At 68.8% G+C, this 57,671-nt stretch carries 52 protein-coding genes (2 of these 52 running past the window's edge); 17 read left to right on the forward strand and 35 right to left on the reverse strand.

The window, feature by feature from the left end; genetic code table 11:
• The 7 genes from IT359_20685 to IT359_20715 form a co-directional block, all read right to left on the reverse strand.
• On the reverse strand, positions 1–1,073 hold the 5' portion of the coding sequence (locus IT359_20685; protein MCC6931417.1) for an amino acid permease. It extends 403 nt beyond the left edge of the window; only the first 1,073 of its 1,476 coding nucleotides appear in the window; the start codon lies at positions 1,071–1,073; its stop codon lies off the left edge, out of view.
• Positions 1,074–1,345: 272 nt separating this feature from the next.
• Positions 1,346–2,905: an IMP dehydrogenase gene (gene guaB / locus IT359_20690; GenBank protein ID MCC6931418.1), complete on the reverse strand. Its 1,560-nt coding sequence runs from the start codon at positions 2,903–2,905 to the stop codon at positions 1,346–1,348.
• A 106-nt stretch (positions 2,906–3,011) separates the two neighbouring features.
• Positions 3,012–3,455 carry a hypothetical protein gene (locus tag IT359_20695; GenBank protein MCC6931419.1) on the reverse strand — a complete coding sequence of 148 codons (444 nt, stop codon included), beginning with the start codon at positions 3,453–3,455 and terminating at the stop codon, positions 3,012–3,014.
• Positions 3,456–3,592: 137 nt separating this feature from the next.
• On the reverse strand, positions 3,593–4,639 hold the full coding sequence (locus tag IT359_20700; protein MCC6931420.1) for a hypothetical protein: 1,047 nt from the start codon (positions 4,637–4,639) through the stop codon (positions 3,593–3,595).
• A gap of 6 nt (positions 4,640–4,645) precedes the next feature.
• Positions 4,646–5,644 (reverse strand): DUF882 domain-containing protein, encoded by a 999-nt coding sequence (locus IT359_20705; GenBank protein MCC6931421.1) that lies wholly within the window; start codon positions 5,642–5,644, stop codon positions 4,646–4,648.
• A 99-nt stretch (positions 5,645–5,743) separates the two neighbouring features.
• Complete coding sequence (locus tag IT359_20710; GenBank protein MCC6931422.1) at positions 5,744–6,601, reverse strand: L,D-transpeptidase; 858 nt, start codon at positions 6,599–6,601, stop codon at positions 5,744–5,746.
• Complete coding sequence (locus IT359_20715) at positions 6,598–7,305, reverse strand: hypothetical protein (GenBank protein ID MCC6931423.1); 708 nt, start codon at positions 7,303–7,305, stop codon at positions 6,598–6,600. The genes IT359_20710 and IT359_20715 overlap by 4 nt, the downstream gene beginning before the upstream one ends.
• A 74-nt stretch (positions 7,306–7,379) precedes the next feature.
• Between IT359_20715 and IT359_20720 the strand changes: the two genes are divergently transcribed.
• The 7 genes from IT359_20720 to IT359_20750 all read left to right on the forward strand — a co-directional run bounded on the left by IT359_20720 (position 7,380) and on the right by IT359_20750 (position 14,821).
• Complete coding sequence (locus IT359_20720) at positions 7,380–8,921, forward strand: 2,3-bisphosphoglycerate-independent phosphoglycerate mutase (GenBank protein ID MCC6931424.1); 1,542 nt, start codon at positions 7,380–7,382, stop codon at positions 8,919–8,921.
• A 40-nt stretch (positions 8,922–8,961) separates the two neighbouring features.
• A complete protein-coding gene (locus IT359_20725; protein MCC6931425.1) occupies positions 8,962–9,660 on the forward strand; it encodes a hypothetical protein in 699 nt (232 codons plus the stop codon).
• Positions 9,661–10,092, forward strand: coding sequence for a 6-carboxytetrahydropterin synthase (locus IT359_20730; GenBank protein MCC6931426.1), 432 nt, complete (start codon positions 9,661–9,663; stop codon positions 10,090–10,092).
• Between the two features lie 263 nt (positions 10,093–10,355).
• A complete protein-coding gene (locus IT359_20735; GenBank protein MCC6931427.1) occupies positions 10,356–10,958 on the forward strand; it encodes a molybdenum cofactor guanylyltransferase in 603 nt (200 codons plus the stop codon).
• Between the two features lie 349 nt (positions 10,959–11,307).
• A complete protein-coding gene (gene dacB, locus IT359_20740; protein MCC6931428.1) occupies positions 11,308–12,885 on the forward strand; it encodes a D-alanyl-D-alanine carboxypeptidase/D-alanyl-D-alanine-endopeptidase in 1,578 nt (525 codons plus the stop codon).
• Positions 12,885–14,135 carry a molybdopterin molybdotransferase MoeA gene (locus IT359_20745; protein MCC6931429.1) on the forward strand — a complete coding sequence of 417 codons (1,251 nt, stop codon included), beginning with the start codon at positions 12,885–12,887 and terminating at the stop codon, positions 14,133–14,135. Before dacB ends, IT359_20745 begins: the two co-directional genes overlap by 1 nt.
• Complete coding sequence (locus tag IT359_20750) at positions 14,060–14,821, forward strand: methyltransferase domain-containing protein (protein MCC6931430.1); 762 nt, start codon at positions 14,060–14,062, stop codon at positions 14,819–14,821. Before IT359_20745 ends, IT359_20750 begins: the two co-directional genes overlap by 76 nt.
• Before the next feature lie 44 nt (positions 14,822–14,865).
• Here IT359_20750 and IT359_20755 read toward each other — a convergent pair whose 3' ends face one another.
• The 5 genes from IT359_20755 to IT359_20775 all read right to left on the reverse strand — a co-directional run bounded on the left by IT359_20755 (position 14,866) and on the right by IT359_20775 (position 19,979).
• Positions 14,866–15,447, reverse strand: coding sequence for a Uma2 family endonuclease (locus IT359_20755; GenBank protein ID MCC6931431.1), 582 nt, complete (start codon positions 15,445–15,447; stop codon positions 14,866–14,868).
• A 118-nt stretch (positions 15,448–15,565) separates the two neighbouring features.
• Positions 15,566–16,039, reverse strand: coding sequence for a hypothetical protein (locus tag IT359_20760; protein MCC6931432.1), 474 nt, complete (start codon positions 16,037–16,039; stop codon positions 15,566–15,568).
• Between the two features lie 68 nt (positions 16,040–16,107).
• Positions 16,108–18,219: a (Fe-S)-binding protein gene (locus IT359_20765; GenBank protein ID MCC6931433.1), complete on the reverse strand. Its 2,112-nt coding sequence runs from the start codon at positions 18,217–18,219 to the stop codon at positions 16,108–16,110.
• 24 nt (positions 18,220–18,243) lie between these two features.
• Entirely contained in the window at positions 18,244–19,227 is a 984-nt protein-coding gene (locus tag IT359_20770; protein MCC6931434.1) for an electron transfer flavoprotein subunit alpha/FixB family protein, read from the reverse strand.
• Positions 19,227–19,979, reverse strand: a complete 753-nt coding sequence (locus tag IT359_20775) for an electron transfer flavoprotein subunit beta/FixA family protein (GenBank protein ID MCC6931435.1) — start codon at positions 19,977–19,979, stop codon at positions 19,227–19,229. The genes IT359_20770 and IT359_20775 overlap by 1 nt, the downstream gene beginning before the upstream one ends.
• A gap of 111 nt (positions 19,980–20,090) precedes the next feature.
• On the opposite strand from IT359_20775, the gene IT359_20780 reads away from it, so the two are divergent.
• Positions 20,091–20,921, forward strand: a complete 831-nt coding sequence (locus IT359_20780) for an SDR family NAD(P)-dependent oxidoreductase (GenBank protein MCC6931436.1) — start codon at positions 20,091–20,093, stop codon at positions 20,919–20,921.
• A 51-nt stretch (positions 20,922–20,972) separates the two neighbouring features.
• On the opposite strand, the gene IT359_20785 is transcribed toward IT359_20780, so the two are convergent.
• The 8 genes from IT359_20785 to IT359_20820 all read right to left on the reverse strand — a co-directional run bounded on the left by IT359_20785 (position 20,973) and on the right by IT359_20820 (position 30,043).
• Positions 20,973–22,181 carry a lipid A deacylase LpxR family protein gene (locus IT359_20785; protein ID MCC6931437.1) on the reverse strand — a complete coding sequence of 403 codons (1,209 nt, stop codon included), beginning with the start codon at positions 22,179–22,181 and terminating at the stop codon, positions 20,973–20,975.
• Positions 22,182–22,191: 10 nt separating this feature from the next.
• Complete coding sequence (locus IT359_20790) at positions 22,192–23,367, reverse strand: acyl-CoA dehydrogenase family protein (GenBank protein ID MCC6931438.1); 1,176 nt, start codon at positions 23,365–23,367, stop codon at positions 22,192–22,194.
• Entirely contained in the window at positions 23,364–23,714 is a 351-nt protein-coding gene (locus tag IT359_20795) for a hypothetical protein (protein MCC6931439.1), read from the reverse strand. Before IT359_20795 ends, IT359_20790 begins: the two co-directional genes overlap by 4 nt.
• Before the next feature lie 2 nt (positions 23,715–23,716).
• Positions 23,717–26,215 carry a penicillin acylase family protein gene (locus IT359_20800; GenBank protein MCC6931440.1) on the reverse strand — a complete coding sequence of 833 codons (2,499 nt, stop codon included), beginning with the start codon at positions 26,213–26,215 and terminating at the stop codon, positions 23,717–23,719.
• 103 nt (positions 26,216–26,318) lie between these two features.
• Entirely contained in the window at positions 26,319–26,906 is a 588-nt protein-coding gene (locus tag IT359_20805) for a SprT-like domain-containing protein (GenBank protein MCC6931441.1), read from the reverse strand.
• Between the two features lie 392 nt (positions 26,907–27,298).
• Positions 27,299–28,144: a metallophosphoesterase gene (locus IT359_20810; protein MCC6931442.1), complete on the reverse strand. Its 846-nt coding sequence runs from the start codon at positions 28,142–28,144 to the stop codon at positions 27,299–27,301.
• 33 nt (positions 28,145–28,177) lie between these two features.
• Positions 28,178–29,197, reverse strand: coding sequence for an isocitrate/isopropylmalate dehydrogenase family protein (locus tag IT359_20815; GenBank protein ID MCC6931443.1), 1,020 nt, complete (start codon positions 29,195–29,197; stop codon positions 28,178–28,180).
• Positions 29,198–29,284: 87 nt separating this feature from the next.
• Positions 29,285–30,043, reverse strand: coding sequence for a hypothetical protein (locus tag IT359_20820; protein MCC6931444.1), 759 nt, complete (start codon positions 30,041–30,043; stop codon positions 29,285–29,287).
• Positions 30,044–30,292: 249 nt separating this feature from the next.
• On the opposite strand from IT359_20820, the gene IT359_20825 reads away from it, so the two are divergent.
• Genes IT359_20825 through IT359_20835 form a run of 3 tightly spaced genes read left to right on the forward strand, consistent with a single transcriptional unit; the run spans position 30,293 to position 35,027 of the window.
• Positions 30,293–32,362 carry a carbon starvation protein A gene (locus IT359_20825; protein ID MCC6931445.1) on the forward strand — a complete coding sequence of 690 codons (2,070 nt, stop codon included), beginning with the start codon at positions 30,293–30,295 and terminating at the stop codon, positions 32,360–32,362.
• A gap of 2 nt (positions 32,363–32,364) precedes the next feature.
• Positions 32,365–34,818, forward strand: coding sequence for a prolyl oligopeptidase family serine peptidase (locus IT359_20830; protein ID MCC6931446.1), 2,454 nt, complete (start codon positions 32,365–32,367; stop codon positions 34,816–34,818).
• Positions 34,815–35,027, forward strand: coding sequence for a YbdD/YjiX family protein (locus tag IT359_20835; protein MCC6931447.1), 213 nt, complete (start codon positions 34,815–34,817; stop codon positions 35,025–35,027). The genes IT359_20830 and IT359_20835 overlap by 4 nt, the downstream gene beginning before the upstream one ends.
• Here IT359_20835 and IT359_20840 read toward each other — a convergent pair.
• Complete coding sequence (locus IT359_20840) at positions 34,997–36,706, reverse strand: hypothetical protein (GenBank protein ID MCC6931448.1); 1,710 nt, start codon at positions 36,704–36,706, stop codon at positions 34,997–34,999. The two genes, IT359_20835 and IT359_20840, sit on opposite strands and share 31 nt — an antisense overlap.
• An 88-nt stretch (positions 36,707–36,794) precedes the next feature.
• Between IT359_20840 and IT359_20845 the strand changes: the two genes are divergently transcribed.
• Complete coding sequence (locus IT359_20845) at positions 36,795–37,700, forward strand: alpha/beta hydrolase (GenBank protein ID MCC6931449.1); 906 nt, start codon at positions 36,795–36,797, stop codon at positions 37,698–37,700.
• Between the two features lie 233 nt (positions 37,701–37,933).
• Complete coding sequence (locus IT359_20850) at positions 37,934–38,905, forward strand: hypothetical protein (GenBank protein MCC6931450.1); 972 nt, start codon at positions 37,934–37,936, stop codon at positions 38,903–38,905.
• An 87-nt stretch (positions 38,906–38,992) separates the two neighbouring features.
• Here IT359_20850 and IT359_20855 read toward each other — a convergent pair whose 3' ends face one another.
• On the reverse strand, positions 38,993–39,496 hold the full coding sequence (locus tag IT359_20855; protein MCC6931451.1) for a DinB family protein: 504 nt from the start codon (positions 39,494–39,496) through the stop codon (positions 38,993–38,995).
• 141 nt (positions 39,497–39,637) lie between these two features.
• Complete coding sequence (locus IT359_20860) at positions 39,638–40,900, reverse strand: MFS transporter (GenBank protein ID MCC6931452.1); 1,263 nt, start codon at positions 40,898–40,900, stop codon at positions 39,638–39,640.
• 85 nt (positions 40,901–40,985) lie between these two features.
• Here IT359_20860 and IT359_20865 point away from each other — a divergent pair, with 85 nt between their 5' ends.
• Positions 40,986–42,179: a M20/M25/M40 family metallo-hydrolase gene (locus tag IT359_20865; protein MCC6931453.1), complete on the forward strand. Its 1,194-nt coding sequence runs from the start codon at positions 40,986–40,988 to the stop codon at positions 42,177–42,179.
• Between the two features lie 72 nt (positions 42,180–42,251).
• Here the strand turns inward: IT359_20865 and IT359_20870 are convergent, their stop codons facing one another.
• The 9 genes from IT359_20870 to IT359_20910 form a co-directional block, all read right to left on the reverse strand.
• Complete coding sequence (locus IT359_20870; GenBank protein MCC6931454.1) at positions 42,252–43,523, reverse strand: NAD(P)/FAD-dependent oxidoreductase; 1,272 nt, start codon at positions 43,521–43,523, stop codon at positions 42,252–42,254.
• A 107-nt stretch (positions 43,524–43,630) separates the two neighbouring features.
• The gene (locus IT359_20875; GenBank protein ID MCC6931455.1) at positions 43,631–44,617 is read right to left on the reverse strand and encodes an NTP transferase domain-containing protein; all 987 of its coding nucleotides are present in this window, start codon (positions 44,615–44,617) and stop codon (positions 43,631–43,633) included.
• A 130-nt stretch (positions 44,618–44,747) separates the two neighbouring features.
• Entirely contained in the window at positions 44,748–45,125 is a 378-nt protein-coding gene (locus IT359_20880; GenBank protein ID MCC6931456.1) for a cupin domain-containing protein, read from the reverse strand.
• A gap of 354 nt (positions 45,126–45,479) precedes the next feature.
• Positions 45,480–46,025, reverse strand: coding sequence for a F0F1 ATP synthase subunit delta (locus IT359_20885; GenBank protein ID MCC6931457.1), 546 nt, complete (start codon positions 46,023–46,025; stop codon positions 45,480–45,482).
• Entirely contained in the window at positions 46,026–46,604 is a 579-nt protein-coding gene (gene atpF, locus IT359_20890) for a F0F1 ATP synthase subunit B (protein MCC6931458.1), read from the reverse strand. It lies immediately after the preceding gene.
• A 126-nt stretch (positions 46,605–46,730) separates the two neighbouring features.
• Positions 46,731–47,006 carry an ATP synthase F0 subunit C gene (atpE, locus tag IT359_20895; protein MCC6931459.1) on the reverse strand — a complete coding sequence of 92 codons (276 nt, stop codon included), beginning with the start codon at positions 47,004–47,006 and terminating at the stop codon, positions 46,731–46,733.
• A 276-nt stretch (positions 47,007–47,282) separates the two neighbouring features.
• A complete protein-coding gene (atpB, locus tag IT359_20900) occupies positions 47,283–48,254 on the reverse strand; it encodes a F0F1 ATP synthase subunit A (protein ID MCC6931460.1) in 972 nt (323 codons plus the stop codon).
• Positions 48,251–48,583, reverse strand: a complete 333-nt coding sequence (locus tag IT359_20905) for a hypothetical protein (protein MCC6931461.1) — start codon at positions 48,581–48,583, stop codon at positions 48,251–48,253. The genes atpB and IT359_20905 overlap by 4 nt, the downstream gene beginning before the upstream one ends.
• A gap of 11 nt (positions 48,584–48,594) precedes the next feature.
• Positions 48,595–48,873, reverse strand: coding sequence for an AtpZ/AtpI family protein (locus IT359_20910; GenBank protein MCC6931462.1), 279 nt, complete (start codon positions 48,871–48,873; stop codon positions 48,595–48,597).
• A 232-nt stretch (positions 48,874–49,105) separates the two neighbouring features.
• On the opposite strand from IT359_20910, the gene IT359_20915 reads away from it, so the two are divergent.
• The 3 genes from IT359_20915 to IT359_20925 all read left to right on the forward strand — a co-directional run bounded on the left by IT359_20915 (position 49,106) and on the right by IT359_20925 (position 54,213).
• Complete coding sequence (locus tag IT359_20915; protein ID MCC6931463.1) at positions 49,106–49,561, forward strand: hypothetical protein; 456 nt, start codon at positions 49,106–49,108, stop codon at positions 49,559–49,561.
• A 241-nt stretch (positions 49,562–49,802) separates the two neighbouring features.
• Complete coding sequence (locus tag IT359_20920) at positions 49,803–50,816, forward strand: MoxR family ATPase (GenBank protein MCC6931464.1); 1,014 nt, start codon at positions 49,803–49,805, stop codon at positions 50,814–50,816.
• A gap of 292 nt (positions 50,817–51,108) precedes the next feature.
• Positions 51,109–54,213 carry an AAA family ATPase gene (locus tag IT359_20925; protein MCC6931465.1) on the forward strand — a complete coding sequence of 1,035 codons (3,105 nt, stop codon included), beginning with the start codon at positions 51,109–51,111 and terminating at the stop codon, positions 54,211–54,213.
• A 21-nt stretch (positions 54,214–54,234) separates the two neighbouring features.
• Here IT359_20925 and IT359_20930 read toward each other — a convergent pair whose 3' ends face one another.
• From IT359_20930 to IT359_20940, 3 genes are all read right to left on the reverse strand, one after another.
• On the reverse strand, positions 54,235–55,611 hold the full coding sequence (locus IT359_20930) for an HD-GYP domain-containing protein (protein MCC6931466.1): 1,377 nt from the start codon (positions 55,609–55,611) through the stop codon (positions 54,235–54,237).
• A 459-nt stretch (positions 55,612–56,070) separates the two neighbouring features.
• Positions 56,071–56,931 (reverse strand): hypothetical protein, encoded by an 861-nt coding sequence (locus IT359_20935; GenBank protein ID MCC6931467.1) that lies wholly within the window; start codon positions 56,929–56,931, stop codon positions 56,071–56,073.
• Positions 56,932–57,500: 569 nt separating this feature from the next.
• Positions 57,501–57,671, reverse strand: the end of a protein-coding gene (locus IT359_20940) for a sigma-54-dependent Fis family transcriptional regulator (protein MCC6931468.1). The gene runs 1,545 nt beyond the window's last position; only the last 171 of its 1,716 coding nucleotides appear in the window; its start codon lies beyond the right edge, outside the window — the gene reads right to left on this strand; the stop codon is at positions 57,501–57,503.

The raw sequence follows: 57,671 nt of genomic DNA on the forward strand, positions 1-57,671 counted from the left end.
AGGCCGTCGCGCGACATCGCGAAGAAGATGCGCGGCTGCCCGAGGAGCATGACGAGCACGACCGACGCGAGGCCGGCAATGGCGCCGAGTGCGATGAGCGGCTTGAGCCACTCGAGCCCCGGCCCCGCCTTGGCAATGGCCACGTAGACCGGATCGGGGACGTTGAGATCCCTGTAGTTCGCCACACCGGTCATCACGCGCGCCATCAGGATGTACAGCACGGTGCAGATGGTGAGCGAACCGAGGATGCCGATGGGAAGGTCGCGCTGCGGGTTCTTTGCCTCCTGCGCCGCCGTGGACACGGCGTCGAAGCCGATGTAGGCAAAGAAGATCACGCCGGCCGCGCGCACGATGCCGCTCAGCCCAAAGCGCCCGAACGCTCCTTCGTTAGGCGGAATGAACGGCTGCCAGTTCTCCGGCTGCACGTACATGAAGCCGAAGCCGATCACGAGGAACACGATCGTGACCTTGACGAAGACGATCACGTTGTTGAGCTTCGCCGACTCCTGGATCCCGATGACCAGCAGCACGGTGAGGATCGCCACCAGGAACATCGCGGGCAGGTTGATGATCGCCCCGCTCGCCACCAGCGTGTGCGTCCCCTCGACGTTGAAGGGCGCATTGGCCAGCGATGCCGGCACGTTGATGTGCAGGTAGTCGCGCAGGAACGAGGTGAAGTAGCCAGACCACCCCACCGCCACCGTCGAGGCGGCGAACAGGTACTCGAGGATGAGGTCCCACCCGATGATCCAGGCCACCAGCTCGCCCAGCGTCGCATACCCGTAGGTATACGCGCTCCCGGCAATGGGGATCATCGAGGCAAACTCTGCGTAGCAGAGCCCCGCGAAGAGGCACCCCGCGCCGGCGAGGACGAACGAGAGGACGATGGCCGGCCCCGCATACTGCGCCGCCGCCGTCCCGGTGAGGACGAAGATGCCGGCGCCGATGATCGCGCCGATGCCGAGCAGGGTGAGATTCAGCGCGCCGAGCGATCGCTTGAGTGTCGGCTCGCCGTCCACACCCTCGGCCTCGCGCATCAGCAGGTCGAGGCTCTTCTTGGATAACAGACCCATCAGGGAGTCTCCGGTGGAGAATGGAAAAGGGCGATCGCCGCCACGATCGCCCGACGTTACACCAGCCGCCCCGGCTCGACTCCTGCCGCTGTCAGCGTCGGAGTGGCACCCCTGCCCTGCGTAAGGCGCGGGCAAAGTGCGGCCGTGCGTTCGGGCTTGTCAAGCAACGCACGCAAACGAAATCGCGGGCCCCCAGAAGGACCCGCGACTTCTGACACGCACCTGACATTGCCGCTATTGCGCCCGCCGGCGCCAGCGGCAAGCGCCGCCGCTCAGACGCTGTAGTTCGGCGCCTCGCGCGTGATCGTGACGTCGTGCGGGTGCGACTCGCGCAACCCTGCCGCCGTGATGCGGACAAATTGCGCCTCGGTACGCAGCGCGGTGATGTCACCGCACCCCACGTAGCCCATCCCGCTCCGCAGCCCGCCCACCATCTGGAACAGGACGTCGGCCACGGGGCCCTTGTACGGGACGCGCCCTTCGATCCCCTCCGGGACCAGCTTCTTCGGGGACATTTCGCCCTCCTGGAAGTAGCGGTCGGCCGAACCGTCCTGCATCGCCGAGAGCGATCCCATCCCGCGGATCATCTTGAAGCGGCGCCCCTCGAGAAGGAACGATTCCCCCGGGCTCTCCTCTGTCCCGGCGAGCATCGATCCCATCATCACGCTCGAGGCGCCGGCGGCCAGCGCCTTCACGATGTCGCCCGAGTACTTGATCCCTCCGTCGGCGATCACGGGAATCCCGTTGGCCCCGTCCACGGCATCCATCACCGCCGTCAGTTGCGGGACGCCCACACCGGTCACGACGCGCGTGGTGCAGATGGAGCCCGGCCCCACGCCGCACTTGATCGCGTCCACGCCACGCTCGGCCAGCGCCGCCGCTCCCTCGCGCGAGGCAATGTTGCCGGCCACGAGTTGCACCTGCGGGAAGGCCTCGCGCACCTTGGCCGTTGCCTTGAGCACCTCGTCGCTGTGCCCGTGCGCGGTGTCGATGATCAGGACGTCGACGCCGGCGTCCACGAGCGCCCTGGCGCGCACCAGGACGTCGCCGCCCGCGCCTAACGCCGCGGCGCAACGCAGCCGCCCGTGCTGGTCCTTGTTGGCGTTGGGGAACTGCCGGCGCTTGTGGATGTCCTTGATCGTGATGAGCCCCTTGAGCGTCCCGTGCTCATCGATCACCGGGAGCTTCTCGATGCGATGCTCGGCCAGGATGCGCTCGGCGTCGTCGAGCGTTGTCCCCATCGGGGCGGTCACCAGTCCCTTGGACGTCATCACCTCGTGAATCGGGCGCTGCACGTTGCGTTCGAACTGCAGGTCGCGGTTGGTGATGATCCCCACCAGCTTCCCCGCCCCGTCGACGATGGGGACGCCGCTGATCTTGAAGCGGTTCATCAGCGAGACCGCCTCGCGCAGGAGAGCGTCGGGGGTGAGCGTGATCGGGTTGAGAATCATCCCGCTCTCGGAGCGCTTCACGCGGTCGACCTCGGCCTGCTGCCGGTCGATCGACATGTTCTTGTGGATCACCCCGATGCCGCCCGCGCGCGCCATGGCGATTGCCATCTCGCTCTCGGTGACGGTGTCCATGGCCGCCGACACGAGCGGGACGTTGAGGGCGATTCCCCGCGTGAACCAGGTCGAGGTGTCGACGTTCTTGGGGTGGACGAGCGAGTGCCGCGGCTGCAGCAGGACGTCGTCGAAGGTGAGCGAGAGATCCTGCCGAATGCGAACCGCTGGGGCGGCGCCGTTGGACGCCAGGGCCCCGATACGCGAAAGCCCGCTCTCCGGAGTGCTCGGAGTCGCGGGCCCGTCAGAAGATCGAGTTGTTGTCGCCATGGCGAAAGCTAGACCGGCCAGGGGGCGACATCAAGTTCGGATGAGAGCAGAGGACGAGAAGACGAGAAGACGAGAAGACGAGAAGACGAGAGGAGCGATGCGTTCGTCAGGAGGGGGAGGGGTTCTCGTTCTGGTCGGGGGTGGGTGGGGCGTCGGTGGCGGGGGGGGTGGTGCCTGGGGCGGGGGTCTGCCCGGTGGTGCTGCCGCTGCTGGTGGTGGTTTGGGTCACGGTCTTGGCCACGTCGCTCGCGGTGTTCACGATGTCGGTGGCGACCGACTTGCCGGCGGCCGCGACGCCGTTGAGGACCCCCATGGCCTGGTTCAGGAGCCCCATGGTCTGCGAGATGGCCGATGCCGACACCTTGCCGGCGCGCAGCGTGTCCTCGACCCCTTCGGTGAAGCGGGTGAAGATGTTCGCGGAGGGCGACTCTTTCTGCGCGTAGCGCGACGCCATGAACTCGACGTAGTCCAGGACGGCGTAGCCCTTTTCGTCCGAGAGGGTATCGAGCTGGCGGACGATGCGGTCGCGGAGGTGGGGGGAGAGGGGCATACGACGGACGGGGGACGGGGGACGGGGGACGGGAGTGCCGGTCGCTTCGCGACCGGCGGGGGGCGATGAGCCGTGCTGAAGGCGCGCGGGGCGGCGTAGGAATCTACGGCGCGCGGGGCGCGGAGGGTTTCAGGGCGTCAGCTGCGCCAGCGCGCCTTCTCGCCGCGCGCGTCGATGTGGGCGTAGGAGGCGCCGCCCTGCGTGTAGACGCCCAGGCCGCCCACGAGGTCGGGGTACTTCTTTTCGACGATCTCCACCGCCAGCTCGATCAGTCGCACGTCCTTCGCATTCACCACGCCGTCCCGGTTGGCATCGATGGCCACGTCGGCGGCGTCGCCGTACTGGTGACGCGAGTCGGCGGCGGCGCGGGGGACGCGCCGGTTGTACAGCGGGGTGCGGAAGCCCGAGTGAACGTCGACCTCGACCGGGGCGCGCCCTTCGCCGCCGTGCCAGCTGGCGATCTCGTCGAAGATCAGCTCGAGCTTGTCGAGGAGGCGCCCGTCCACCGCCGCATAACGAGGCCACCCCTTCTGTTCATCGTGCGTGATGAAGTCGCCCACGCGCATGTGCGCCGACAGCGCCAACTCGGCGAGCGGCTGCTCGATCTCGAGAAAGCCGCGCGGCCCCGGCGTCGTATCGCCCGTGCGCTCGCCGTTGTAGTAGCCGATCTGGTAGCCGTTGAGTGCACCCCCCTGCTTCTCGCCAAACGGGACGAGGACGGCGAGGGTGAGCGAGTCGATGATGGTGGCGCCGCCGCGGTTGCGCACCGCCAGCCGGTAGAAGCCGGGTCGCCGCGGGGCGTCGAACGTTCCCGCCACGGCACGCGCGGTATCGACCGAGGCCAGCTCGCCCAGCGGGATCCACTCGAACGTGACCGACGACGGCGCGGCATCCAGCTCGAGGGGGAACTGCACGCGTTCGCCGGGGAGGGCGAAGCGCATGTTGACGCCGCGGCTGCGGCCGAGTGCCGTGGCCGCGAGGCGTGCGACCGGCGGCGGCGGCAACGGCTCCACGGCGGCCGGCGGGCCGAAGGCGGCGTCGGCCTTGCGCAGCGCCAGGAAGCTGCCTAACGCGAGGATGACGAAGGCGAGCGCGGAGATGGCGCGCGTGCGGAACTGACTGGCGCGCCGCGCCTGGCGCGGCGGCGGCGGATACTGCGGGAAGTTCTCGAACGGATTGGACACCGCGCCCTAGCTCCGCCCCCAACGCGCACGCGAGCCGCGCACGTCCACGTGCACGAACGGGCCGTGTGCCGACGTGGCGCGATACAGTCCCGCCCCACCCACCAGCTCCGGATAGTTGGCCTCGATGCGCTCCACCGACTCCAGCACGACCTTCGCGTCTCGCGTGTCGACACGCCCATCGCGGTTGAGGTCGTCCATGCGCCCGTCGCCGTTGTTGTCGACGAAGACGTCGGCCGCGTCGCCGTACTGGTGTCGCGAGTCGGTCGCCCGCCCGCCACGCTTCCCCACCCCCTGGGCGTTGTACTGCGGCGTCCGGAAGCCCGACATCACCGAGAGGCGCGCCACCGCGTAGCCACGGGTGCGAAGGTCGGTCATCAGGAGTTCGAGCTTGTCCACCAGCGCCTCGCGCAGCACGAGGTACTTGGGCCAGACATCCTGCTGGTCGTGCGTGAGAAAGTCGCGCAGCCGGAAGTTGTCCGAGAGCTGCGTGTCCTGGTTGGACGGCGTGACCTCGATGAATCCCTCGGGCGACTTGGTCGAGGCCCAGAGCCCTCGCTTCTCTCCCGGCCAGAAGCCGACGCGGTAGCCGCCCAGCTTCCCGCGCTCGCGCGCCTGGAAGGGGAGGAGGTTGATGAGCGAGAAGCGGCGCCCGCTGGCCGAATCGGCCGCGTGGTAGATGCCCGGGCGCTGGATGGCGCTGTCGCCGAACAGCTCGCGCAGGATGCGGATGCCGCTGTCGCGCCGCGGCGAAACCAGGCGCGCGCGCAGCTTCCCGCTGCGCCCAGCCATGCTGTCGGGAAGCGGGACGGGGGCGCTCGCCGTGACCGCGCCGACCACCGGTGCGCTGGCGTTGAGCGCCCCGACCGCCGGATACGACGCGGCGGCGCTGGCAGGAGCCAGCGCGGCAACCGCGAACGATGTCAGGGAAGCGCGAATGGCGCGCGAGAGGTGGGGCACGAAGCGGATGTCCCGTCTTCCGGTGGAGGCCAGATCAATTTCGGTCATTACGACCGGTTATGTCACCCCTTCCGCTCCGCCAAGGTTCCCCCCGGATTACCGTCGGGTCAGCGGGAGATTTCGCCGGGTTTGGGGTGCCGCGAACGTTCAGTAGATGTAGACGGGAGTCCCCACCGGGACGATGCGGAAAAGCGTCTCGATGTCCTCGTTGCGCAGGCGCACGCACCCGTGCGACGCGGCGCTCCCGATCGAGCTGGGGACGTCGGTACCGTGCAGCGCGTAGCCGTCGCCCAGGTTGAGGCGGTGCGTCCCCACCACCCCGGGAAAGCGACGCTGGTTGGTCCCGAACGGGGGAATGACGACCTGCCCGTTGACGATCAGGTCGCGCCCCTCCCCAGCCTCCAGCACCTCGACCGTCCCGTCGGGCTGGCGGCGAACGATGTTGCTCCCGTCCACGGCGAGGGTGTCGCCATTGGGGAGTGGAATGAGGTCGCTGCGCTTGAGCGCCAGGAGGCCGAGCTTCTTCTTGTGCGCCACCTCGACATAGTGCCAGTCGGGGGGGACCCAGGCGGGCTCGCTCTCCTTGCTCTGCACCACGAGGCGCCCGCGCGGCGTCTCGAACTTCCACTGGTTGCCGCCCCCCTTGTCGAGGACCTTCCCGCTCCCGGTGGCAACGCGCGTGGTGAAGAGGAGCGAATCGCCATCCCGATACCACAGGCGGCGGTCGGCGATGCTCACCACGATGTATGCCCGCCCCTGCGTCGTATCGACCGGGGCGTCGACGATGGTTTGCAGCGAGTCAGACACCGCCCCCACTTTCCGCTTCACGTCCTCGAGCACCTCGAGGTTGTCGTTGAAGACCATGCGGGCCACGTCGCGCTTGTAGCGCGCCGTGACGGTGGCGGCGCCAAGTCCGGCGCTCCCCACCAGCAGGAGGGCGACGAGCGTCACGAGGACGCGCGCCGGCGTCCCGCCGTGCTTGAGGAAGTGCTGAACGTGGCTCATTCGTAGAAGTACACCGAAAGTCCCGGCGTGATGATGGGGGCGATGGCGCGCAGGTCGCGCCGCGACATGCGCACGGCACCGGGCAGAACATACCCACTATCGGCCAGGAGGCCGGAATCGGGGAGGGCGTAGATCACCGTCCCTCCCGTGAGGACGAGCGCATCGCGCCCCAGGACACCCGGCAGGAGGCGGTCGCTTGGGGGGGGCGTCGCCATGTCGCCAAAGACCCAGGTGGGGACCTCCCACGCGTCGCGCGGGCGCAAGACGCGTTCGACCGAACGTGCCCCCCGGGGGCGCACCACCCGCACCGTTTCCGCTCCCCCTCCCACGACCCGCTCGGCGCCGAGTTCGACGCGCATCTGCCGCAGGAGCGCTCCGTCGCGCTCGAGGAACATCGTCCCGCTGTCCATCGCCACCGACAGATGCAGGGCACGGTCGCCCGACGCCTGTCGCCGAATGAGTTCCAGCATGACGGCGACCTTGTTCTCTTCCGACTCGGCGACCATGTCGGTCTTCTGGCGCTCGGACTCGGACATGCCGGCGCGCAGCCGAGCCGTCTCGCCGCGATAGCGCAGGTAACGCACGCCGAGGATGGCGTCGCCCACCTGGAAGAGGGCGATGAGCGTGGAGAGGATGGCGACCGTGCGCGGGTACGCGCGGCGCAGCGCGGCGAAGCCGCCCGCGGGATGATGCGGCGCGCTCATCCCGGCTTGGGCTTGCGTGTAGATTGCCAGCTTCGTTCGTGTGTCGTATTCACGCCACCGGCTCCCCGGCCAAGATGCCCCGACCCAGTACTCGTCCCGTCGTCCTCGTCGTCATTGACGGTTTTGGCCATCGCGACGCCACGGAAGGTAATGCCGTCGCCATGGCCCGCATGCCCACGTGGTCGCGGTTGTGGGCCAAGGCGCCCCGGACGCTGCTCGACGCGAGCGGGCTGGCGGTGGGGCTTCCGGCGGGGCAGATGGGGAACAGCGAGGTGGGGCACCTCAACCTGGGGGCGGGGCGGGTGGTGAAGCAGGACCTGGTCCGGATCGAGGAAGCGATCGCCGACCGGTCGTTCTTCAGCAAGGCGGCCTTTGTCGACGCCTGCGCCCACGTGAAGCGGAACGGCGGGACATTGCACCTGCTGGGGCTCCTGGGCGACGGCGGCGTGCATGCCATGGAGTCGCACCTGTTTGCCCTCCTCGACCTGGCGGAGCAGCAGGGGGTGACGCGCTTGGCGATCCAGGCGCTGATGGACGGACGCGACACGCTCCCGACCAACGGCTACGGCTACATGCAGAAGACGCTCGCCATGGCGGCGGGGCGGGCGCAGGTTGCCTCGTTAGGTGGGCGGTACTTCGGGATGGACCGCGACAAGCGGTGGGAGCGCGTCAGGAAGTGGTACGATTCGGTGACCGGGGTGGGCCCCACCACGGACGACCCGCTGGCGGCGATCCGCGCGGCGTACGATCGCGGCGAGACCGACGAGTTCATCACGCCGATGACGGTGGTGAAGGACGGCGTCCCGGTAGCCCCGATCCGCGACGGCGATGCGATCATCGGCTTCAACTACCGCTCGGACCGGATGCGCCAGATGGTGCGCGCGCTCACGCAGGGCGACTTCGCCGGCTTCGACATCAGCGCGCGACCGAGCCGTTTGCACCTGGCGACGATGACGTCGTATGACGAGACGTTCTCGTTCCCCGTCGCCTTCCCGCCGTTCTCGATGGCCCGCATCGTGGCCGAGGTGGTGTCGGAGACGGGGATGACGATGTTTCGCACGGCGGAAACCGAGAAGTACCCGCACGTGACCTACTTCTACAATGGCGGGATCGAGGCGCCGTTCGCCGGCGAGGTGCGCAACCTGGTGGCGAGCCCCAAGGTCCCGACCTACGACCTGCAGCCGGAGATGTCGGCGGCGGGTGTGACCGACGTCCTCGTCGAGGCGATCGAAAGTGGATCGTACGACTTCACGCTGTGTAACTACGCCAACGCCGACATGGTCGGGCACACCGGCTCCATCCCCGCCGTCATCAAGGCGCTGGAGACGGTGGACTCGTGCCTGGCGCGCGTCATCGCGGCGGCGGAAAAGCAGGGGGCGCGCCTGCTCATCACCGCCGACCACGGCAACTGCGAAGTGATGATCGATCCCGAGACGGGGGGGCCGCACACGGCCCACACGACGAACCCGGTGCCGATGGTGGTGTTGGACCCGGATGGCGATCGCCCGATGCAGAGCGGTGGTGCGCTGTGCGACGTGGGCCCGACGATCCTCTCGATGCTGGGGATCGAGCAACCGACCGAGATGACCGGGCGCGCCCTGCGCCTGCCGTCCTAACGAACGCAACCGACCAGACCGCGCACACCGCGACGTGATGATGAACCGTTTGTTGCCCCTGCTGGGGCTGTGCACCGTGGCGGCGCTCGCGCCGCGCGATACCATGGCGCAGGTCGGGTATACCCCGCGCAAGTCGCCCTATCGTGACCTGCACGGGCGCCAGGAACTGACGATCTTCGGCGGGCAGTACACCGCCGGCGTCGATCCGGCCGGGGTGGCCCCGGTGAGCGGCCCGACGTTCGGCGCGCACTACGAGTTCCACATGACCGGGCCGGCGTATTTCACCGTCCAGTCGATGCTCGTGATGTCGGAGCGCACCGTCCTTGACCCCACCAAGCTCCTCGTGCTGCGCGACCTGGGGAAGAAGAACGTCAACCTTCTCCTCACCGACATCGGCTTCGCCCTCAACCTCACCGGCTACAAGTCGTGGCACGGGATCGTCCCATCGTTAGGTGGCGGGCTGGGGATCGCCGCCGGCTTCGACGCGCCGGACGTGGGGCAGTACAAGGTCGGCTATCCGTTCATGCTCACCTTGCGCCCGGCGATCAAGTTCGCCCCCGGCGGGCGCTGGCAGGGGCGCATCGACGCGGGGAACTACTTCTACCGCATTCGCTACCCTGACTCGTACTTCACCAAGTCGACCGCCGACCCGGCGGTGCTCGAGGTGTCCGACGGCCGCAACGTGTGGAAGCGCAACCTCGGCCTCACCGCCGGGATCACGTACACGTTCGGGCGGTAGGTGGCACGGGCGTACCTCACGCGCCGCGTGACCTTTGCCGCGGCGCACCGCTACCGGCGCCCGGAATGGGACGACGAGCGCAACCTGGCCACCTTTGGCGCCTGCGCGCGCCCAAACTACCACGGGCATACGTACGTGTGTGACGTGACGGTGGGCGGTGAACTCGATGAGGTCACGGGCTTCATCGTCGACCTCGGCGCCCTGGACCGCGTGCTCGCCGCCGAGGTTCACGCACGCTACGACCACGCCAACCTCAACCTCGACATCCCCGAGTTCGCCGAGGGGAAGCTGGTCCCCACCGGCGAGAATGTGGCGCGACTGATCTTCCAGCAGGTGCGCGCGGCGTTGCAGGCGTTAGGCGCGAGCGCCGAGGTGGTGGAGGTGCGCGTGGCGGAGGATGCGACGCTGGCGTCGGCGTATCGGGGGGAGTGAGGGGGGACGGGGGACGGGAGACGGGAGACGGGAGACGGGAGTGCCGCGGCCGGTGGCCGCGGCGGTCTTGTTTGGGGGTGCGGGGGGCGGGTGCGGCGGGGCATCTTTGGGCGATGAGAGAGCGCGAGTGCGGCGCGTGCGCTGCCGCTGAGTTCAATGCGCCGGTGTGCGCGGGCGTCGGCGCCCCACACTCGCGTGACCCGGGCGTGCGCGCCCCGCGTTCCCCGCGTACCCCACGCGCCGCGCGCGTCCGGCGTTAGGTGATGCACTGCACCGGGGTGATACTGGCCGGCGGAGGGGCCACGCGCTTCGAGGGGCGCCCCAAGGGGCTCGAGGTGGTGGGGGGGCGCCGCATCATCGACCGCGTGGCCGCGGCGCTGGGCACCGTGACCGACGCGCTGCTCCTCATCGCCAACGATCCCGGCGCCGACGCCTGGCTCCCCGGCGTGCGCACGTGCGGCGACGTGCGAGCGGGCGAGGGGAGCCTGGGCGGGTTGCACGCGGCGCTCTCGCATGCCGAGGCTGGCGTGCTGGTGGTGGCGTGGGACATGCCCTTCGTGAGCGCCCCCCTGCTCCAACGGCTTCGCGCGTTAGGCGAGGACGGCCACGACGCCGCGGTCGCCGAGAGCGGGGGCCGGCGGGGCGTGGAGCCCATGTGCGCCTGGTATGGACCGGGTGCGCTGGAACCGATCACGCAGGCGCTGGACCGCGGCGACCGCCGCGCGACCGCTGTGCTCGACCACCTGCGCGTCGCGCGCCTCCCCCTCGAGGAGGTGCAACGCTTTGGCGACCCCGCGAAGCTCTTCCTCAACGTGAACTCGCGCGACGAGCTGGCCCGCGCGGCGCAGCTCGCCAGCGCGCCCTGACCGCATGCCTCTCTTCCGCTCCATCGTCGGCCGCAAGCACGCGGGAAATGCCGCGCTCGCGGTGCAGCTGGCGGCGGCGCTCCGCCGGCGCGGGCTGCGCGCGATGACCATCGAGCACGGGGGAAGCCGAGCGCGTGGCGATGATCGCTCCCGACCGCCTGGCGGTCGTGATGCGCTGGGGCCAGGAGCGGGCGGCGGGGGAAGTGTCGGAACGGTAGATGGCAGACGGGACGACGCTCGGCGCGCGGCGAGAGCCTCGCGCGCCCTCGGCCGGCGCGATATCGTGCGTGGCGCCGAGCGTGCGCACCTCCACCGCGGGGCGACGCCGGCGACTCCCCGACGCGAACCCATGTCACGCGCCATCCGAACGACTGCCCGCCCCCCCGCGCCTGCGCGCCGTGCCCGCTCGCGCCAGCGGCTCGCCGCCGTCGCCGCCTTCGCCGCGACCGCCTCGACGCTCGCCGGCTGCACTCGCGCCAGCGCGCACGGTGCCCCATCCATCCGAATGCACGCCGAGGTTGCCGCACTTCGCCACAGCGTCGACTCGATGGTGGCCGCGCCGCAGTTCCGCAGCGCACAGTTGGGGATCCTGGTGGTCGACCCGGTGAGCGGCGACACGCTGGTGTCGCACAACGCCGGCAAGCTGTTCATGCCGGCGTCGAACCAGAAGATCCTCACCGGGGCGGCGGCGTTGCAGCTGCTGGGGCCGGACTTCCGCTTCAGCACGACCATGGCCGCCAGCGGCCCGGTGGCGGACGGCGAGGTGCGCGGCGACCTGGTCGTGAGCGGCACCGGCGACCCCAGCGTGAGCGACCACATGGCCGGCGACGCCATGCGCCCGCTGCGCGCCATGGCCGACTCGCTCGCCGCACGCGGCATCACCCGCATCGCCGGGGCCATCGTCCCCGGTGCCGACGCCTTTCCCGATGTCACGTTAGGCTACGGCTGGTCGTACGATGACCTCGACTTCGCATACGCGGCGGGGGTGGACGAGCTGTACTTCAACGAGGGGTTCGCCCGCATCGTCGTTCGCGGCGGGGCGACCGCCGGCGAAGCGCCCACCGCGCGCACGCTTCCCGCAACCACCGTCCCGCGCGTACGGATGTGGGCGCAGACCACGGCGCCCGTCGCGGCGGCCACGGCCAGCGCCCGCCGCTCCCGTACGCTCACGGTGCGGCAGGATTCCACCGACAACGCCACGGTCATCATCGACGGGAGCATTGCGGCTGGCGACTCGGCGGTGCTGACCATCACCCAGCGCGATCCGTCGCGAGCCTATCTGTTGGCGCTGGCGGAGGCGGTACGCGAGCGCGGGATTGCCGTCACCGCCGGAGTGTCGATGTGGCGCGGGACGTCGACCTATCCGCTCTTCTCCCTGCTGTCGCCCCCGCTCACCGATGTGCTCAAGGCGTTCGAGAAGCCGTCGCAGAACCAGATCGGGGAGATTCTCCTGCGCACGCTGGGACGCGCGCGCGCGGGCGTGGGGACCGCCGACAGCGGCGCGCGCGTGGTGCGCGACCAGCTGCTGGCATGGGGTGCTGCCTCCGACGGCTTCGTCTATCGCGACGGGAGCGGGCTCTCGCGGCAGGATGTCGTCACTCCCGAGACGATCGTGCGCGTGCTCGACGCGATGCGGCAGTCCAGGGACTTCTCGACCTTCTACGACGCCCTCCCCATCGGCGGCGTGGACGGAACGATCGCCAATCGCATGAAGGGAACGCCCGCCCAGGGCAACGTGCACGCCAAGACCGGAACCCTCGACATGGTGCGCTCGCTCTCCGGCTACGTCACCACGGCCGACGGGCGCCTCCTCCTCTTCAGCGTCCTCGCCAACCATTTCGTCGTCCCCACGCGCGAGATCGAGCGGGTGCAGGACACGCTGGTGAGCCGGCTGGCATCGTTGCGCCTGACGGCAGGGGCGCGCTGATGTTCACCGTCGCCGAGGCGAGCGCCCGCAGCCTGGCCGGCATCGCGCCGCTGGGGGTCGAGCGCGTGCAGCTGCTCGACGCCGTGGGGCGCGTCCTCGCGCGCGATGCGGTCGCCAGCTACACGCTCCCGCACTGGGACAACTCGGCGATGGATGGCTACGCGGTGCGCGCCGAAGACATCGCCGCCGCCAGCAGCAACGCTCCGGTGCGGCTCCGGGTGCTGGAGACCGTCGCCGCAGGCGGCTTCCCGACCCTCCCGGTGCGCCAGGGGCTCTGCACGCGCATCATGACGGGCGCCCCGATCCCCGATGGTGCCGATTCCGTGGTCCGCGTCGAGGACACCGATGCCGGGCTCGAGGTCGTGGCCATCCGCGACGCACGCGACGCGCGCAAGAACATCCGCCCGCGCGGCGAGGACTTCGTGGGCGGCGCCACCGTGATCCCCGCCGGGACGCCGATTGCGCCGGCGCAGGTCGGTGTCCTTGCCTCGTTAGGGCTGCCCTCGGTCGAGGTCCACCGCCGCCCCGTGGTGGCCATTCTCGGCTCCGGCGACGAGCTCGTCGACCTCGATCGCTTCCACGAGGTGCTGGCGGGACGGAAGATCGTCACCTCCAATTCGTACAGCATCAGCGCACTCGTCAGGAGCAACGGCGGGATCCCGCTCCTCCTCGGCAACGCCGGCGATACGCCGGCGTCGTTGCGCGCCCTCCTCGAGCAGGCTCGCGGCGCCGACCTGATCGTCACCTCCGCCGGCGCCTCGGTGGGGGCGTTCGACTACACGCGCGACGTCCTGGCATCGTTAGGTGCGACGATCGACTTCTGGAAGGTGCGCATGCGCCCCGGCGCCCCCATCGGCTTCGGCGCCCTGCACGGCACACCGTGGGTCGGGCTCCCCGGCAACCCGGTGTCGGTGATGGTGACGTTCGAGCTGTTCGTGCGCCCGCTGCTGCGGCGCATGCAGGGGCACGAGCGCCTCTTCCGCCACCCCGTCCCCGTCGTGCTCGACGACGGCGTGACACTCGGCGCACGGCTCACGCACTTCCTGCGCGGCATCGTCGACGTGGGCAACGACGGACGCCTCCACGCCCGACTCACCGGGCCGCAAGGGTCCGGAATCCTCACCTCGATGGCGCGGGCCAACGCGCTGCTCGTGGTCCCCGAGGATCGCTCGCGCTGCGAGGCGGGCGATGTGGTCCATGCCCTCCTCGTGAACGAGGACGCCCATCTCGCCGAGTCGTTCTCGCTGTGACCGTTGCAGGTGACGACGCCTGGTGGGAGCGCGAGCTGGACGCGCTCCGCGCGCGCTTCGACGTGGCCGAGACCGAGGTCACCTGCGGCAACCGCCGCTTTGTCCTCGCGCACCCGCGCAACGCCGAGTCGCTGATCGACGAAGACGCGTTCGAGCGCGACGAGCGCCTCCCCTACTGGGCCGACGTGTGGCCCTCGGCGCGCGTCCTGGCCGAGCACGTGGCGCGCCACAAGGGGAACGGACGGCGTGCCCTGGAACTCGGCTGCGGGAGCGGGCTCGTCGCCTGCGCCCTCGCGCACGCCGGCTATCGCGTCACGGCAACCGACTACTATCCCGAGGCGCTCGAGTTCACGCGCGTGAACGTGGCGCGCAACACCGGACATCGCATCGTCACGCGAATGGTCGACTGGCGCGACATGCCGCGCGATCTGGGACGCTTTGACGTGGTTGTTGCCTCGGACGTGCTGTACGAGCACACGCACGGGGACCTGGTGGCCGATGCAGTCCTCGCCACGCTGTCCGACGAGGGATACGCGCTCATCGCCGATCCGGGGCGGCTCTCACTCGCCAACTTCCTGGCCAGCGCCGAGGAAGGGGGGATGGCACTCACCGAGCACTGGGTCGCCCCGTTCGAGGAAGGATCGCAGAAGCAGCAGATCCAGTTGCACGTGCTGCGCATCCGGTAGCGGGGCATGCGCGAGCCGGCGCGCGAGCTGTCGCGCGCGGAATCTCACCCGTTCATCGCGCCCTTGGGGATGCCAGCAAAGAGCGTCGCCAGCGGGAGCACGAACGCCGGTGCGCCAGCCGTTGCCCGCCACTCCATGGCCGACTCGAGTTGGCGGAGCGAGGTATCGCCGCCCATCGACTCCTCGACCGTGTGGCGCTCCGGGTCGACGATCCAGTACGTGTCGACCCCCATGCGCGCGTACAGCTCGCGCTTGGTCACGCGGTCGCGCCGTCGCGACGACGGCGAGATGATCTCGATCGCGAGCTTCACCGTGTGAACGGCGTTCCAGTCGAAGGTATAGCGCTCGGCGAGGTCGGTCACCCAGATGTCGGGATCGACGTAGGTGTCGCGCGTCCCCCACGTGAGTTCGGCGGGCCCGACGATGATTGCATCGGCGAGCCCCAACGGTTCGAGATACTGAAGCAGCGCGTTGATCAGGCGCACCTTGAGCACGTCGTGCCGCGCACTCGGCGTCGGGCTCACGAACACTTCCCCGTCGATGAGCTCGATGACCATGCGCTCATTGGTGCGCATGGCGCGGATGTCGTCGACGGTGAGAGGGCGAGCGCTGGCGGGCATGGACATAGGCTAGCGCTTCCGCGCCGAGGGGGGCAAGGGGATTTCGCCATATCCCCCAAACTGCGCCGAGCCGGTCAGCGACGTGCCATCATTTCGTTGCACATCGTATCGAACGCGTGCCGCGCTATCGGCTCACGCGCTCCCCACACCCCTTCAGCGTGGCACCGTCGAAGACGACGGTTGCGATGTGCGTCCATGCCTTGTCGGCCATGGAGTCCTGGCAGCGGCGGGTCTCGAGCCTGACCTCGAGCGTGTGCGCGTCGGGGGCCGCGGTGAGCGCGATCCAGCGCAGCGTCGCGCCATCGGTCTGTGGCGCCGTGGCGGGGAAGAGGATGCCGTCCTTGTAGTCCGGCGTCGTGTAGCGCAGCCCTGCCTTGGAGATGCGCACGCCCCAGAACGGTTCGTTCCCCGCCAGGCGGAACTCCCCCGCCTCGTCGGCCGGGCCGTGCGGCAGTGCCGACGTCTCGCCCGCGGTGGAGGGGCTCGCCCCCGTGTCGCTTGCAGCTGGCGTGGTCAGCGGCGCGGCCAGTGCCGAATCAGCGACCGGCGCGCGCGGTTCACCGCCGCAGGCGAGCGTGAGCATCGTCGTCAGCAGCAACGCCAGGTGCGCGACGTCATGCGCTACCGCACGCCTACTTCGAATGCCACGCCTGCTCCCCCGCCCCACTACTCCCCCGCCTCGCTCCGCCCTTCGCTGGGGCGGGCTTCCCCGTCTCCCGATCGCGCCTCGATCCGCGCGGCCACGACCTCCGCGATGTCGTAGACCGGCACCGTGCTCTCCAGCTTCATCCCCGCATCGTTGAGCATGGTCATGCAGAACGGGCAGGCGACGGCGACCGCCTCGGCGCCCGTCGCGAGCAGCTCCTTCTTGCGCTCGACATTGATCCGCTGCCCCACGCGTTCCTCCATCCACATGCGTCCGCCGCCAGCGCCGCAGCACAGCCCCTTGTCGCGCGAGCGCGGCGCCTCCACCAGCTGCACCACAGGGAGCGCGCGCTTGAGCGCCTCGCGCGGCGCGTCATACACGTCGTTGTAGCGCCCCAGGTAGCAGGAGTCGTGGTAGGCCATCACCAGCTTCTCCCCGGTCTCGTGCTTGAGGGGTACCATGCCGTCGGCAAGCAGGCGCTCGATGTACGTGGAGTGGTGGATGACCTCGTAGTTGCCGCCGAACTGCGGGAACTCGTTCCCGATCTGGTGGAAGCAATGCGGGCACGAGGTGACGATGGTGAACACCTCGTAGCGATTCAGCGTCTCGATCGCCTGCTGGGCGAGCATCTGGTACAGGTACTCGTTTCCCATGCGGCGCGCCGGGTCGCCGTTGCAGGTCTCTTCCTGGCCAAGGATGGCGAACTTGATCCCCGCCGCCTGGAGGATGCGGGCAAAGGCGACGGTCGTCTTCTTCGCCCGGTCGTCAAACGATCCCATGCAGCCCACCCAGAACAGGATGTCCGGGCGCTCGCCACGCTCCCACAGCTCGGCCATGGTCGGGATGTCCATCCCCTCCGCCCACTGGGCGCGCTCCGACGGCTGGAAGGCCCACGGCGAACCGTTGCGTTCCAGCGACTCGAAGGCCGGTTGCACCTCCTCGGGAAAGCGCGACTCCGTGAGGACCAGGTTGCGACGCATCTCGTTGATGATCTCCAACTGGTCGATGGAGACCGGGCACTCATACACGCAGGCGCGGCACGATGTGCACGACCACAGTTCCTCCTCGGTGATGAAGTTGTCGAGGAGCTTGTGGTCGAGGAGCGCGGCGCGCGACTCGGCGTCGCCCCGGGCCGCACCAATGAACGGCATCCCGAAGACATCGTCGCCGCCCACGATGGCGGGCGCGACCTCGAGCAGGCGCTGGCGCGTGTTGACGACGATCTTGCGCGGAGAGAGCGCCTTGCCGGTGATGTTGGCCGGGCACACCGAGGTGCAACGCCCACACTCGGTGCAGGAATAGCCATCCAGCAGGTTCTTCCAGCTCAGGTGCGTGACGTCGGCGGCGCCGAACACCTCCGTCTCCTGCTCCAGGTCCATCTTCTTCATCGCGCCCACGGTGCCCGGCCCACTCGTGTTGGACAGGAAGGTGTTAGGCAGCGAGACGATGACGTGCAGGTGCTTGGAGTACGGGAGGTAATTGAGGAAGGTGAGGATGAGGAGTGCGTGCAACCACCACGACACGTGGTGGATCGCCTGCACGGCACCGTGCGGGACGGAGGCGAACAACTGCGCCAGGGCGGCGGAGAGCGGCTGCACGGCGGCCGGGTGATCGACGCCGAGTGCACGGTCGGTGGCCGAAGTGACGAGCAGCGTCACCATCAGCGCGCCGATGAGCGAGAGGATGAAGATCGCGTCGCCCGAATGCACGCCATCGCCTTGCAGCCGACGGGGCTTCACGACGATGCGGCGATAGAGGAGGAGTGCGACCGCCGCCAGCACCGCCGCCGCTGTCAGCTCCTGCGAGGCGAGGAAGAGCCAGTACAAGGGCCCCGGGAGGATCTTCGCATAGGTGAAGCCGGGAATGAGCCCCTGCGCGATGATCTCCAGTGCGCCCACCTGCAGGACGAGGAAGCCCCAGAAGACGAGGGCATGCACCGGGCCGGCGAGCGGGTCGCGGAGGATCTTGGTCTGCGCGATGCCGATGCGCAGGAGATTCCACGCGCGTCGCGGGATGTCGTTGAGCCGGTTCTCGTCATGGCCAATGCGCAGGTAGCGCACCAGGCGCTGCGCGTTGTACGAGAAGAAACCCAGCGCCAGCGCGAGGACGAGGGCGAACGCCACGTGGGACATGGGAAGGGGGCGTGAGCGGTGACGTCAGTGCGACGACTGCCTGGCCTGCTGCACGGCGGCGGTGAGCGCGGGGACAACCTCGAACACGTCGCCCACGATCCCGTAGTCGGCCACCTTGAAGATGGGGGCCTCCTTGTCCTTGTTGATGGCGACGATGCACTTGGAGGTGCGCATTCCGGCGAGGTGCTGGATTGCCCCCGAGATGCCGACCGCGACATAAAGCTCCGGCGAGACGAGACGCCCGGTCTGCCCGATCTGGTCGGAGTGCGGGCGCCATCCTTCGTCGGTCACCGCGCGCGTGGCGCCGACCGCCGCATTGCCGAACGCCGCCGCGAGATCTTCCACCAGCTTGAAGTGCTCGGCAGCCTTGAGCCCACGACCACCGCTGATGATGATGGGCGCCTCGCCAAGGTCAAGCTTCTTGGAATCACCGAGGATCGTCTCCGTCACCTGCACGCGGGCCCCCGATGGATCGGCGGCCACCTGCTCGGTGCGCCCGGCCCCGGCCTTTGCAGCTGGCGATACCGACCCCGGGCGCAACGACAGGACGACCGGCGTTCCGACCAGCTTGAGCGTCTGCACCACCTTGCCCGTGTACCCCGGGTGCGTGACGATGACCGCATCGCCCCCCACGCTGAACGACGTCACGTCGGTCGCGATGGCGCACCCCAGCCGGGCCGCGGTACGCGGTGCGAGGTCCTTGCCCTGCTGCGAGGCCGAGAAGATCACGGCACGGTAGTCGCCGCCCTTCACGCGATCGGCCACGAGTGCCGCCGTTGTCTCGGGGGCGTAGTTGGCAAAGCCCGCATGTTCGGCGACCAGCACCACGTCGGCCCCGTACTGGGCCAGCGTCGCCGCCTTGGCCGCCACGCCGGCGGGGCCCACGAGGACGGCATGCACCTCGCCGCCGACCTGGTCGGCCACCTGGCGCGCGGCGGTCACCGCCTCGAGCGCCACCTTGCGCAGCTCACCGCCGCGCGCTTCCGCAAATGCCAGCACGTTAGGCATCAGAGCACCTTCGCTTCAGTCTGGAGGAGCTTCACGAGCTCGGGGACGGCCCCCGCCCCTTCGCCAATGATGCGCCCGGCCGCGCGCGCGGGCGGGAGTTCCATCTTCTCGACCGTCAGGCGCACCTCGCCGAGCTGCGCCGGCCTCACCTCGAGCGGCTTCTTCTTGGCCGCCATGATCCCCTTGAGCGACGGGTAGCGCGGGCGCGCGATCCCTTCGTCGATGGAGACGACGGCCGGGAGCGGGAAGGCGACCAGCTCACCGCCCCCCTCGATCTCGCGACGTGCCGTCCCCTTGCCGCCGGCAATCTCCAGCTTGGAGCAGGCATGGACGAGCGGGAGCCCCAGCAACTCGGCGACGACAAACTGGGTGACGCCGTTGGCGCCGTCGATCGACATCTTGCCGAACATGATCAGGTCGTAGCCGCCGGCCTTGAGTTCGGCGGCGAGCGCGGCGGCGATGGCGAAGGCGTCGTAGGGAACGGCGTCGCACTTGAGCTGGACGGCCTTGGCGGCCCCCATGCTCAACGCCTTGCGCAGCGTCTCCTGCACCACGTCGCCGCCAAGGGAGATCACATGGACCTCGCCCGCGCCGAGCTTCTCCGTGAGCTGCAATGCGGCCTCGACGGCGTATCCGTCGAAGTCCGACATGTCCCACTTGAGCCCCGCCTCGTCGACGCCCTTGCCCGACGCGGCGATCTTGAAGTTCACGTCCATCTCAGGGACGCGCTTGATGCAAACGGCAATCTTCACCGTTACGTCTCCAGGTGTGAAGGAAGCGGGGGGTAATCTAGCGGCTGCCCCCCGGGAACACAGGACGGCGATCCCCATCCCGGATGTCGCCGATCCCCCCATCTTTCTCCCATGACTTCGCCCACGAATCGTCGCGCGACTCCACGCATCGCCCTGGTCACCGGTGCCACCGCCGGGCTGGGGGCCGCCTTTGCCCGCGCCCTTGCCAGGCGTGGCTACGCCCTCGTCCTCGTGGCGCGGGACGCGGAACGCCTGGCCGGCGCCGCCGCCTCGCTGCGCGCCGGGCACGGCGTCGAGGTCGAGGTCATCGCCGCCGACCTCGCGACCGACGGCGGCGTCGATGCCGTCCTGGAGCGCATCGGCGAAGGAGCAAACGACGCGGCGCGCGCCATCGCGCTCCTCGTGAACAACGCCGGCTTCGGGACCAAGGGGTCGCTCGTCACGTCCGATCCGGTCGCGCAGGAGACGATGCTGCGCCTGCACGTCCTCGCGGTGCACCGCCTCACGCAGGGCGCCGTGCGGCAGATGGCGGCCATGGGGCGCGGGGCCGTCATCACGGTCTCCTCGGTGGCGTCGTACCTAACGAGCGCCGGCAACGTGAACTACTGCGCCACCAAGGGATACCAGCGCCTTGCCATGGAGGCGCTGGCGCGCGAGGTGGCGTGGCGCGGGATCTACGTGCAGGCGCTCTGCCCGGGCTTCACCCGCACCGAGTTCCACCAGCGCGCCGAGATGTCGATGCGCTCGATTCCCGGCTGGATGTGGCTCGACGCCGATCGCGTCGTGGCCGACTCGCTCGACGCGATGGAGCGCGGCTCGCCAACCGTGGTGACCCCCAGCGCCCGATACAAGGCGGCCGTCCTCCTCCTGCGTTTCCTCCCGCGCTGGGCGGTGCACCTCGCGAGCGGGCGATACCGCGAGACGCGACAGGCACCGGCCTGACCCTTGTCGCGCCGCGCCGCCGCCACAAGGACGCGCCCCTGGCGCCATGCGCTACGGGCGGAACTCGATGGCCGAGTACATCTGCGCGTAGACGTGACGCGCGGGGCCCGTGGCGTACTCGCGTGAACGGGTCACGGCGCGCCACCCCACACTCAGGCGGTGCAGGCGCAACGCGGTGCCGAACTCGTACTCGCTCACCGTCGGCACGCGCGTGACGTGGCGGTCGGTGGCGCGAAAGAGCGTACCATCGAGCGAGAAGTCGTGCGCCACGAACTCGCGGCGCCCGGCGGCACTCACCTGGAACTCCCACGCCCCCCGCCCTCGCCACGCCCGCGGGTCCCAGGGATGCGACATGTTGATCCCCAACCGAAGCTTGCCGCCGACATCGGCCGAGGTGCGGATGTTCCCCAGCGACGTTCCCACCGAGGGAGCGATGTCGAGGATCCCCATGCCGCCCGGCGCCCACCGGAGCGCCATGATCGACTGGCGCACGCCGAGGAGCACGCCGGGCTCGGCGCCCACCTGCGTCTCCCACCCGGTGGCCCGCGTGGTGTAGCGCGCGTTGATGTGGTGCGCGATGGACTGGGCCACCTTGCCTAACGCCGGGGCCCCCGTCACGCCCAGCGAGAGCGAGTACGTGCGCAACGCACGGTTGGAGATGCGTCGCCCCTCCCCCCCGAGGTAGAGCCAGGCCGCATAGGGGCGCTCGTACATCCACCCCTCGTAGGAAAACGGGGGACGATCGAGGTTGGGGGTGTACATGTCCTGCCCGATGAAGATCGATGTCGACAGGCAGGCACGATCGTCGATGCGTGCGGTCGCACACCCGGGCGCGCGGCGCCCCAGCGTGCGCCCCCACCACGGCGCGCGCAGCGTTTCCATCCCCAGCACCACGCCGTTGGTGTACTCCTCGTCGGTGCGCTTGCCGGGATGCTGCCAGAAGTTGTAGGCGTCGTTGTCCAGGCGCGCACGCGGGAGCCACCCCAGGGTGGGGTGTCGCGGCATGGAGCGCGCGGCCGCGTCCTTCTTCTCTCCCCGCTTCTCCGCCGAGTTGCCCGCGCCGCGCCCTTCGGCTGCACGGTCGGCATTCTGCGCCCCGGCGCGATGCGGAAGCATCGCCGCGAGCGCCAGCGCACAAGCCGCCAGCTGCATGCCGCGCACGAGCGCCATGGCGGCCGCCGCCGCACGGCCGCGCACACCGCCCACAACGACGAAGAGCCGGCGAACCGGCCCTTCGTGCCCTGCTGTGCGCCCGCTCACGCCCGGCAACTCAGTTGAACGCGTTGAGGCCGGTCACGGCCTGCCCGAGGATGAGCGAATGGACGTCGTGCGTCCCTTCGTACGTGTACACACTCTCGAGGTTGGCCATGTGGCGCATGGCCGAGTACTCGGCGAGGATCCCGTTGGCGCCAAGGAGGCGGCGCGCCTCGCGGGCGATGTTGGTGGCGATGTCGACGTTGTTGCGCTTGGCGAGCGAGACCTGCTGCGGCGTGAACGTGCCGGCGTCCTTGAGGCGCCCCAGGTGCAACGACACGAGCTGCGCCTTGACGATCTCCGTGAGCATGTCGGCCAGGCGCGCCTGTTGCAGCTGGAAGCCGCCGATCGGCTTGTCGAACATCACGCGGTTCCCGGCGTACGACACCGCTTCCTCATAGCACGCCATCGCCGCCCCGATGGCCCCCCACGAGATCCCGTAGCGCGCCTGCGTGAGGCACATGAGCGGCGACTTGAGGCCGCCGGACCTGGGGAGGAGCGCATCGGCCGGCAGGTGCACGTTGTCGAAGGTGAGCTCGCTCGTGTCCGAGGCGCGCAGCGAGAGCTTCCCCTTCTGGTCCTTCGCCTTGAAGCCGGGGGTGTTGGTGGGGACCACGAAGCCGCGAATCGACGACTGGTCCTTGTCCCCGTTGGTCTTGGCCCACACCACGGAGACGTGCGCCTGCGAGCCATTGGTGATCCACATCTTGCCGCCATTGAGAAGCCACGAGCCATCGGGCTGCTGCATGGCCATCGTGATCATCCCCGACGGATTGGAGCCGTAGTCGGGCTCCGTGAGCCCGAAGCAGCCAATCGCCTCGCCGCTGGCCAGCCTGGGGAGCCAGCTCCGCTTGTGCTCCTCGCTGCCAAAGGCGTAGATGGGATACATCACCAGCGCGCCCTGCACCGAGGCAAACGATCGGATGCCGGAGTCGCCGCGCTCCAGCTCCTGCATGATGAGCCCGTAGGCCACGTTGTTGAGCCCAGCGCAGCCGTACTCCTCGGGAAGGTTGGCCCCCAGGACGCCCAGCTCGGCCATCTCGGGAATCAGCTCGCGGGGGAAACGCCCCTCCACGTAGCACGATCCGATGATCGGGAGGACGCGCTCGTCGACGAAGCGACGGACGCTATCACGGACTGCGCGCTCATCCTCGGAGAGCGCGCTATCGATATTGAAGAAGTCGGTCGTCATGCGGGGGAAAGATAGCGGTTGCCCACGCGCGCGCCGAGGTAGGCGGCTGGGCCGGCGAGCAGGGCGGGAAAGACGAGGGTGGCGACGAGCGGTGCCCACCCCGGCAGTTTCATCGAGGTCGCGAGGGCACCGGCGAATCCTGCCACCGGTCCGCCCCCCACCGCCACCACCGCGAGGTACCCGCCCCACCCGAGCGCCCCGCCAAGCGCGGCGAGCAACCCCGGGGTACGGACGTCTCGCATGAGCACCCCGAAGGCCGCCGCCAGGAGGGGAACGATCCACCATCCCACGAGGACGGTGCCTAACGTGATCACGATCGCGAGAATGAGCGCACGCAGCACGACCATGGTCAGCGCCCTCCCGGCGTGAGGGTGAGGCGAGCCGTCAGCTGCGATGGCGAGAGCGAGTCCGGCGCCGCCGGGACGGTCGCGAGCTCCAGGTCGCCGTCGCGCCAGAAACGCAAACGGTCGGCGTAACGCGGCGAGGCCGGATTCCCGCTCTGCCCGCCAGGATACGTCACCATCGCCCGCACCGTGGGGCCCAGCTCGACGACCATGCGCCAGCTCGCCCCGAAGCCGCCATTCCCCACCGACGGGTTGAGCGTCCCGCGCCCTCCCTGCACCGCGAGGTCGCGCGCCGAGAAACCTTCCAACCCCAGCAGATGATTCACCTGCGCCGTCGTCTGTGCCGCCGTCCCCCACGCCCACTTCCCCGCCGCGGGCAGGCCGTTGCGCGCGACGAGCGTGTCGTATGCCGCGGCGAGCGCGCCGGCCAGGATCGCGTCGCGGTCCTCGACCACGCCGCGCGTCGTGCGGTTGTCCCACCAGGCGTTCGTGGAATCGCTCATCATCGCCAGGAGCACCGCCGAACTCGGCGTCGCCACGCGCACTGTGTCGCCCGCGGGAACGAGTTCGTCGAAGGTCCGCCGCACGACCTGCGAGAGCGCCTGCTCGAACAGGATCGCCCCGGTGTTGCCAACGCGATAGCGACGGTCCCAGGCGCCAAGGATCGAGTCGGCCGCGGCGAGCGATGGGGGCGCACCGGCGCGGGCCGTGGCGACGGCAGCCGCATTCCGCAGGTAGGTCACGAACCAGTCGGCGCGCACGCTCCCCGGGTCGGTCTGGAAGCGGCGCATGTCGTCCATGGAAACCTGTGGCGTGGCGCGCAGCAGCCGGTTGATCTGCAGCGCGCGCCATGGCTCGAAGGCCCAGTCGAAGCCGAGATACGCCGGCGCCTGCTGCGGATCCATAGGCTCCTGATTGGCCGAGGCCAGGAACCCCTGCGCCGGGTTCATCGCCTGCGGGTACTGCGACACGGGCCAGTAGCCGGTCCAGTCGCTGGCCGCGGTGGAGCCGTCGAAGATGGTGAGCCCGTCGCTCCCCGCCGGGCGCAACGGATAGTGCCCCGTGGAGCGGATGGCAATGTTCCCGCTGCGATCGGCGACGACGACGTTCTGCGCCGGCGAGAAGTAGTCGCGGGCAAAGGCCTCGAGGAAGTCGGCGACCGTCGTGGTGTGCTGCGCGTTGAAGAACGCCGACGCGAGATCGGTGGGTTCGTTCACGGTCCAGCGCATCGAGACCCAGTCCTTCTCCAGCCGGTGCATGGGCCCGCGATGCGTGTAGCGCACGGTGTCGACGCGCAACACCTCGCCGCGCTTCCCGCGATACACCTCCTCGCGCTGCTCGACCTCCTTCCACACGTCGTCGACGAGGTACTTCGTAGGGCGCACCTGGTCGTCGACCGTTTCGCGATAGAAGTCGAGAACGTCGGCGCCGGTATTGGTGAGCGACCAGGCCAGGTCGCGCGTGAAGCCGATGACGATCCCCGGCGACCCCGGAATCGTGACCCCGTACACGTCCAGCTTGCCCGGCACGACGAGGTGCGCCTCGTACCAGATGCTGGGAAGGGTTAGTCCCAGGTGCGGATCGCCGGCAAGGATGGGATGCCCGCTCTTGCTGCGCGAGCCGCTCACGACCCAGTTGTTCGACGCGAAGATGGACGACACCTCGGCGTCCTGCTGCGCGGTGCCCGAGGAGGGGAGGAGGTCGAGGAGAGCCAGCGCGCCGCTGTCGACGGCGCCGGCAGGGGGAACGTGCACCGCGTCGATGCGCGGTTGCCCGCTCCCGTTAGGCTGGATCGGCTCCTGGATGGGCGTGTGCGCGGGAAAGAGCGCACGCGCCGCCGCATCGCCCACCAGCGCGCGTGCGGCCAGCCGCTGCCGCTCGCCGTCGAGGTGGGCGAGCGTCCACCCCATGCGCGCATACAGGTGCAGCGAGTTGATGGGCGCCCAGCGCGCCGGCTGCCGGCCGAGCAGCTTGTACTCCACCGGCCACTCGGCGGGCGATGCATGATCGATGTAGGCGTTGACCCCCTCCGCATACGCCTCGAGCAGCCGCCGCCCGAGCGACCCGTTGGCGAGCGCGGCCAGCTTCTGCTCGGCCCCGCGCGCCATGCCGAGGGCGCGCGGTTCGCTGTCGGCGCGTATGGCGGCCTTGCCCACCAGTTCCGTGAGCGTTCCGGCGCCGGCGCGCGCCTGCAACTCGAGCTGGAACAGGCGGTCGCGCGCCACCACGTAGCCCAAAGCGCGGATTGCGTCTTCCTCGGTGGCGGCAAAGATGTGCGGGACGCCACGCTGGTCGTAGCGCACGTCGACCTTGCCGGTGAGACCGGGGAGCGCCGCCGTGGCACTATCGGGGAGCGTCGTGTACGCCGCCGCCCCCCATGCGCCGCGGACCGGGTCGAGGAAGGGGCCGAGCGGGGGGAGCGGTCCGGCGCCGAACTTCCCGATGTAGACGGTGCCGGCCAGGAGGAGCGCCGCGAAGACGCTGGCAAGGGGGCGAAGTCGCATGCCGGGAAGCTAGCGCTCCCTGCCGGGGCCGGTAGGCGCACGCCGACCGTCGCATGCACGGCGTCGCCTGCTGCTGCGGCTACGGCGGCAACTATGGCAGCAACTACGGCTGCAACGCGCGCTTGGCACGAGGCGTCGTCCCCACCTCGGCCGCCTTGCGACGAAACGCTGCGCCGTGGTCGATGGGGTAGCCGCTCTCTTCCTGCCACTGGTGCACCATCTCATGCAGGAGCGTGTCGGTCGCTTGCGCCCAACCATCGCGACGGATGTGGCGTCTGGAGATGGCGATCTCGGCGCCGGCTGGGTGCGACCGTGCCGGCGCGTAATGCCCGAGCCGCGACTTCATGCGGCGCGAGACGGTGACCGTGATGGTGCGCAGCGCTCCGCCAAAGTGCAGGGCGTTCAGGCGCGCGTGTTCGCGACGCAGTCGCACGGCCATGGCGTCGTCGTCCGGATGCAGCGGGGTGCGCCGTGGCGGACGCGGCGCGGCGTCGCGGTGGATGGGATGGGTGAGGATGATCCGCTTGGCGGCGAGGCGGGCCGCGCCGCGCGCCGTGACGAAGACGGCAATGGCGCGCACGACGTCGTCGGGAGCGGTGGCGAAGCCTTGCTGCACGCGCAGGGTGCCGGCGCGGAAGGAGACGAGCGTCGTGCGGTTTCGGGTGAGGCGGAGCGTCTGGATGCCGGTCATGCCGAAGGCACGCAGGCGATGGAGGAGGAGGTCGGCGGCGTGGGGGGAGGGGCGGGTGGGGGGGGTGGGGGTGGGGCTTGAGGGCGCGGGGGTGGGGGTGGCGCTGGGGCCCCCCCCCGACCACAACATCGCTCCCGCCCCCTCACCCTCCCTCACCATTCCATTCCGCGTTGTACCAGAAACGCCCCGACGCCTCCGCGCTCCCCGCCCGAGCGCCTCTCCGCCCTTTCCCGCGCGCCGATCATCAACTGGCGCGCTACCCTCACCACGACGCTCACCATCTCGTCCACCTCCGCGCCCTCCACGCGTACCACCGCCCGCCCCACCGCCGCGACGCCCCCCGTCGCCAGCAGTCGGCCCCAGAGCAAGCTCCAACTGCTCGGCCAAAGCGCTCAGGCCGAGTCGTGTGAGGAGCGCGCGAAGCACTTCGAGGGGCCTGGTGAGAAGGTCCGGTCGGCCGAGGACCAGATGTGCGTCACGATGCAGATCTCCGCAGCCGTTATGGTGATGACGTTTAGGCTCGACGGGCGGCCGCCGCGCGACCGGTTCGACACCGTCCCCGCGGTCGAGATCACGGTCCCCTTCCGCGTGTGCTCGATGTAGTGGATCGCCTCCTGGTGATCGTGCCCGCACAGCACGAGGTCGACGCCGATCTGCGCAAAGGCGCCGAGGATCTGCTTCGTGTGCTTGAGGCCGTGCCGCTGGGAAAGCTCCCCCTTTACCGGGTTGTGGTGCATCACGATCACGCGGGCGTCACCGCTGGGTGAGGCGTCGAACTCGCGACGCGCTCTCTCGATCTGCGGCTTGCGCAGGTCGCCGATGATCGAGATGTCGCGCACGTTCCAGGTGAGGGTGCGCGCGTGCACGCCCTGCGAGGTGTTGAGCCCCACCACCGTAGCCCCCGCGACGCGCAGCACGGGCTCCAGGTCGCGGTCGATGTACTGCCGGTAGCGCGTGTACATCCGCTCGGCACCCCGCAGGTGCAACGGCGACTCCCACCAGGCCACGTCGTGGTTGCCGGGAACGCACAGCACCTTGCTCACGCGGCGCGCGTCGCGGATGAAGGCGGCCGCGCGCTGGAACTCGCCCGAGCGCGAGCGCTGCGACACGTCGCCCGAGATCGCCACCACGTCGTAGCGCTCCGCCTGGATCTGCGCCTCGATGGCGTCGATCTGCGCCGGGACGGCGGGGCGCCCGAAGTGCAGGTCGGAGACGTGGAGCAGCCGCACGTTGGACATGGCGCCACGGGATGCCGAGGGGAGCGACACGCGTTAGGCAGTCAACCGGGCGATGACCGCGTCGGCAAACTGCCGCGTCCCCGCACTCCCCCCCAGGTCGCGCGTGACGGTCTTCCCCTCGCGCAGCGTCATCTCCACCGCCTCCTGGATGCGGCGACCCAGCGACGCATGCCCCACGTGCTCCAGCATCAGGCAGGCGGCAAAGGTGAGCGCGCTGGGGTTGGCAATCCCCTGCCCGGCAATGTCGGGCGCCGTCCCGTGCACCGCCTCGAAGATCGCCGCCCCGGCACCGATGTTGGCGCCGGGCGCGAGTCCCAGCCCCCCCACCAAGCCCGACACCAGGTCCGAGAGGATGTCGCCAAACAGGTTCGTCGTCACGATCACGTCGAACTGCTCCGGCCTGATCACCAACTGCATGGCGCAGGCGTCGATGATGCGCTCGTCGTATTGCACGCGCCCCTCGTACTCCTTGGCGATCTGCTGCCCCACCGACCGGAACAGCCCCTGCGAAAACTTGAGGATGTTCGCCTTGTGCACGAGCGTCAGCTTCCGTCGCCCGTGCGCCAGCGCGTACTCGAAGGCATAGCGAATCACCCGCTCCGAGCCCAGGCGCGTGATGAGCGCGATCGACTCGGCGGCCGCCTTCTCGTCCTCGCCGATCTTGATGTAGTGCTCGAGCCCAGCGTACAACCCCTCGGTGTTCTCGCGCACCAGCACGATATCGACCTTGTCGAATCGCCCGCCGCGCAGGATCACGCGCGCCGGCCGCACGTTGGCGTAGAGGTCGAACGTCTTCCGCATCGCGACGTTCACCGACCGATAGCCGTCGCCCACCGGCGTCTCGAGCGGCCCCTTGAGCGCCAGGCGCGTGCGCTTGATCGACTCGAGCGTCGCGTCAGGCATCGGGTTGTTGAGCGCCTGCACGGCCGCCATCCCGGCCAGCTGGCGATCGAACGCGAAGGGCGCCCCCGCGGCCTCGAGGATGCGAACCGTCGCGTCGGTGATGTCGGGTCCGATGCCGTCGCCCGGGATCAGCGTGCAGGGAATCGTCATGGCTGGAGAGAGTGCGTGAGGGAATGCGCGTGCCGACAAAAGCGTGACAGCGGTGTGGCGAACATCGGCGCGGCGCTCAGTCGCCGGTCACGTGCGTGGAACCACGAGATCGGCCACGCGACGCACCAGCGACCCCAGGACACCGGGGGCGTACGACGGTAGCGCTTCACCGGCCACTTCACCGGCCCACACCACGCGCGAGCCGCGTGCATCGACCACGGCAACCTGCAGCACCGCGCGCCCAGTCGTCGCATTCGGCGTCTGCTCGATGCGCAGCTCGAGCGGAATGAAGGCGTAGCGCGCGTCGCTCACGCCGGCCAGCGACCGCAACTGCGAGGCGAACGGCTCGCTCAGCATGTCCTCCGGCTTGCGCAGCACCGCGCGCACCGGGGCAAGCGCCCGAATCGTGGCCGGGTCGGTCACATACGTCGGGTTGCGCCTGGCCGCGCGCTGCATGGCGGGGGGAAAGACCCACTGGTTCGCCAGCCCGCGCTCGCCGAGTGCGGCCTCGAGTCCAGCGTCGAGCGATGCCAGCAGGACCTTCTCCCCGCCAGCGTTCGTCCGCCAGCCGAGCGGGTCGGCAGCCGCGACGCCCTGCGCCGGGAAGACGATGAGCTTCTGCGCCGCGAATCGTGACAGGACGCCGGCCGCTCCTTGCTGTGCGCCGCCCTGTTGCGGAGCACCCTGTTGCGCGCCGCCCTGTTGCGCAGCGCCCTGCGGCGCCGCGTCTGCCGGGCGTGTGGCGGCGGGCGTTGCTGACGGCAGCGCATTGGTCGCGGGTGCGCGATGTCCAGCGCCACACGCGGTGGCGGCGACCAGCGAACCAAGCGAGAGGAGCGTTGACACGGCGACCATGGGTCTGGACAAGCTAATCGCCCCGAGTCCGGGTCGCATCGCGTCGCGGCGGCGCGTCGCGGCGCATGGCGGCGCATGGCAGCGCGTGGCAGCGCGTGGCAGCGCGAGGCAGCGCGTGGCGGCGCGGCGGGGTGAGTCACGACGATGATGCGCCGCGTTGACCCCACCCCGCCCTCACTCCAATTTCGTCGCGCGTTTCCCCCCCCCCGAGCCTCCGTCTCCCGCCCCGTCCCCCTCGTTATGCGCCGACTTTCCACGGTAGTCGCCTGGGTCCTCGTCGCCGCCGGCGGCGCTGGCGCCTTCGCGTTCCTCGCCCTCAACCAGGGCGAGCGCGTGAGTGCCGCGTGGTTGGTGACCGCGGCCGTCTGCTTCTACGTCGTGGCGTACCGCTTCTACTCGCGCATCATCGCCGCCAACATCTTCGCCCTCGACGCCAACCGGCGGACACCGGCGGAGCGACTCAACGACGGGCGCGACTTCGTCCCCACCAATCGCTGGGTCGTCTTCGGGCATCACTTCGCCGCGATCGCCGGCCCTGGCCCGCTTGTGGGCCCGACGCTCGCCGCGCAGTTCGGCTTCCTCCCGGGGGCGCTCTGGATCGTGATCGGGGTGGCGCTGGGTGGCGCGGTGCAGGACTTCGTGATCCTCGCCGCCTCCGTCCGCCGCAACGGGAAGTCGCTGGGGCAGATGGCGAAGGAGGAGATCGGGACGGTGGCCGGGATGACGGCGCTCGTCGCGGTGCTCGGGATCATGATCGTCCTCATCGCGGTCCTCGCCCTCATCGTCGTCAACGCGCTGGGTGAGAGCCCGTGGGGCGTGGTGACGGTGGGGCTGACGATCCCGATCGCGCTCGTCATGGGGGGCTACATGCGCTGGATCCGCCCCCACAAGGTTCTCGAGGCGACGGTGATGGGGCTCGTCCTCCTCGTGGTGGCGCTGTACGTCGGGCGCGGGGTGGCGGAGAACCCGGCGCTGGCGCCGACCTTCACGCTCAGCCGCACGGCGCTGGCCTGGGCGATCATGATCTACGGCTTCTGCGCCTCGGTGCTCCCGGTGTGGTTGCTGCTGGCGCCGCGCGACTACCTCAGCGCCTTCGTGAAGATCGGCGTCGTGGTGGCGCTGGCGTTAGGCGTGCTGTTCGTCCTTCCGCCGCTGGAGATGCCGGCCGTCACGCGATTCATTGACGGGACGGGGCCGGTCTTCGCGGGGAAGGTCTTCCCCTTCTGCTTCATCACGATTGCCTGCGGCGCGATCTCGGGGTTCCACTCGCTCATCGCATCGGGGACGACCCCCAAGCTCCTCGAGCGCGAGCCCGATGCGCGCTTCATTGGCTACGGGGCGATGCTCACGGAGTCGCTGGTCGCCACGCTGGCGCTCATCGCCGCCTGCGTCCTGACCCCGGGGACCTACTTCGCGATCAACGCCCCGCCAGCCGCAATCGGCGTCACCGCCGAGAGCGCCGCCGTGGCCGTGGCCAACTGGGGCTTCACGCTCGACCCGGTCGAGTTCAAGCAGCTGACGGCCAACGTCGGCGAAACCAAGCTCCTGTCGCGCACCGGCGGCGCGCCATCACTCGCCGTCGGCATGGCGCACCTCTTCTCCAACGTCCTCGGCGGGTCGACGGCGATGGCGCTCTGGTACCACTTCGCCATCATGTTCGAGGCGCTCTTCATCCTCACCACGCTCGACGCCGGGACGCGCGTGGGACGGTTCATGCTGCAAGACCTGTTGCGACACGTGTATGAACCCCTCGGGCGCGTCGCGTGGTACCCCGCGGTGGTCTTCTCCAGCGCCCTCTTCGTGGCGGCGTGGGGCTACTTCCTCTACCAGGGGGTCGTCGACCCGTTAGGCGGGATCAACTCGCTCTGGCCGCTGTTCGGGATCGCCAACCAGCTCCTCGCCGTCGTCGCGCTGTGCGTGGGGACAACCGTGATCGTGAAGATGGGGAAGAAGGCCTATGCCTGGATCACCCTCCTCCCCCTCACCTGGCTCTTCGTCGTGACCATGACCGCCGGCTCGCTCAAGATCTTCTCCAGCGATCCCAAGCTCGGCTTCCTCTCGCATGCGCGCATGGTGCAGGACCTCCTCTCGGAGGGAAAGCTCCCCGGAAACGTGAAGTCGGCCGCCGACGCGGCCCGCCTCATCACCAACGACCGCGTCGACGCCTTCGTCGCCGCCTTCTTCATGATGTCGGTCGTGGTGATCATCGGCGCCTCGGCGTGGGAGTGGATCGCCGTCGCCTCGGGCCGCAAGGAAGCGCGCAGCACCGAGATCCCCTTCGAGCCGCGCGCCATCGCGGTGGGAGACTGAGCATGGTCTACTCGTCAGGCGCGTCACTCATCCCGCGCACCGCAGCACGGACGCAAACGCGCCTCATGCGCGTCACGCGCAAAGAGCGCCTAACGCGCGCCGCCGCGCTCGTGGCCGGTGCCGCCGCGTTGCACGGCGCAGCGCCGGCGACAGCGCAGGCACAACGCACCTTCACCGACCTCACGATCCCGTGGATGATGCGCGGCCCCGAGGTGTACGGGCGCGAGCCGCAGCGCGTGCGCTTCACACCGGACGGGGCGTGGATCTACTTCCAGTGGCTCCCCGCCGGAACGGACTGGCGCAAGGCAGCGGAGCCGTATCGCGTGCGCGCCGTTGCGGGAGCGATCCCCGAAGCGGTCTCGCGCACACACATGGACTCGGTCGGCCCGCTCCTCGAACCCGGCTCCCTGTCGCGCGACCGCCTGCGCCGCGTCGTGTCCTACGAAGGCGACCTCTATCTCGTCGACCTCAAGACGTCGCAGGCCCGGCGCCTCACGCAGACGACGATCATCGAGAGCAATCCCACCTTCTCGGCCGATGGGCGCCGCGTCTTCTTCATCCGCGACGGGGCGAACATCATGGCGCTCGACCTCGACTCGCCGCGCATCGAGCAGCTGACGGACATCCGACCAGCCCCTGCCCCGCCGACCCCTCCCAAGGCCGAGGCGCAGCGCGCCCAGCTCGAGGCGCAGCAGAAGGCGCTGTTCGAGGTGATCCGCGACCGCGTGTCGCGCGACTCGATCGACAAGGCGGAGCGCGACGCACAGCTGGCCGAGCGCCCGAAGACCCTCTACCTGCAGGCCAATGAACGCGTGACGCAGCTCTCCGTCTCGCCCAGCGGACGCGCGCTCCTCTTCGCGACTACGGTGGGGACGCAGGCGGCGCGGCAGGCGAATGTTCCCAACTACGTCACGCTGAACGGCTACACCGAGGACCTGGTGGTGCGCACCAAGGTCGGCGACGTCCTTGGCGGCGGGCGACTCGGCGTGATGCAGCTGCCGGCGGGCACGGTGTCGTGGCTGCGCCCCATTCCCGGCGACTCGACGGCGCTTCCGTCGATCCTCGCCCTGCTCGGCTGGAACGACGCCGGGACGCAGGCGCTGGTCTTTGCCGAGCAGCGCGACTTCAAGGCGCGCTACCTCCAGCGCTTCGACGCCGACTCGTCGCGGCTCGCCACGCTCGACGTCCTGCGCGACACGGCGTGGGTCGGCGGGCCGTGCTACCCGTGCGGCGGCTGGCTCCCCGGCGGTGCGCGCGCCTGGTTCGTGAGCGAAGCCGACGGCTACGCACACCTCTACACGATCAATGCCGACGGGAGCGACCGCCGCCAGCTCACCAGGGGATCATTCGAGGTGCTCGACGCGGAGTTGAGCGACGATCGCACCGCCTTCCAGCTGCACACGAGTGAAGTCTCGCCGTTCGAGCGGCACTTCTACCGGCTGCCGATCGCCGGCGGGACAGCGGCGCGCCTGACGAGTGAAACGGGCGGCCACACGGTGACGGTCTCGCCCGATGGCCGGTTGCTGGCCGACGTCTTCTCGACCGCCAACCGCCCGCCGGAGCTGTTCGTGCGCGCCAATCGCCCCGGGGCCACGGCGGCGCGCCTGACGACGTCGCCGACTGCGGAGTGGCTCGCCTTCCCCTGGCTGCAGCCCGAGATCGTGCGGATCCCGGCGTCGGACGGCGTGCAGGTGCCGGCGCGGATCTATCGCCCACAGGATGTGAAGGCCGAGCCTAACGGCGCGGCGGTGATCTTCGTGCACGGTGCAGGCTACATGCACAATGTGCACAACTATTGGTCGAGCTATTCGCGCGAGTACATGTTCAACCACTACCTGGCCAGCAAGGGCTACGTGGTGCTGGACATCGACTACCGTGCCAGCGCCGGATACGGACGCGACTGGCGCACCGCCATCTACCGCTGGATGGGCGGGCGCGACCTGCAGGACCAGGTGGATGGATCGCGCTACCTGCAGAAGACCTTTGGCATCGACCCGGAGCGCATCGGACTGTACGGCGGGAGCTACGGCGGCTTCATGACGCTGATGGCGCTGTTCAACGCGCCCAGGGAGTTCGGCGCCGGCGCCGCATTGCGCTCTGTCACCGACTGGGCGCACTACAACCACGGCTACACCGCGCGCATCCTCAACCAGCCGCAGCAGGACACGCTCGCCTATCGGCGCTCGTCGCCGATCTTCTTTGCGCAGGGATTGGAGGACCCGTTGCTGATGGCGCACGGGATGGTCGACGTGAACGTGCACTTCCAGGACATCGTCCGCCTCACGCAGCGCTTCATCGAGTTGGGGAAGACCGGGTGGGAACTCGCCGTCTACCCGGTGGAGGACCATGGCTTCGTGCGCCCGGATTCGTGGAGCGACGAGTATCGGCGCATCTTCGAGCTGTTCGAGGCAACGCTCCCCGCCAGGCGGGCCGGCAACGGGGGAGGGTCACGATGAAGTGGGCCGCCGACCTCACCGTGCGCTTCGCCGTGCGCCTGTCGCGCGCCACGTCCACGCTCAACCGCATCATCGGCGCGCCGGACTACGACGGCTACCTGCGCCACCACCGCCGCTGCCATCCCGACTGCCGCCCGCTCACCAGGGACGAATTCGTGACGCAGCGGCTGGAGGATCGCTACTCGCGTCCCGGGGCGCGTTGCTGCTGACGGCCACCCTCCTCTTCATCCACCGTCGCCTCCGCTTGGCGCACCACTGACTCCGGGTATCCCTTGAGGCGAAGGAGCGCGACGGCGTTCCGCGTCGAGGAGGGGCCCGGGCGCAGCGTGTAGTCGAAGAGCAGTTCGCCATCCGCCTCCTGCTCGCGGAAGTGCCACGCCTCGTAGCGCGGGGCCAGCCAGCGCAGCAGCTCGATGTCGTGCGTCGCGACCAGCACCACGTGCGGCGCCACGTCCAGCGCCTCGAGCACCGCACGCGCCGCCGCGATCCGCTCGATGGTGTTGGTCCCGCGAAAGAGCTCATCGACGATGAAGAGCGTCGGCGCCCCGCCCTGCGACTCGACGATCAGGTCGCGCACCCCCTCGACCTCCGCCAGGTAGTAGCTCTTCCCCTCGAGGAGCGAGTCGCTGCGCCCGATGCAGCTCCGCACCGCGAAGGCGCTCCCCTCCCAGCGCGTGGCGCGCACCGTGTGGATCGTGCGCGCCAGCACCGCGTTCACACCCACCGTGCGCAGGAACGTCGACTTCCCGGACATATTGGAACCGGTGACGAGCCAGCTCGCCCCGCGCACCTGGAAATCGTTGGCCACCGCGTTGGGGAGCAACGGGTGCCGCAGCGACTTCGCGTGCAGCTGACGGGTGTCGCCCGTCGCCTGCGGCCGGCACCACGCACTCCCCCACTCGCGTCGCACGGACGCGACGGCGATCGCCGCATCGATCGTCCCCACTGCCTCGTACACGGCGCGCAATTCACTCTGCCGCGAGCGAATGCGCTCGATCGCGAAGTTGAAGGCGTTGAGGTCGAGAAGGAATGCGATGTTGAGGTACTCCTGGAACGATCGCGCAAGCTCCGCCATTGCCCCCACCGCCGGGTTGTCGCTCCCCGTCTCGAAGGCGACCCAGCGCGAGGCACGCCTGAGCAGGCGCAACGATCCCGCATGCCGCCGCAGCACCTCGAGGTACGGCGCCAGCGCGGGATCGTCCACGTGCCGCAGTCGCTCCGCCACCACCGCCAGGATCGGCAACGCCCGCAGTGACGGGACGAACGGATCGATGCGCGGACGCATCGCGAGCTTCACCAGGTAGTTGGCCACAAAGAGCGCGATGAGCACCAGGAGCGCCCTCGGCCACACCGGGATCGCGAGGAGCAACACCACACTCGCGATCGAGTCGACAACGAAGAGCGCACGCATCGGCGAGGGTGACGGCAACGCTCCCCACAACAGGTCGGGGAGGAAGCTCACGTGCCAGTCCTTGAGCCGCAGCAGGTCGCGCGTCAGGCGCGTGCGAAGCGCCGCGTTCTCGCCGACCCGTTCCACCGCCGCCTCGAAGCGCGCTGGCTCCTCGACCATCGCAGTCGGGCGGCGCAACCGGTCGTAGAGAAGCTGCCCCCCCACCTGGCTCGCGGTGCGATCGAGCGTTGCCCAGACGGCATCCATGTCCAGGTCGCGCCAGGTGCGATCGTCGAGGGTGCCGTGTGCCTCATTCGCCCCCTCGCGCCCCCGGAACCAGGCGGCGGCGCGCTCCACGTCGCGCTCGCGCGCGATCGGGGCACCGAATCCATCGAGATAGCGCTCCGTCCACCGACGCTCGTCGCCGACTCGCTGCCACGTCAGCAGCGCCGCGATGGCGATCACGCCGAGGATGAAGGCCAGCGCCAGGGGCGACATGGCGGCCAATCTAGCGCCGCACCCCATGACGTATGAACGGTGTTCGCCGCAGATTTCCGTAGACCAAACCCCGCACCCTTACCATCCCGTGAAACGCCTCGCCAAGCTCTTACTCGTCACCGTGGTGATCGCCTACGGCGGCATCGTCGTGGCGCTCAGGCTCGGCGAGAAGGGGATGGTCTACCAGCCAGCGGAACGCGCCGTGCACGCGCCGGCGCCGGCCTTCAAGCTGCAACAGCGTGAGGTGCGCTTCGCCAGCGGCGACGGCACCGAGCTGTCGGCGTGGATCGTCCCGGCCGCGGCACGCGACTCGAGCGGAATGTGGCTCCTCATCTGCCACGGGAACTACGGCAACATCGGCTACGGCGAGCGCCCCGAGTTCTACGCCTTCGCCCGCGACATCGGACTCAACCTGCTGGCCTTCGACTATCGCGGCTTTGGTGACAGCGGCGGCGCCCCGGACGAGGCGGGGTTCTACCGGGATGCGATGGCGTCGTGGCGCTACCTCACCGACTCGCTGCATGTCCCCCCGTCGCGCATCATCGTCTTCGGCCACTCGTTAGGGAGCGGCGTGGCAACGGAGTTGGCCACACGGGTCGATGCCGCCGCGCTGGTGCTGGAAGGCGCTTTCACCTCGGTGACCGATGTCGGCGCGGAGATCTACCCGCTCCTCCCGGTGCGTCTCCTGTCCACGCAGCGTTTTCCGTCGCTCGCGCGCATCGCCGACGTGCGGGAGCCCAAGCTCTTCCTGCACTCCCCGGAAGACGACGTGATCCCATATGCGCACTCCCAGCGCCTGTTCGCCGCCGCCGGGGCACCCAAGTCGTTGGTCGCCGTGCGCGGCGGGCACATGGAAGCGTTCAGCAAGGACAAAGTGGTGTACTTCGGTGCGCTGGCAGGTTTGGTGAGCACCGTCACACCGTCGTCGCCTGTCGCGGCGGTGCCTGTCTCGACCGTTCGCCGCACACGGAACCACGGACGCGCCGGCCAGTAGAACAAGGCGGGCGACGCCGCACCTGACGAGGCCCGGCGCGAGATCCGGACATGGATTCCCGCTCGCCTGTTCACTATAGTTAGAGACGGCGAACGGCTCGTGCCGAAGCGGCGCACGACCGCCCGTCACCTTCCCGTGGTACGTCCTCCCCGCAGCACTTCGCGTCCACCGACGCACCTCCTCTCACGCTCTCGCCGGCGTTCCAGCCCGTGACGCGAGCGCCTCCAGACCACATGACTCGCACTCATCGATTCGCGCGACACACCCTCCTGCTGGGCACAGCGTTGCTCTCCGCATCGTGCCAGCGCGAGGTGGCCCGCACCGCCGGCGCCGACACCGGGCTCGCGCTCGCCACGTCGGCGCGACAAAAGGACTCGCTCATCGTCCTCAAGGACTCGCTCCTTGCCGATCGCCAGCGCCAGCTCTCCGAGCAGAGCGCGCTCATCGGTGATGCCGCAACGTCGGCGCGCCTCATCACCGAGATCAACGCCTCGCTCGCCAAGGTGCGCGACCTCAAGGTCAAGGGCGACACCACGCGCCCTGAGTCGGGGGTCGCCAGCGCCTCGACCGAGCTCGCCGGCATGCAGGACAAGGTCGCCGCGGTCATGGCACGCCTCGATGCCGCCGAGGCGCGCGTGCGCTCGCTGCGCCGCGAGCGGAGCGCGCACGCCGACTGGGACAGCACGCAGGTGACGCAACTGCGCACCTATGAGCGCTCGATAGCCGACCTGCGCGCGAGCGTTGAGGCACAGCAGTCGCAGATCACCGCGCTCACCGGTCGCGTCGACTCGCTCTCGCAGGCCAACGTGGCGCTCTCGTCGCGCAACGATTCGGTCGTTGCGCTCAACCGGGCCATGGCCGCGCACGAGGACTCGGTCTTCGTGGCCGTTGGCACCGAGGAGCAACTCAAGCGCGACGGGATCGTGCGCCGCGAGGGCGGAACCTGGATTCTCCTCGGACGCGGGAAGACGCTCGTCCCGGGACGCGACCTGGATCGTGGCGCCTTCCGCGTGCTCTCGAAGGAGAAGGACCGCACCATCACGCTCCCGGTGGCCGACAAGGACTACCTCGTGGTGTCGCGCCACAACCTCGCCTTCACCGACGCACCGGCCGCCGCGAAGATGCGCGTGCGTGGCGCGGTGCACATCACCGATCCCGAGCGCTTCTGGGGCGCCTCGCGCTTCCTGATCCTCGTGCAGCGTTAGGCGGCGCGTTCGCGGCACCAACGGCGCGAACGGCGCGAGCCGCGGGGATCTCCCGCGGCTCGCGTCACGTCAGGCACCCGGGCCCGATCAGGATTCGTCGGCCGTCGGGCCGTAGATGGACGGAACGGGGACGTTGTGCAGGCGCAGATACACCGAGAACTGCCCCCGGTGGTGGATCTCGTGGTTGATCACGAAGGTGCGCAGCACGGCAATGCGCGGCATCGTGAAGATCGTGTGCCCGGCATTCTTCAGCGACCACGCCACCATGAAGTCGGCGTCGCCGGACGACGCGATCGCCGCGCGTGCCTTGCCCACGTTGTCGTCGAACGCGGCAAGGATCTCCGCCACCGTCGCCAGCCTGGGCGTCTTGTATCCTTCGCCCCCCGGCGGATTCATGTCCAGCTCCACTTCCTTCATCGTCACCACGCCCCAGAAGGGGAGCGCGGCGAGGTGGTTGGCCAGCTGGCCTAACGACATCGACTTCTCATGCGGCTTCCAGCCGAACTGCGCCTCGGGCGCACGCTCGAGGAGCTTGCGCGTGGTGGCCATTTCATGATCGAACTCGGGGAGGATCGACTGCGCGATCGACATCGGGCGTACTCCGGATGATGGTAACGGGGGTGGCGCGGGAATATCGGGTGGCGACGCACCCCCCGCCAGCCGCGCCGCCGCGCCACCCTGGGGGCGCATCGCCGAACGAGGTGCAATGCCGCAACGGCCACGCGGCGTTCGTTAGGCGCGCACCGGCAGGGCGCGGGGAATCACCAGCGGGAGCAACACCGCGGCGACCGCCGCCAGCGTCGCCCCCAGCAGGAACGCCGTCGGCGCCCCCCGCGCATCCCAGACCGCGCCGAACAGGAGCGAGGCGGGGAGCGCCCCCACCCCGATGGCCAGGTTGTACAACCCGAAGGCACGCCCACGCGCCGCCGCGGGGACCAGGTCGGCCACCAGCGCCTTCTCCACCCCCTCCGTGAGGCCGAAGTAGATGCCATAGGCGAGGAAAAGAAGCCACGCCGACCACGCCCCCTCCGCCACTGCAAAGCCGACGTAGGTCGCGGCATACACGAGCCATCCCGCGACAATCAACCCTCGGCGCCCCACCCGATCCGACAACGCACCCGCCGGCGTCGAGGACAGCGCCTTGACCACATGCAGCGCGGACCACAGCACCGGGAGCATCGCCGTCGCCACGCCGAGCGACCGCGCGCGGAGAAGGAGAAAGGCATCGGTCGAGTTCCCCAGCGTGAAGAGGAGGAGGACGGCGAGATACGCCGTGAACCGCCCTCCCAGTCGCGCCTCGCCGCCAGCCGCAACTCCGGCCGCACCATCAAACGTACCGCCGGCCGATCCGGCTACCGATCCGCCAGCTGCACCACCATCATCGCCCGGCGGCGCGCCCGCCGCTGGTACGGCGCGATCGTCCTCGCGCACCATGCCGATGAGCACCACCATCGCCAGCGCCGCCGGAATCGCCGCCAGCAGGAAGACGACGCGGAGCGACACCCCGCCCCAGGCCATCAGCGCGAAGGCCAGCAGCGGCCCCGTCACCGCCCCCAGGTGGTCGGCGGCACGATGAAAGCCGAATGCCGCGCCGCGCCGGGCGGGCTCCACAGCGTCGGCGAGCAAGGCGTCGCGCGGCGCCGTGCGAATCCCTTTCCCGATCCGGTCGATGATGCGAATGGCAAAGACGTGACCCGCCACCTGCGCGACTCCAATCAGCGGGCGCACGACCGACGCCAGCAGGTACCCCACAACCACCAGCGGCTTGCGACGCCGCAATCGATCGCTCCACCACCCGCTGCCAAACTTGAGCAGCGACGCCACCGACTCCGCCGTCCCCTCGATCGCGCCCACACCCAGCGCGCTCGCACCGAGCGTGGTGGCCAGGAACGTCGGGATGAGTGGATAGATCATCTCGCTCGACACATCGGTGAGGAGCGAGACCAGCGAGAGCGCGATCACCGTGCGCGGCAACCGTCCGGAAGCGGTCGACATGCGCTCAATGTACAGGCTGCAGCGCCGGCGGTGCCGGCGTGCGCCGCTCTTGCGTCAGGTCGCGACGTGGCCGCATTTAGAGCCTATGCTCCCCACCTCCGGCGCCGTCCGCCGCGCCTTCGACGCCCTCCTCCCGGCGCGTCGGCACCTCCTCGCCACCGACTCGGCGACGATCGAGCGCCAGGTCGCGCTCGCCGAGGTGGCAGCGCCAAGCGGGGGCGAGTCGCAGCGCGCGCGCGAGGTGTGCCGCCACTGGCGCGCGATCGGCCTCGCGCCCTCGATCGACGCGGCGGGGAACGTCATCGCCAGGCGACAGGGCATAACGGACGACTCTCCGGTGGTGGTCTGCGCGCACCTGGACACCGTTTTCGGCGCCGACGTCCCGCATCACATGCGGCGCGACCGCGAACGCATCACGGGGCCGGGCATTGGCGACAATGCACGTGGCATTGCCGGGATGCTGGCCATCGCCCACGCGATGCAGGCGACCGGGACGGCGACGCGCCGCCCGATCCTCTTCGTCGCCACCACAGGGGAGGAAGGGGGCGGCAACCTGCGTGGGGCGCGCCACCTCTTCGCGACGGCCGGCGCCGGCGCGCACGCCGCCATCGCGCTGGACGGCGCCGGCGACGAGCGCGTGGTGACGCACGCGTTAGGCACGCGCCGCTATCGCATCGCCTTCGCCGGCCCCGGCGGGCACTCGTGGGCCTCATACGGCGTCGTCAATGCGATCCACGCCGCCGCCACCCTCGCCGCCACGCTCGCCGCCTGGCCGCTCCCATCGTCACCGCGGACGGCGCTCACCGTCTCACGCATTCACGGCGGTACGGCGGTAAACGCCATCCCCGCCGTGTCGGCCATCGAGATCGACGTGCGCTCCACCGCGGCGGGCGAACTCGAGCGACTGAACCGGGAGATCCACGCCGCCGCGGTCCGCGTCCTCGAGGCGCAGAATCGCCAGCGGCGCCCGGGAACGCCCCCGCTCTCGATGTCGCTGGAGATCACCGGCGACCGCCCCGGCGGTGCACTGGCCGGCGACGCCTTCATTGGCGAGGCCGCCTTCGCTGCCACGCGCCTTATCGGGCGCACACCCGACAGCGCCATCGCCTCCACCGACGCCAACATCCCGTTGCACCTGGGGCTTCCGGCCATTGCCCTCGGCGCCGGCGGACGCGGCGGCGACGTCCACACCCCGCACGAGTGGTTCGAGAACCGCGAGGGAGCACTCGGCCTCGTGCGTGCCCTCACCATCCTCGCCGCCGTCGCCGAGCTGGCGTGAGCGGGGAGGCGCCGCGTTGCGCCTGGCGATGTCGCCCGCGGCTCGCCCGGGTGCCGCGCCACCTGAGGAACGCTACGTGGCGGGGCGCGGTGGTTCGTGCGCGGCCGGCACGTCACGTCGCGCCGCCGGGTGCCCGCCCTGCGCCGCTTCGTCATGCACGTGCGCGTTAGCCAGCAGCGACGCCCGGGCGCGGTCACGCTCGCGCGCCATGCGGCAGGCAATGGAGCGGCACCCGGCAATGTGCGCGGCCACCAGCGGCGCGTCGCGGCGGATGTTCGTGATCCCGCCGCTCGCGTCGTAGTTGTGTCCCACGAAGTAGAGCCCGGGCTGGTCGGCGCTCGTGACGCGGTCGCGCCGCCGCGCGAAGCCGCGGTCGTCGCAGTGCACGAGGTCGCGCAGGAGGCCTAACGCCGGCGCGAAACCGGTGGCCAGGATGATCGCGTCGAAGGGGGCCGAGCGACCGTCGGAGAAGACCGCGCCGTCCTCGGTGAGGTGGTCGATGGTCCCCAGTTGCAGCTGCGCCTGCCCGGCCTTGATTGCATCCACCAGTTGAAAGCCCACGATGGGGATGGCGTCGAGCGCGGAGTACGGCGGACGCGGGATCACCGGCGCGCCGCGGCGCGCCTCCGTGATGCCTTGCACCCGGCGCACCACCCACTCCTGCACGGGACGCGGAAAGCGGCGCACCACCGAGGAGAGGTACTGGATGGGAACCCCGGCAATTGCCAGCGGGACCACGTGCGCCCCGGAGCGGACGAGCATCGTCACCCGCGCGCCGGCGCGCGCCAGCTCGCTCCCGATCTCGCCCCCCGAGTTGCCGACGCCGACCACCAACACTCGCTCCCCCACGAATGGCTGTGGCCGGCGATACTCGACCGAGTGCATCACCGTCCCGCGAAATCGCTCACGCCCGGCCAGCGCCGGCATTCGCGGGTTGGACATGATCCCGGTGCAGATCACCGCCGAGCTGCCGTCGATACGCGCGCCATCACGCGTCGTCGCCGCCCACCCGTGCGCCGAGCGGCGCAGCTCCACCACGTCCACGCCCGTCTCGACCGACAGGGCGTTGTCGCGCGCGTAGCCTTCGAGGTAGGCCACGAACTGGTCGCGCGTGGGAAAGAGCGGCGTCCCCTTCGGATAGTCGCCCCCCGGGAGCGTCGACATGTGCCGCCCCGTGTGCAGCACCAGCGAGTCGTAGGTCGCCCGCCACGCGGCGCCTAACGATTGGCCGCGCTCCAGCACCCGGTGGTCGATCCGCCGGCGCGCGAGGCACGCCGCCGTCGCCAGCCCGGCGGGGCCCGCGCCAATCACCAGTACCGGGTGGTCGAGGGTCGGCCTGTTCATTGGCAGCGCACAGGGAGGGAACGAACGAGGGGGACCCATTCAGGGCCCCCCAATGTACCCCCGCCAGCGCCGCGCGGAACCACCGAGGCGCCTGCAAGCCGCAACGGCTACCGCTCGACCCTCACCTCGGAGTGGTCGCCGATCGTCACCTCGCCCGTGACGCCGGCCAGCACCACCTCGCTCCCGATGAGCGAGTTGCTGATGGTGCTGCGCGCAATGCGCGTCTTGTCCCCGATCACCGTGTCGCGCAGGTGCGACCCCTCGATCACGCTCCCCTTCCCGATCGAGACGTTGGGCCCGACAACCGATCCCGAGATGGTGACGCCGTCCTCGATGTACACCGGGTGCACGAGCTGCGACGCGTCGATCCCCGCCGGCACGCGCGCACGCCCCTTCTCCAGCATCGCGCGGTTGGTGTCCAGCAGCGTGTCGATCTTCCCCGCGTCGTACCACCCCTCGACGTCGATCACCTTGATCTTCGCCCCATGCTCGATCATGTACTGGAAGGCGTCGGTGAGGTAGAACTCCCCCTGGTTGGCCGGCTGCGCCAGCACGTGCGCGACCCCCTCGTACAGCAGCTTCCAGTTGCGGATGTAGTAGAGCCCGATGTTCGCGCGCTTCGAGACCGGCGTCCTGGGCTTCTCCACGATCTTCGTCATGTAGCCGTCGGCATCGGTCACCACCACGCCGAAGCGCTGGTAGTCCTCGACCTCCTTGGTCCAGATGATCCCGTCGGCATCGGTCGAGTTGATCACCGAGAGATCGGCGTCGAAGATCGTGTCCACGAAGATGATGAGGACCGGCGCATCGACGTGCGCTCGGGCCAGCGCCACCGCCCCGGCCGTCCCGTCTTGCACCTGCTGCTCGATGAACACCCCGGGAATGCCGTACGCCGTGCGCGCGTGCGCCTCGACCTTCTCCTTGAGGTGACCGGTGATGTAGATGACCTGGTCCACGTTCCCCAGCCTGGCCACGTCATCCATGACGTAGTCCATCACCGGCTTCCCCGCGACCTTCAACATCGGCTTCGGGGTCAGGTGCGTGTGGGGGCGCAGGCGTGTTCCCTTCCCCGCCAACGGGATGATGACCTTCATGCGTGCCTCGGGCAGTGCAAGGTGTACGGAATGATGGCTCGGACGTGAGAGGCGCCGCATGCCGCCGCGCTCTGCCACGCGAAAGGTAGTGACTGGTTAGGCATCGCCACGTCGATTTGCCGCCTCGCCGTCACGGCGCGTTGGTCCCCTCGCGCCCGTAGCGATCCTTGATGCGCACCACATCGTCGAGCTCGGGGGTCGATGCCTCGAGCACGTCGCAGTCGGTCACCGCCTCCATGTAGTGCACCGTCCCCGGCGTGATGCGAAACGCATCGCCCGGCTTGAGCGCCTGGTCGCGCAGCTCCGACTCGCCAGGGAGCTTGACCCAATACTTCATCTCGCCGGTGAGGAGGTACACGGTCTCGTCCTTCACCTCGTGATACTGGACCGAGAGCGCCTGCCCCGCCGTGATGTGGAGGATCTTCCCCACGTACCGGTCGGTGTGCGCCCAGATGATCTCGTGCCCCCACGGCTTCGGCACTCGGCGCACCTCCGCGCGCCCGCTCATCGCTCACTCCCCAGCGACACCCGCATCGCGCGGGACCACGGCGCACCGCATCGCGCTGCGGCGACGCCACGAGATAGACCGGAACGGAGGACGAGTAGGACCATGACGAACGTATCGGAGAGAGCGGGAGGATGCGGCGCGCGCCCCCGGGGACAGCTCCCAAGGTCACGCCCGGCGGCAATATCGGCCGCGCCCAAGTGCCGGTGCAACCGGCGTGCCTTGCGATCGGGAGGCGAACTCGCGCGGGGCGGGCGCCATACCGATGAAAGGGGCCCCGATCATCGCTGACCGAGGCCCCGACCATTTCCATCGACACTCGTCGCCAACCCCGCGGAATGGGCGCGACGCCGAAGGTCAGCGCACGCCCGTCGCCAGGCGCGAGCGAAGCATCCCGAGGCGCTTCCTCACCGAGCCGTCCATGACGGTGTCGCCCACCTTGACGATCACGCCGCCGAGGATGGCCGGGTTCACGTGCACGTGCGGGACGACCGTCTTGCCCAGGCGCACCGTGAGCTGCTTGGCGATCGCCTCGCGATCGGCGGCGGTGGCCTCGCGCGCCAGCGTCACCTGCGCGTGTACACGTCCCTCGGCCTCGTCGACCAGGTTCGCGTACTCGACAGCGATTTCGGGGATGAGCATCTGCCGGCGGTTCTGCACCAGCTTCTGCAGGAAGCGGACGAGCGGTCGCGGGAGCGACGGCGCGAACGCCTTCTCGATCACCGCGTTCTTGGCGTCGGCCGCGACCTGCGGCGCCGCGAGGAAATTGGCCAGGCGCGCATCCGATGTCACCGCGTCGGAGACGGCGGACATCATCGTCCCCCAACTCTCGAGTGCATTCGCCTTGCGGGCGAGTGCGAGGAGCGCCTCGGCGTAGTTGCGCGCGATGGTGGTATCGCGCATTTAGCGGCTCCCGGCAGGCGGGATGCTGGCGAGGAAGTCCTCGACGAGCTTGCGGTTCCCCGCGTCGTCGAGGTTCCGGGCAATCAGCTTGCTGGCGCCGGCCAGCGCCAGGTCGACTGCCTCGCGGCGCAGGTCGCCGATGGCGCGCACCTTCTCGTTCTCGATGTCGCGCTTGGCGCGCTCCAGCAACTCCTGCTGCTGCGCACGCGTCTCCTCGAGCATCGAGACCTTGAGCTTCTCCGCGGTGGCGCGGCCGTCGGCAATGAGCTTCTGCGCGTCGGCGCGCGCCGCGTCGAGTTGCGCCTGCTGCTCGCCCAGGAGCTTGGCCGCCGCGTCGCGATCCTGCTGCGCCTTGGCAATGGCGGCTTCCAGCGACGCCTCGCGCGCCTCGACCGCCGCGATCAGCGGCTTGAAGGCAAACCTGGAAAGGACGACGAGGAGGACGATGAAGATGAGCAGGGTCCAGAACATCAACCCGCCGTTGGGCGAGAGGAGGTCAACCTTGCCGCCTTCTTCAGCGGCGAACGCCGTGGCCGGCGTGGTCAGGACGATGAGGGCGGAGAGGAGCGAAGGGCGCATGACGACGTATCGAGGAACGGTGCCGTGGCACCGGGAGAGCGCGGGACTTCGGCGAAGACGCAACGACGGTCGAACGGGAGGGAGCAACGGGAGGAAGGCGCCCCGGGGCGCCCCCTCTCGCGGTACCTAGAACTTGCCCTGGATCTGGAACGCGACGACGACGCCGAACAGCGCGGCGCCTTCGATGAGCGCCGCAAGGATCAGCGCGGCGGTCTGGATGCGGCCGGCCGCTTCGGGCTGGCGCGCCATCCCTTCCACGGCATGCGCACCGATGTTGCCGATGCCGATGCCGGCGCCGATGACGGCGAGGCCAGCGCCGAGACCGGCGCCGATGAGGGAGAGACCCTGGTTGTTGCTGGTGGCCTCGGCGGCCGCCTGGAGGAGCGGGAACACTTCGATCATGGGAGAATCTCGTGCCTAACGTTGAACATCAGCGCTCGCCGAGTACGTCGTGTCCCTCGCTGCCCGTCACTGGACCCCGGGGCCCAACGGGCTTCACCAACCACTCGGCTGGCTACGTGCTGGCGCGGTGAGCGACGTCGCGTCAGTCGAACAGGTGCAGAAGACGAGAAGACGAGAAGACGAGAGGACGTGATGGCGACCCTGAGGCGCCGTGACTCGAAGCGGAAGCGACCCATTCTCGTCTTCCCGTCTTCTCGTCCTCTCGTCTTCTCCCTCCTAGTGGTGCGCCTCCCGGATCTGGCCAATGAAGACCGACGCCAGGAGTGTGAAGATGAATGCCTGCAGGAAGGCCACGAACAGCTCCAGCATCATGATGGCCACCGCCATCAGGAACGGCGCCGCCGAGACCGGGCCCGCGAAGGTGAAGATCAGCCCGATGAGCGCAAGGACGACGATGTGTCCCGCGGTCATGTTGGCGAAGAGACGGATGGCGAGTGCGAACGGCTTGGTCAGCTTCCCGATCATTTCGACCGGGGACATGATCAGGAACATCGGGATCCGCATGTACAGCGGCAGGTCCGTGTTCCAGTAGAAGATCGTGGAGAGGTAGTGAATCCCCTGGGCGCGCATCCCCGCCACCTCCACGACGATGAACGTCATGATGGCGAGTGTCGCCGTCACCGCGATGTTGCCGGTCGCTGTCGATCCGTAGGGGACGAGGCCGAGCAGGTTGGCGGTGAGGATGAAGAAGAAGATCGTGAGGAGGTACGGGACAAAGGCGTTGCCGTGATGTCCCACGTTCGGAAGGATGACTTCATTCCGCATGTAGAGCACCATCGCCTCCAGGCCGGCGGCGAATCCCTTGGGACGCCCGGCCTCGTGGTGGTGCTTCGCGTGCGCGCGCGCCGTCCCGACGAGGATCACCGTCACGAGCAGCGCGGCGATGAGCATCATCATCACGTGCTTCGTGGGCGACAGGTTGATCGAATACCCCGCGATGTGCACTGGCTCCCACAGCGGCTCGCACCCGTGCTCGCCGACGTGGCGGCCGAGGCAGATCTCCTTGTAGAACGGCGGGAAGATCGACGGAAGCTCCATGTGGTAGGAGTCCGTGATGTGCGGCGTGATGATATCGACCTTCTCGACCGCGGCGGCGGCGGCCGGCGCATGCTCCTGCGCGGCCAGCGGGGCAACGACCGGTGCGGCGAACAACGCAGAGGCCAGCAGGAGCGAACGGAGCGCGCTCATGTCTTCAGGAACAGGGGTTCAACCAACGACGACGCAAAGAGGAACACGGCGATGCTGATCATCGCCACCGGCATGGCCAGCGCGAAGGACTTCACGATCACCAGCACGTACACACCAAACACGAGAAAGCGCAGCAACGCGCCCACGCCCCACCCGGCCATCACGTTCTTCCCTGCGGTGAGGTGCAGGATCGCGAAGGCGAGACACTGTACGACAAAGGCGACGATGGCGCTGGTCACGATTGCGTGCCGCGCCTCGGCGCCGCCGTACACCAGGGTGAGCACCCACGCGAGGACCGCGATGAGCGTCGCCCCAACGACCAAGAACATCCCGAACGACTTCACTGGCGCTCCCGTTCCTCCTCGCGACGCAGGTCGGCCATCAGTCGGCGATACATGCTGTAGAACGCCGCGCCGGCACCGACGAACACTCCCACGAGCAGGCCCCACGGTTTGGTTCCCAGCCGCCGATCGACCCACTGACCGGCGTACAGGAACACCAGGATGGATGCGGCAAACTGCAGCCCAAGGCCGCCGTACCGCGCGGCCGACCGTGCCAGGCGGGCATCATCCGACTCGTCGGAGGGGCGACCGCTTGGCTTCCGTGGATCCCCGGACATTCGGGGCGGGAATCTAGGAGTTTGTGAAATTTTTCGCAAGCGAACCGGCCGGGGGACGAGCCTGCGAAGTCCAACTTGAGACGGAGGGACCGAAGCTGCTGACTCCCTTTGAGTTATGGATTCGACACCGCTTGACTGGCGCCGAAAAACTCTATAAGTTCGCAGCGCCAAGAACACGGTCCGTCCCGTCACCGCCCCTCGTCTCATCACCGCGCTCCACCGGCCCTGGTGCATGCAGTCGCGCTCGCTCGTCGTCGCCCTCCTCTCGCTCCTCGCCACGTCTGCCACGGCGTGCGGCCCGCGCTCACGCGCCGCCGACTCGGCCACGCATAATCGCGTCGCCGGCGGGCCGCCCATCGCCTCGTCGCTCGACGTGCAACTGCGCGATGCGGTGAGCTTCGCGTTTCACGTCACCAACAACGCGACCAAGCGGCTCGAACTCACCTTCCCCAATGGCCTCACGCACGACCTCCTCGTCCTCGACGACGCGGGGCGCGAAGTGTGGCGATGGAGTGATGGCCGGATGTTCACGCAGACGCTGCAGACGCACGTGCTGGAGACCAACGAAACGGTCTCATACGCCGCCGTGTGGAGCCCCGCCGAGCATCACGGCGCTTTCACCGCCGTCGCGCGCCTCAACAGCGACAACCACCCCGTCGAACAGCGCGTCCGCTTCACGCTCCCCTAGCGAGCGGTGGCGCGTGCACAGCGCGCACACGGCGCGCGGCGTACGCCACATCGCCATCCCGATCTCACGGCGAGCCCAACGCGAGGCTCGCCGTTTGCGTTTCTCTCCGCCGGCGCGGTGCATCACGCTGGCAACGCATCGCCCCGCACGGCGCGCCGCTCGTCCGACTGCTCTTATCGTCAGGCAGGGCGCACATTACCTTCCGGCGACTTTTTCTCCGACTTTCTCCCAAGGACTTGGCGTGGGCAACACCGGGCCAGCATCGCAGGGCGCGCAGGAACAGCGCGATCTCGAACTCCTCAAGAAGCTCAGCGTCGCACGCCGGGACCTCCTGGCGCAGATCGGGCGCAAGATCATTGGCCAACAGGACGTCGTGGAGAACCTCGTGGCGGCGATCCTCGCCGGTGGCCACGTCGTCATCGTCGGCGTCCCGGGGCTCGCCAAGACCCTCCTCGTCCAGACCGTCGCCGAGGCGCTGGATCTCTCCTTCTCGCGCGTGCAGTTCACCCCCGACCTCATGCCGGGCGACATCACCGGCACCGAGCTGCTGGAGGAAGACCACGCCACCGGACGCCGCGTCTTCAAGTTCGTGAAGGGGCCGGTCTTCGCGAACGTCGTCCTGGCCGACGAAATCAACCGCGCCCCACCAAAGACGCAGTCGGCACTCCTGCAGGCCATGCAGGAGCGCACCGTCACCGTCGCCGGCCAGACGCACACGCTCCCGTCGCCGTTCTTCGTGCTCGCCACGCAGAACCCGATCGAGCAGGAAGCGACCTATCCCCTCCCCGAAGCGCAGCTCGACCGCTTCATGTTCGAGCTCAACGTCGGCTATCCGTCGTTTGAGGAGGAGGAGCGCATCGTCACGTCGACGACCGGGGCGGGCGCGGTCACGATCGAACCGGTGCTTCGGGGCGACGAGGTCCTGGAGCTGCAGCAACTCGTCCGTCGCATGCCGGCGCCGCCCTCGGTCGTCAAGTTCGCCGTGGGGATGGCGCGGTCGACGCGCCCCAGCGAACCCGATGCCCTCCCCGACATCCGCAAGTACGTCTCCTACGGCACCGGGCCGCGCGCATCGCAGTACCTCGTCCTCGGCGCCAAGGCGCGCGCGGCGATGGACGGGCGTCCGGTACCCGACCTCGATGACGTGCGCAGCGTGGCGATGACCGTGCTTCGGCATCGCATGGTGATGAACTTCCAGTCCGAGGCCGAGGGTGTGGGCGCCGACCGCATCGTGACGCAGGTGCTCAAGCGGTAGCCGGGTCGGGGCGCGGCCGCGGGCCGGCGCGCGGGGGGCAGGCGCGCTCCCGCCCCGCCAGGCTCCCCACCCCACCTCCCGCGCGTAAGCCAATCGACGCCGCACGCCGCCAGCCGCAGCTCTCGCGGGTGGCGGCGTTCTGCTGCACACTATCGCCGGTTGTCGCCGTGTCCGCCCGCTCGTGCGCCCCGGAGGAAGCCCTCGCCTCACGTGACGCCCGCGTGACGGCGCGCGCGATCTTCTGGACGTCACTCGCCCCCCACCGGTGGTTCTGCCCCCGCGGAGTGTGCCCGTGTTGCGTGCCGTCACGTTTGGCCAGTGCGCGTTCGAGACGTCGCAGGTGCGAATCGCTCCGGACTCGGAGATCCACTTCGCCATTCTGCTGGTCATCGCCGCGGCACCCCCCGAAGGGATCCTCCGCGATGAACTCGTGGCGTGCATCTGGCCACGCGCCGACGACGAGGAGCGACGGCACCGCCTGCGGCAGGCGATGTATCGACTGCGCCAGCTCGACGTCCCCGTGCACCTGCGCGGCGGATCGGTGGTGCTCGACTGGGAGCGCTGCGCGCTGGACGTTCACCTCCTCCTGCACGGGACGCCGCCGCGCGAGCTCCTGGTCCGGCTGGGGGCCGTCCCCTTCCTGCCGGCGTACGCGCCCAACCTTGGCGAGCCGCTGGCGCACTGGCTGGAGGCGCTACGCGCGCGCGTGGCGACGCGCCTGCGGCGCGCCCTCTCCGACGAGGTGACGTCGACCCGCGGGCGGGCCCGCTTTCATGAGATGGGGCAGGTTGCGCGCGCCCTGCTGGCGCTCGATCCACTGAACGAGGTGGGGACGCTGGGGCTCGCCGAGGCGCTGGCGCTCGAGGGGAGCAAGGTCGAGGCGCTGCGCCTGCTCGAGGACTACGAGGAGGAGGTGGGGGCCATCAGCGCCGACTTGCAGCTCCCGGCGCGCATCCTGCGCCGGCGCGTGGCCGAGGTCCTGGACGACTCGCTGGTGCTGCGCCGCTTCGAGCTCCCGTTCATCGGGCGCGAGCGCGAGTTCCAGGTGTTGCGCCAGCTCCTGCGCGAGGTGCGGGGGGGCGACCGGCACGCCGCCATCATCACGGGCGAGGCGGGGGTGGGGAAGAGCCGGCTGGCGGGGGAGTTGTTGCGGCTGGCGGCACTGGACGGCGTCACGATCGCCACCTACACGCCGTCGGCCGGCGACACGTTCACGCCGGTGAGCACGCTGGTCACCGTGGGACAGCTCCTCCTGACGCTGCCCGGGGCGCTGGGGTGCGCGCAGGAGCACTTGCACTACGTGCGGCACCTGGGGACGCCGGAGACGGTGACCGTGTGGAGCGTGACCGGGATGGCGGCCGACATTCTCTACGCGCAGCTGGTGCAGGCGCTGGCCGAGCTGGTAATGGCCATCGCCGACGAGGCGCCGCTGGTGCTGTTCGTCGACGACGCCGAGCGGCTGCACCCCACCACGTGGCGCGTGCTGATGGATGTGTGGGACCGCGTGGAGACGCGTCCCGTGTGCTTCCTCTTTGCGGCGCGCCGGTTGCCGCCCGCGTACGGTTCGTTAGGCGCGCCCAGCTGCGAGCGGTTGACGCAGCACGTGCGCCTGGCGCCGTTTGCCAACGACGACTCGCTCCTGTTCGTGCAGCGTTGGGGGGAGCGCAACCGCGTGGTGGTGGACGAGGAGGCAGCGCTGCGGGTGGCGACGTTGTCGAGCGGGAACCCCTTCTATTTATCGGAGCTCGTGGCGCACCTGGGGCGTGGAGGCGACCCGCAGCAGACGCCGCCGAGCATTCGCGACCTGATCGGGGCGCAGCACGATGTGTTGTCGCGCGAGGCTCGGCGGGTGCTGCTGGTCGTGGCCATTCTGGAGACGCGCGCGACGACGACCCGTGCCGTGCGGCTGCTGGAGATGCCCGCCAACGACTTCATGGCGGCGATGGACGAGTTGCAGGGGGCGGGGCTGGTGGCGACGAAGGGGCCGGTGGTGTGGTGTCGGCACCGGATGGTGGCGGCGCTGGCCTCGGAGCTGGAGGTGCCGAGCATCGTGGCCTTTGCGCATGCGCGGGCGGCGGCGATGCTGGAGGGCGAGGCGGACGCTTCGCAATCGGTGGAGTTGTTAGGCGACTGTGTGACGCACTGGGAGGAGGCGGGCGAGGTAAGGAAGGCGTACGAGGCGGCGATGAAGTTGGGGTATCGGTTGGTGGCGTTGGGGATGGGGGATGAGGCGTGTAAGGCGTTTGCTGCGGCCCGCCGCTGCTCAGAAACCGACGACGACCTTCTTCCCGCGCTGGAAGGTTCGATCGCCGCAGCACGGCTGTGCGCGAACTGGAGCGACGTTAAGGACTTCTGCAGCGAGCGAAGCGAAGTTCGTGCACGCCTGTCTCTCTCGGTTTCAAGCCACGACGAATACGATCTCTTCCACGCAGAAGCCTGCATGCTTCTGTTCGACCAGAGGGAATGGCCAGGAAGACTGTCATCGATACTGGAGTCGCGAGAATCTACTTCCGGTTTCCGGCTCCGAGCAGCCACTCTCCAAGCGATGCTTGGAGACAACGACTACGACGAAGATGCGATTCGCTCAGCGGCGTCGAGCGCCTTAGAAGCGATCGATTCCTCAGATGTGACGGAACTGGAGAGCACGCTGTTTCGACTTGTGTACGACACAACTGTCGGTGATGCACATCGAGTACGCGATCATGCACTCAAGTACGCGAACCTGTCGCGAGCATCAGAGGAGATCCGTCAGCAGATACACGGCCTTCGTCGCTCGGCTAACGCCCTTGTTCGCGTTGGCTTGCACGACGTTGCGCGTCCTCTGCTTGAAGAGACTCTTGCCCTGGCAACCAAGTACAAGCTGCAGGCACAACAGTTCGCAACTTCCGATGTTCTGCTTACCTCATACCTACTCTGCGGCGAAGTAGACCTTGGAGTGGTGGAATTGACACGACAGCGAGAAATCTGCTCCCGGAATCCCACGGAAACTCTTCACGTATTGCTTCGCTACTCGGAAAGCGTGTTCGCATGGCTCACGAACGACGTGGCTTTGGCTCGAACACTATACAGGCAAATGCCTCCCACGAGACGCTTTCCGCTGATGGCCACACAGTACTGCGTTGACATAGGTGACCTCGCGCTTCGGCTGCTTATCAGTCAGCACCCCACAACGCGACGCGAAACGATTCGTCTTCACGCGCAGCATATGCGCGGGCGTTCGTTCGGGCGCCAAGACATCAACACAAGGGTTCTCAGCGCGGCATTCCGCTCTATCGGAGCGGATAAGGCGGCTCAGAAGCTGGAAGCGGAGTACGCATCAGTTCGACGCGAGATAACGGTGGGGCCGTTCACGTTTGCGCAGACGGAAGCCAAGTCGATCAAGAAACGCTACAAATGATCGATCCGATGTAGCGCCGCGCTAGGCCACGGCTGGCTTTGCCTCACCGACCTGCTTCGTGGGATTCGCAGCGCGAGATTCCTCCACCGACGCGAACAACTCGGCCCAGACGGCTTGCGATACAACAACATCGCAAATGCTCGGGTCGAACTGCTTTCCCCGGAACTTGATGAACTCTCGCCGAGCTTCCTCAGCGTCGAGCGCTTTTCGGTATGGGCGATCAGTCGTTATCGCATCGAGGGTATCTGCAAACATGATTATCCGCGACGCGAGAGGAATACTCTCTCCCTTGATCGAATCGGGGTAGCCGGTTCCATCCCAGTTCTCGTGGTGGTGTCGAACTGCAGGCACTATGTCTTTCAGACTCGTCAGCAATCCAACCAACTCGGCACCACGGACAGGATGGAGCTTCATTATGGCCCACTCATCGGGAGTGAGGCGCCCTTCTTTCGCCAAGATGCGAGCGAACTTCTCATCGATCTTACCGACATCATGCAGAAGTGCCGCCACCTCAACGCGCTCGACCTTGTCGGGCTTGAGGCCAATCGCCTTGGCTATGATACGCGACGCCTGCGAGACCCTCTTAGAATGGCCTGACGTATACGGGTCTCGCGCTTCGATTGCCGCGACCATCAGATCGAGTAGCTCCTCGGTGACTCCTGTAAGTTCGGCTGTTGTTCTCAACAATTGGCGCACGGCGATCATTGGAATCGCCATTCCCAACGTTCCGACGAGGCCGAGATTCTCAGTTAACCAACTCGTGTAGAACGTCAGGAATACGTGAAAGACCGAGAAGATGGCCGTTGACTTGTTGCCATCGACCCAGAGGCGAAGAAAGCTCTGTCCCGACACCGCGCTGACGACAGCGCTGACGCTGAGCGTATTGACCAACATTACGCTGGCAACGAGTACCGTCGTCGGTGCTAGAGTCCTAGTTGCTGTCGATAGAAAGCTGGTGTCAGCGACGTCTCCGAATGGCAGGCCACCAAACTGGTGGAAGAGGTAGATCCCAACACCGAATCCGAGCGAGACTTGCGCCACGTTGAAGCAGAACTTCAACGCGGGCCTCTTCTTGTGCACCTCCGTCACCGTCTGAGCCAGGACAACCAACGCCAGGCCGCGGTAATCCGGGAGAATAAGTGCGGCGCTCGACAGCGGAATCAAGGCGATAGAGCCGACGACGTTCTTACCTTGAGCGTAGAACGACATGAAATCGGCTAGAACCGCCAATCCGGCTAGAGCGACCCCAAGGAGTACGCTCGGATTCTCGCTTGCCGGAACTCTCAGGAGAACTAGCACGAACGCCGCGACCGCCAGCGACGCGGTAACCGCGACGACTGGCGAGGCCTTGCGCGCACCACCACGGCTTGTCTGGGTCGGCTCGACGTGTTCGATCAAGCGGCTCCAGGGCCTTGGTTCTAATCTCTGAGTAGTTTTTTCCACTCGGGACGGAAGCACTCGCCAGTGCCGAGGAATCGTTGATTCGACGAGTTGGCGCGGTTGCGGATACAGCGATCTTTAGGTGAGAGGGCCCCCGCCCCGAGGTCAGTTCCAAGTCAGAAGGCCAGAAAGTACTCCGACAATCCACTCGACGATACCCATACTCGCGTCACCTCCCTTCGAGCGTCATGCCCGATCCACTGGACATGCGGTTCTTCTAAGGTTGGCTCCGCTCGTACTGCTGGTGTTCCCGCTCTACTTCGCTCGCACGGGAACGGGGGCCTCAGTTGTCTGGTGCTGGCGTTCTGGCTGCGGGTAAGGTTCGAGGATCCGACGACGACGTTGACCCGAATGGCTCGTTAGGCGCCGCCGCGCCCAGCATCCCGCCGCGCCACCCACGCTCCGCGCGGACGACGCTCAGGCGCCTGCTGTCGCTCGCGACAACCAGCGGTTGGTGGCGTCCAGTACAGCCAGCACGCTGGCCGTCTCGGGGCTGTCCTTCACTTCACAGCTCCCGGTCAGCAACACACTGGTCCGCGATTGCTGAACCGTCACCCCCACGAAGACGAACTCACGGTCGAACGCCTCGATCAACTTCGCCCCGCCAAGGTCCAGTGGGCGGACCCCTGGTTCCCCTTCCACGATCGCGCGCAGCGCGGCTCTCGCCGCCAACTCGACTCGCGATCGCTCGTTCTCCATGCCTTCGGCCTCGCCGATGAAGGACTTTTCACCCTTGCTCAGGGTAACGCGACATGTGATCCCCGTCGCACGCGATCGGCGTACTTCGACATCCTCGAAATAGAACGGGCGTCGCAGCGACTTCTCCCCCCCCACCGCCAACTGCCCCGCCGCCGGCGTCGCCACAGCTCCCGCCGCAGGACTCGCGACACCAACCGCCGACATCGCCCCGGGCAACTGTCCTCCAGCGCCTGGCGCCGCAACGGCAGGCGCGGCACCGGCTGCCGGCGCGCCCCCCGCCGCCCCCTCGACACGAGCGTCCTTGGGACGCCGCTGATCGAGGCTGGTGGCAACCGAGATCTTCCGGTGATCCACCCGCATGCCCAGATGCGCAATCAGCGCGCTCTCGATGTTGCGGACGGTCTGCTTCGGGGTGATCTCGGCCGTGGTGAGGACATGAATCTCGTCCACGGCGCCGCTGTCGCTGGCGATGATCCGCGCCGCGATGACCCCGGGAAGGGTCGCCAGGAGTTCCTCCGCCCGCTTGATGGGAAGGACGCTTCCCGCAATGAGGGGCGAAGACTGGGGCTGTGGACTCATCATCCTCCAACGCAGGATGTGATCGCGACGGCGATCACCCCGCAGGCTCTCCCGACGGCGACAAACCGTCGAGCGGTGGTCGTGCAACCCAGCGCTCCTCGCTCACGACCCGAGAAACGCGACGTATAGTGTAGCTGTGCAAGTCCGTAATCAAGGACAGTTCCTGCCGCTGCGTCGCGGATTCTCTCACACGCCGCGTCGGCAGACTGCCTAACTCGCCGTCCCGCCGCCACTCGCGCCGACACGCGCCGACACGCGCCGACACGCGCCCCAGCAACTCGGTGTCGTCGCGCTCGCTCCGGATTCGAGATCCGATTTCGCGACGCGCTGAGCGGCGACGCGCCACGCAACGCTCGGCCAAACGCCCGGCCAAACGCGCGGCCAAACGCGCGGCGGCGCGTCCTAATGCCTTGTCGCAACTCGCGGTCAGTGGGCCACGACTCTCGCGCCCCACCGCACGGCGGCGCCCGATTCCCACGCCTCAATGCACACGATGTGCCCTCGCATTTCGCCGCTAGCCACGATCGACACCATCGCCACCGACGACGCCGATTAGAGAAGCCAAACCTCTATGTGCCGCTGGCGTCCGTACCGTCGCCTGCATCGCTCGTCGCCCCTGCATCGCTCCGCGCCCCTGCATCGCGCGACGCACCGTCCGCCACGCCCGCCTCGCCTTCCTCGTCAGGCACCAGGTGGTACTCTCGCAACTTGCGATACAGGGTCCGTTCGCCAATCTGCAA

The organism is Gemmatimonadaceae bacterium (genome assembly GCA_020852815.1).
GTDB lineage: Bacteria > Gemmatimonadota > Gemmatimonadetes > Gemmatimonadales > Gemmatimonadaceae > SCN-70-22.

Coding starts and splice junctions, on each gene's coding strand:
- IT359_20800 (MCC6931440.1), bottom strand. CDS start 26,215: ATGCGACTTCGCCCCCTTGCCAGCGTCTTCGCGGCGCTCCTCCTGGCC.
- IT359_20855 (MCC6931451.1), bottom strand. CDS start 39,496: ATGTCGATCGCGCAGTCGATCCTCCCCGAGTTCGATCATGAAATGGCC.
- IT359_20885 (MCC6931457.1), bottom strand. CDS start 46,025: ATGCGCGATACCACCATCGCGCGCAACTACGCCGAGGCGCTCCTCGCA.
- atpE (MCC6931459.1), bottom strand. CDS start 47,006: ATGATCGAAGTGTTCCCGCTCCTCCAGGCGGCCGCCGAGGCCACCAGC.
- IT359_20865 (MCC6931453.1), top strand. CDS start 40,986: ATGCTCCCCACCTCCGGCGCCGTCCGCCGCGCCTTCGACGCCCTCCTC.
- IT359_20710 (MCC6931422.1), bottom strand. CDS start 6,601: ATGAGCCACGTTCAGCACTTCCTCAAGCACGGCGGGACGCCGGCGCGC.
- IT359_20880 (MCC6931456.1), bottom strand. CDS start 45,125: ATGAGCGGGCGCGCGGAGGTGCGCCGAGTGCCGAAGCCGTGGGGGCAC.
- IT359_20745 (MCC6931429.1), top strand. CDS start 12,885: ATGTTCACCGTCGCCGAGGCGAGCGCCCGCAGCCTGGCCGGCATCGCG.
- IT359_20915 (MCC6931463.1), top strand. CDS start 49,106: ATGCAGTCGCGCTCGCTCGTCGTCGCCCTCCTCTCGCTCCTCGCCACG.
- IT359_20725 (MCC6931425.1), top strand. CDS start 8,962: ATGAACCGTTTGTTGCCCCTGCTGGGGCTGTGCACCGTGGCGGCGCTC.
- IT359_20765 (MCC6931433.1), bottom strand. CDS start 18,219: ATGTCCCACGTGGCGTTCGCCCTCGTCCTCGCGCTGGCGCTGGGTTTC.
- atpB (MCC6931460.1), bottom strand. CDS start 48,254: ATGAGCGCGCTCCGTTCGCTCCTGCTGGCCTCTGCGTTGTTCGCCGCA.
- IT359_20870 (MCC6931454.1), bottom strand. CDS start 43,523: ATGAACAGGCCGACCCTCGACCACCCGGTACTGGTGATTGGCGCGGGC.
- IT359_20910 (MCC6931462.1), bottom strand. CDS start 48,873: ATGTCCGGGGATCCACGGAAGCCAAGCGGTCGCCCCTCCGACGAGTCG.
- dacB (MCC6931428.1), top strand. CDS start 11,308: ATGTCACGCGCCATCCGAACGACTGCCCGCCCCCCCGCGCCTGCGCGC.
- guaB (MCC6931418.1), bottom strand. CDS start 2,905: ATGGCGACAACAACTCGATCTTCTGACGGGCCCGCGACTCCGAGCACT.
- IT359_20860 (MCC6931452.1), bottom strand. CDS start 40,900: ATGTCGACCGCTTCCGGACGGTTGCCGCGCACGGTGATCGCGCTCTCG.
- IT359_20735 (MCC6931427.1), top strand. CDS start 10,356: ATGCACTGCACCGGGGTGATACTGGCCGGCGGAGGGGCCACGCGCTTC.
- IT359_20850 (MCC6931450.1), top strand. CDS start 37,934: ATGACTCGCACTCATCGATTCGCGCGACACACCCTCCTGCTGGGCACA.
- IT359_20905 (MCC6931461.1), bottom strand. CDS start 48,583: ATGTTCTTGGTCGTTGGGGCGACGCTCATCGCGGTCCTCGCGTGGGTG.
- IT359_20705 (MCC6931421.1), bottom strand. CDS start 5,644: ATGACCGAAATTGATCTGGCCTCCACCGGAAGACGGGACATCCGCTTC.
- IT359_20795 (MCC6931439.1), bottom strand. CDS start 23,714: ATGGTCGTGCTGCGTGCGCTCATTCTCGCGATCGTGATCACGTTAGGC.
- IT359_20825 (MCC6931445.1), top strand. CDS start 30,293: ATGCGCCGACTTTCCACGGTAGTCGCCTGGGTCCTCGTCGCCGCCGGC.
- IT359_20715 (MCC6931423.1), bottom strand. CDS start 7,305: ATGAGCGCGCCGCATCATCCCGCGGGCGGCTTCGCCGCGCTGCGCCGC.
- IT359_20815 (MCC6931443.1), bottom strand. CDS start 29,197: ATGACGATTCCCTGCACGCTGATCCCGGGCGACGGCATCGGACCCGAC.
- IT359_20830 (MCC6931446.1), top strand. CDS start 32,365: ATGGTCTACTCGTCAGGCGCGTCACTCATCCCGCGCACCGCAGCACGG.
- IT359_20780 (MCC6931436.1), top strand. CDS start 20,091: ATGACTTCGCCCACGAATCGTCGCGCGACTCCACGCATCGCCCTGGTC.
- IT359_20805 (MCC6931441.1), bottom strand. CDS start 26,906: ATGACCGGCATCCAGACGCTCCGCCTCACCCGAAACCGCACGACGCTC.
- IT359_20720 (MCC6931424.1), top strand. CDS start 7,380: ATGCCCCGACCCAGTACTCGTCCCGTCGTCCTCGTCGTCATTGACGGT.
- IT359_20835 (MCC6931447.1), top strand. CDS start 34,815: ATGAAGTGGGCCGCCGACCTCACCGTGCGCTTCGCCGTGCGCCTGTCG.
- atpF (MCC6931458.1), bottom strand. CDS start 46,604: ATGCGCCCTTCGCTCCTCTCCGCCCTCATCGTCCTGACCACGCCGGCC.
- IT359_20770 (MCC6931434.1), bottom strand. CDS start 19,227: ATGCCTAACGTGCTGGCATTTGCGGAAGCGCGCGGCGGTGAGCTGCGC.
- IT359_20755 (MCC6931431.1), bottom strand. CDS start 15,447: ATGTCCATGCCCGCCAGCGCTCGCCCTCTCACCGTCGACGACATCCGC.
- IT359_20935 (MCC6931467.1), bottom strand. CDS start 56,931: ATGAGTCCACAGCCCCAGTCTTCGCCCCTCATTGCGGGAAGCGTCCTT.
- IT359_20790 (MCC6931438.1), bottom strand. CDS start 23,367: ATGACGACCGACTTCTTCAATATCGATAGCGCGCTCTCCGAGGATGAG.
- IT359_20810 (MCC6931442.1), bottom strand. CDS start 28,144: ATGTCCAACGTGCGGCTGCTCCACGTCTCCGACCTGCACTTCGGGCGC.
- IT359_20875 (MCC6931455.1), bottom strand. CDS start 44,617: ATGAAGGTCATCATCCCGTTGGCGGGGAAGGGAACACGCCTGCGCCCC.
- IT359_20840 (MCC6931448.1), bottom strand. CDS start 36,706: ATGTCGCCCCTGGCGCTGGCCTTCATCCTCGGCGTGATCGCCATCGCG.
- IT359_20695 (MCC6931419.1), bottom strand. CDS start 3,455: ATGCCCCTCTCCCCCCACCTCCGCGACCGCATCGTCCGCCAGCTCGAT.